This window comes from Streptomyces sp. NPDC026394 (genome assembly GCF_055567735.1).
Genome location: NZ_JBVHPX010000001.1, coordinates 357,122 through 413,407, shown reverse-complemented (window position 1 = coordinate 413,407; position 56,286 = coordinate 357,122). Strand labels below are relative to the sequence as shown.

Genomic DNA, 56,286 nt, shown 5'->3' with positions numbered 1-56,286 from the left:
ACCGTGCGCGCACATTCCCGCCGTGAACTTGCCCCATGGCTTCGAATCCCACAGCTCCCCCGATCGCTGCCCCCGCCGATGCCTCCGCCTCCGTGACCGCCCCCGTACCCGCTCCCGCCAGGCCCGGCGGCCCACTCCTCCGAGGGCTGCCCCGCACCGTCGTCACCCTCGCCACGGGCACCGCCGCAGGCGCCCTGTCCGCCTACATCGCCATCACCGGCGACGGGGACGGCATGACCGTCGACGCCGCTTCCCGCCTGGCCTCCGGCTACCTCCCGTACGCGGTGATCGTCTTCGTGCTCGGCGTCACCGCCCCCGGCGCCGTACACGCCGTGGCCCGGGCGACGCTCTCCCAGGTGATCATGGTCCTGGCCTACTACACGTGGAAGCCGATGATCTCCTTCAGCAGGACCCCCACCATGGCCACGCACTACGCCCAGCAGTGGCTCCTCGTGGCCGTCACTGCCGTCCCACTGGCCGCACTCGCGTCCTACGCACTCCGCAGAGCGCTGAAAACTCTTCTCTGAGAGGAGAAGGCGAGGACGCGCTGCGCGACGTTCTCTTCACCGGCTTCGGCCCGGGGCAGGCACAGGGCGGGGGCGCCGAGGGTTCGCCGGGCGCCCTCGCCCTGTTGCCGGCCAGGGATCCGTCAGGCTCCGGTCACCGAAGCCAGGTACGCCTCCGCCTTCTCCGGCTCGAAGAAGAAGTTGTCGAAGTCCGCCGGGTCGTTGAAGCCGTTCGCGAAGCGGTCGGCGACGGGCTGGAGTTGGCCCGCTGCCCCGATCAGGTTGAGTACGTGCTCGGGCGGCGGCGCCAGCATCGCGCTGGTCCACCTGGTGACGTGCCGGGCGGTCTGCCAGTAGCGGTCGAAGGCGGTCTGCATCCACTCCGCGTCGAAGGGGCGGTCGCCGTGCTCGATGATGGAGGCGAGGTAGGAAGCGGCGCACTTGGACGCCGAGTTGGAGCCCTGGCCGGTGATCGGGTCGTTGGCGACGACGACGTCCGCGACGCCGAGGACCAGGCCGCCGGAGGGGAGCCGGCCGACGGGGTTGCGCACGGTGGGGGCGTACCGCCCGGCCAGGGTGCCGTTGGCGTCGGTCAGCTCGACCTTGGTGGCGCGCGCGTACTCCCAGGGGGTGAAGCGCTCCATGAGTTCCAGGGTCGTCGCCAGGTGCTCGTCGGGGTCCCGCACGCCCGCGAAGACGTCCAGCGGGCCGCCGGGTATGCCCTCCCAGAAGAGGATGTCGGCGCGGCCGGAGTTGGTCAGCGTCGGCATGATGAACAGCTCGCCGACGCCCGGTACGAGGTTGCAGCGCACCGCGTCGAAGTCGGGGTGCTCGGGGCGGGGGGCCAGGCCGTGCACGTACGCGACGGACAGCGCGCGCTGCGGGGCGTCGTAGGGGGAACGGGAGGCGTCCCGGCCGAACATCGACACCAGTTCGCCCTTGCCGGCGGAGACCAGCGTCAGGTCGTAGCGGCTCGCGAAGAAGTCGAGGTCGGAGACGGCGGCGCCGTGGATGACCAACTGCCCGCCGCGCTGTGCGAAGGTCTCCATCCAGCCGGCCATCTTCAGGCGCTGGTCGACGGACTGGGCGTAGCCGTCCAGCTTGCCGACCCAGTCGACGGCGCGCTGGGTGCCGCCGGGCTCCGCGTGGCTTCCGGGGGCGGCCACCGAGACGCCGAGGCCCTCGATGCGCGGGGCCTGGCTCTCCCAGAAGTTCAGCGCCAGGTCGCGCTCGTGCTGGAGCGCGGTGTGGAACATGCACTGCGTGGACATGACCCGGCCGGAGCGGATCTCGTCCGCGGTGCGGTTGGACATGAGGGTGACCTCATAGCCCTGGGCCTGGAGCCCGAGGGCGAGCTGGAGACCGGACTGGCCGGCTCCGACGATGAGTATCTTCCGCATGGTGGTGCTCTCTTCCCAGATACGGGGGGCGGCGGTACGGGGGCGGCTCGGGGGCTATTCGGGAGTGGCTTCGAGGGCGTGGGCGACGAGGGCGAGCAGCGACTCGACGACCGTGATCCGCCGACGCGCGTCCATGACCACGACGGGCACGTGCGGCGGCACGGTCAGCGCCTCGCGCACGTCCTCGACGGCGTACGCGGCCGTCCCCTCGAAGTGGTTGACGGCGACGATGTACGGCAGGCCGCAGCTCTCGAAGTAGTCGAGCGCGGGGAAGCAGTCGTCCAGCCGGCGGGTGTCGGCCATCACGACGGCGCCGATCGCGCCGCGCACCAGGTCGTCCCACATGAACCAGAACCGCTGCTGCCCCGGCGTACCGAACAGGTACAGCACCAGGTCGGAGTCGAGGGTGATCCGCCCGAAGTCCATCGCGACCGTGGTGGTGGTCTTGTGCGGGGTGGCGGACAGATCGTCCGTCCCCTCGCTGGCCTGCGTCATCACCGCTTCGGTCTGCAGGGGGGTGATCTCCGAGACCGAGCCCACGAACGTCGTCTTGCCCACGCCGAAGCCGCCCGCCACCACGATCTTGGTCGCGATGGGGGCGCGGGAACGATCCGTCTGCCAGCTCTGCAGCCCCGCCTCGTCGTCGACGGCGGGCGCCCCGGCCCCGGCGGATTCACGCGGCGCTCCGGCCACCCCGGCCGTACCGGCCGTCATCGTGTCAGAGCCTGCGAAGTCCACCCAACACCCTTTCGAGCAGCGCGCGGTCCGGCCGGCCGGTGCCGTGCCCGGTGCCGTAGACGCGGATCTTTCCTTGGTCGGCGAGGTCGCTGAGCAGGACGCGGACCACGCCCAGCGGCATCTTGAGCAGCGCGGAGATCTCCGCCACCGAACGCATCCGGCGGCACAGCTCCACGATCGCCCGCATCTCCGGCATCACCCGGTCGCCCCAGCCGCCGGACGTCAGCTCCCGCCGCTCCTCGGGAGCGTCCAGCGCCGCCACGAACGTCTCCACGAGCAGGACGTGGCCGAAGCGGGTGCGCCCGCCGGTCAGCGAGTACGGGCGCACGCGCGAGGGTTTCCGGTCCCCGCCGCGTACCGGGAGCTGGGGTGCGGTGCTCACTGGGCGCTCTCCATCGACTTGCGCAGCTCGCTGCGGAGTTCGGGGGTCAGGACGTGGCCGGCCCGGCCGACGAACAGCGCCATGTGGTAGGCGATGACGCTCATGTCGCAGTCCGGCGTGGCGTGCACCCCGAGCAGCGAGCCGTCGCTGACCGACATGACGAAGAGGCTGCCCTCCTCCATCGCGACCATGGTCTGCTTGACCGTTCCGCCGTCCATCAGCCTGGCGGCACCCGTGGTGAGGCTGCCCAGCCCGGAGACGATGGTCGCCAGGTCCGCGCTGGACCCGCGGGGACCCGCCGGGGCACCGGGCCGTCCGGCCGGGGCGGCCGCCGCGGCCGCTCCCGGGTCGGAGGAGAGCAGCAGCAGCCCGTCGGAGGAGACCACGGCCACCGAGCGGATGCCCGGCACCTCGTCGACCAGGTTGGTCAGCAACCAGTGCAGATTCCGTGCCTCACTGCTCAGTCCGTAAGCAGTCGGCGCTTGCGCCTTCAATCGCGTGCCTCCTCGACAACGTGGCTCTGTCCCGGGGCCCCCGCTCCGTCGGTGTCCGTCTGTGGGATGGTCTGCTCCGCTGTACGTTCCGCGATCTCGGCCTCGACGTCGCGCCGGCCGTCCCGCGCCCCCTGCTGGAAGCCGCCGAGCCGGGCCCGCAGCGACTCGGCGGTGGCCGCCGCGTTGCCCGTACGGGGGGTGGCGGGCGGCTTCCGCGCCACGATGCGCGGTGTGCGCTTGGGCAGGCCCTGGTCGGTCAACCGGGGCCGGCGCGGTGCGTCGGCGCTCTCGTCCTCGGCGGGTGCGGCGCCGGGCCGGGCGTGCTCGCCGGTTCCGGTGGCGTACGGGACAGCCGTGCCGGGGCCGCCGGTCGTGTCCGAGGCCGGGGCCGCGACGCCGGAAGGTGCCGCTCCGGGCGCCTGGGGCGCCGCTTCCGCGGGCCGGTCGTGCTCCGCGGTCTCCTTGGCGTACGGGCCGGGCGACCGCGGACCGTACGGGCTGGTCGCGGGCGCCTGGGCGTCGCCCGCCACAGGGTCGTCACCCGGTGCGGTGCCTGCGGGCGCCTCGGGACCGGCGGGCACACCGGTGCCGATGGACGCCTCGGGACCGGTGCTCGAACCGGTGCCCGCGGGCGCCTCGGGCGTGGCCGCCCCCACCGCGCGTTCCGCCGCCTCGACCAAGGGGTCGTCCGCGTTCGCGCCCGTGCCGGCGTGCGGCCGCCCGGCGTCCCTACCGCCCTGTTCCAGGCGCGGCAGCCGCGTCTGGAGCGTGTTGGAGTTGGCCTCGGCGACCGAGCCCGGCAGGTTCTGGACGGCCTCGCCGGGCGGCGGAGGCGCGACGGAGCCCGGCGCGGGGCGGGTGGGCAGGATGGCGGCGGGCAGCACGACGACGGCCGTGATCCCGCCCTGCTTCTGGTCGCGCAGTTGTACGCGTACACCGTGGCGGGCGGCGAGCCGTACGACGACGTACAGGCCGAGGCCCAGCGTCTCGTCCGCCGTGTCCAGGCTGTCGCCGCTCCCGGACCCGTCCGCGAGGCGGCCGTTCAGCTCCGCCAGCCGGTCCGCGGTCATCCCTATGCCCTCGTCCTGCACGGAGAGCATGACCTCGCCGCTCTCCAGCAGCCAGCCGGACAGCTCGACATGGGCGTCCGGCGGGGAGAACGCGGTGGCGTTCTCCAGGAGTTCCGCGACGAGGTGGCTGATGTCGTCGGCGGCGAACCCGGCGACCTGGGAGTGCGGCGGCAGCGACTGGACGCGCACCCGCTCGTACTGCTCGATCTCGCTGATCGACGCGCGCAGCACGTCCAGCAGCGGCACCGGCCCCGGCTGCCCGGCGCTGTGCTCCGTACCGGCCAGGACCAGCAGGTTCTCGCTGTTGCGCCGCATCCGGGCGGCGAAGTGGTCCAGCTTGAAGAGGGTCTCCAGGCGGTCCGGGTCCTGTTCCTTCTGCTCCAGCGACTCGATGACGGTCAGCTGGCGCTCGACGAGGTTCAGGGTGCGCAGCGCGAGGTTGACGAACCGGCCGTGCACACCGGTGCGCAGGGCCGCCATCCGCTCGGTGAGGTCCGCGACCTCCTGGCGCAGCGACTCCCGCTCCTCCTGGAGCACCTCGCGCTCGGCGGCCAGCCGCTTGCGCCCGCCGACCAGCCGGGCGCGTTCGCCCTCCAGTTCGGCGGCCCGGCGGGCGGCCTCGCCCACCTGGGCGTGCAGGGCGTTGACGGACCGTACGGCGTCGGCGAACTCGTCGTTGCGGCCCTTGAAGGTGACCGGCGGCTCGCCCGCCGGGTCGGCCGCCACCCGCCCGGCGCCCAACCGCAGCGCCGCGAGCGGCCGGGTCACCGAGCGCCATGCGGAGACGCTGGCGCCGACCGCCAGCAGCAGGCAGACGCCGACCAGGGCGATACGGATCTCCATCGCCGTCACGTCGTCGTCGCGCAGCGCGCTCAGCCGGTCGATGTCGGCGGTGGCCATCGACGCCTCGACGCCGCGCATCAGGCCGATCCGGGCGGTGAGCGCGGTCTTCACGCGGGCGCTGCTCAGCCGCTGGTCGTCGGCGTCCAGGCGGGGCTGGTCGGTGAGCTTGGCGAGGTAGCTGTCGGCGGTGTTCACGTCGCCGCCGTTGACGGTGCGGTCGTAGGCGTCCCGGGCCTTGGTGCTCGCGGACTGCTTGAACGCGGCCAGCGCGGCCCGTTCCCGTACGTACGCCTGCTGTGCGGCGGCGGTCAGCCGGGCCTGCGGACCGCCGGCGGCGAGGGCCGGGACGAGCAGGGCGCGGGTCGCGGCGGCCTGGTCGGTGGCGCGGCCGAGCTGCGGCAGGGCCCGTACGTCCGGGGCGACGTCGCTCGCGCGGGCGGGCAGGTCGCGGGCGATGGCGTCGGAGAGCGCGCCGAGCGCCTGGACGGCGGCCGTGTAGGCGCCGAAGGTCTCGGTGACCTGGCCCGGCCCGGACAGCGCCTTCTGGCGGGTCTGCGGCAGCGCGGCGAGGAGCTTGTCGGCCGCCCGGTACGTCTCGGTGGCGCCGGCGGCGCCGTGGGACGCGGCCCGCAGTTCGGCGATCTGCCGGTCCACCCGGGCCCGCTGGGCCTCCGGGAGCCCGGCGCCGCCGGACTTGGCGGAGCGGCCGCCCGCGACGTACTCGGTCATCGCGTCGCGCTCGTCGGCCAGGGAGTGGGCGAGGGTGACCGCGTGCGCGTTCAGGCCGGCCAGGTCGACCAGCTGCTGGGAGTCGTGGACGTCGTCCAGGGCGGAGACGACGGCGGGCGCGCCGGCCCCGAGGACGGCGAGCGCGGCGACGGCCACGGCGCCCACGAGCCGGTTGCGCACGCGCGCGCGCCGGCCGGCCGGGGCGGGAGCGGGGGCAGGGACGGTGGAGGCAGGGACCGCCGGGGCCTTCTTCGGGGCGTTCCCGGGGTGGTTGTCAGGGGTGCGCGCCGGGCCGGCCGTGTCGGTCATGGCGTCGGTCACAGGGGGCGTCGTGGCCGTCCCGGGAGGCGCACCGGCCCCCGGCGGCACGCCCGGTCCCGCGCCCGGCGCCGTACCCGAGAACGAACCGGCCGGTGTTCCCGGCCCGACCGCGCCGTCCCGAAGCCGCTTCTTCCGCACCGCTGCTCGCATTCCTGTCTCGCCTGCCCACACCGTGTGGTCCCGCGGACCCGGTTCGCTCTCGCTCGCGGCGCGTACCTGTGCGAAAACCGCAGCGATTCACACGTCCGCGAGGGAAGCAGCCCGGCTCTGCGCGTCGCGACGAGTGAGCTGGCGCCTCCCATGATCCGGGCCACGACCATTCCACCGGCATCGCGCAGCGGCCCGGCAACGTACACCCGGCCACTCGAATGAGTGAACATCAATCGGAAGTTGACCATCAACTTCCGATCACGGCCGCTCCGGGATGCAACCTCGCGCAACCCCCGAGCGGGTTTGGAGAACCGTGCGGCTCCTGGAAAGATGCCCGCCCGCACCCCGGGAGACCGCGATTTTCAGCCCCACCTCACGCCTCTGACCTGCTGATACACCCCGGAGCCCGGCGAAGTCCGCACACCGCGGGAAACCGGACGCGCTGCGGCAGACTTGCCGCCATGCGCATCGAACTGGCCACCGAGCCGGGAGACCCCCAACACCCGAACGAGGACTACGCGTCCGTCGCCCTGCCCGCCTCCGGCCAGGGCGGAGTCATGGTCCTCCTGGACGGCGTGACCCCGCCCCCGGACGGGACCGGCTGCACGCACGGGGTGCCGTGGTACACCGCGCGGCTCGGCGGAGCCATGCTCGAACTGTCCGGTTCGTTCCGGGATATGACGCTCCCTGAGGTGCTTTCGGCCGCCATCTCCCGGACGGCCGAAGTTCACCGGTCAGGCTGTGACCTTTCTCACCCCCGCACACCGCAGGCAACCGTGGTGGCCGTCCGGTGGTCGCCGGCCACCGTCGAGTACCTGGTGCTGTCCGATTCCGTCCTGCTCGCCGAGCATCCGGACGGTACGGTACGGCCGATTCTGGACACCCGCCTCGACGAACTGCCGCCCGCCGTGCAGGCCCTGCGCGACACCGTACGGGCCCTGCCACGCGGCTCCGCCGAACGCGTCGCCGCAGGCCGCGAGTACGGAGCGGCCGTGGAAGCGCTGCGCAACGCCGAGGGCGGGTTCTTCACCGCCGCGGCCGACCCGGCGGTGGCGGCGCGCGCGGTCACCGGCTCCCTGCCACGCACCGGAGTACGGGCGCTGACCGCGCTCAGTGACGGCGCGTCACGATGGGTCGAGGTATTCGGCGAAGGCACGTGGGCGGACTGCTTCGCGGTGGTGCGCAAGGAGGGGCCGCAAGCGCTGGTCGACCGGGTGCGGGCACTGGAGGACACCGATCCGCACGGCGCGCGTTTCCCTCGCGGCAAGTCCCGGGACGACGCGACGGTGGTACTGGTCGAGCCGTGATCCGGCCGGGCGGGGCGGCAGTTGCCGCAGGCCCTGCCGTACGGCTGGAAAGGGCCTGTCACGGTGGGCGCCGTCCGGCCTAGCTTTGACTACGTGACCAGTTTCGACATCTGGTCACGCAGTCAGGAGGAGCCGTGCAGGCCGACGAACGCGCGGAACGGGGCGAGCGCATCCTGGACGCCGCGTGCGAGCTGCTGCTCGCCTGGGGCTACCGCCGCGTGACCGCCGACGAGATCGCCCGCCGGGCGGACGTCGGCAAAGGCACGGTCTACCTGCACTGGAAGAACAAGGACGCGCTGCTGCTGGCCGTGGTGCTCCGCGCCAAGGCGACGTACCACCGCAGGCAGTTGGACCGGATGCGGACCGACAACCGCTGCATCCTGCCCAGCCGGGCGCTGCGCGGGTCCCTCCTGGACTTCATGGACGACCCGGTGCTGCGCGCCCTCCACCTCGACGACTCCGACATCCTCGGGCGCCTGAACGACGTCGCCAAGAAAGAACTCGTGGAACTGATGGAGGCGAGCCACGAGACGCTGCGCTCGCAACTGTCCACCCTGCGCGCCCACGGCCTGGTGCGCGAAGACCTCAGCGTCGACCAGCAGATATACGTCTGCATGGCGACGGTCAACGGTTACGTCCAGGCCGAGGTGCTGCTTCCCGACCGCGCTCCGGGCGCTCCGGAGGAGCGGGCCGACCTGCTGTGCCACACGGTCCGCACCGCGCTGGAGCCGGCCGGCGACCCCGACCCGGAGGCCCTCACCGCGGCGGCCCCCGCCGTCATCACGCGCTACGCGCGTCTGGAGGAGCTGAGCCGACAGGAAGTACGGCGCCGGCTCCGTCCGTGACCCCCGGTCACACCTGATCAGGAGGAGAACGCACGATGACCACATCGCCCGCCGAGTCCCGAGCGGCCACCCCGCCCGACTCCACCGCCTCCCCCTCGACCGCTTCCGCCCCGGCCGCCACCCCTTCGGCCGCCACCCCTTCGGTCACCACCGACGGCACCACACTGCCCTCCTACGTCGGCCTCCACCCGGGCGAGCCGAACCTGATGGAACCGGAACTGCTGGACGACCCGTACACCGGCTACGGCGCACTGCGTGAGCAGGCCCCGCTCGTCCGCGCCCGGTTCCTCGACGACTCGCCCATCTGGCTGGTGACCCGCTTCGACGTGGTGCGCGAGGTGATGCGTGACCCGCGGTTCGTCAACAACCCGACCCTGGTGCCCGGTATCGGCGTGGGCCAGGACCCGCGCGCCCGGCTGATGGAGCTGTTCGGCATCCCCGAGCGCCTGACCCCGTACCTCGCCGACACCATCCTCACCAGCGACCCGCCGGACCACACCCGGCTGCGCCGCCTGGTCTCGCGCGCCTTCACCGCACGCCGTATCCAGGACTTGCGGCCGCGCGTCGAGCGGATCACCGACGAGCTGCTGGAGCAGTTGCCGGGCCACGCCGAGGACGGCGTCGTCGACCTCGTCGAGCACTTCGCGTACCCGCTGCCCATCACGGTCATCTGCGAGCTGGTCGGCATCGACGAGGAGGACCGGACGCTGTGGCGGCGGTTCGGTACCGACCTCGCCTCGCTGAACCCCAAGCGCATCGGCGCCACCATGCCGGAGATGATCGCGCACATCCACGAGGTGATCGACGAGCGGCGCGGTGCCCTGCGGGACGACCTGCTCAGCGGGCTCATCCGGGCGCACGACGACGACGGCGGCCGGCTGAGCGACGTCGAGATGGTCACCATGGTCCTGACCCTGGTGCTGGCCGGTCACGAGACCACCGCCCACCTCATCAGCAACGGCACCCTCGCCCTGCTCACCCACCCCGACCAGCGGCGGCTGCTCGACGAGGACCCGGCGCTGCTGCCGCGCGCGGTCCACGAGCTGATGCGCTGGTGCGGGCCGATCCAGGCCACCCAGTTGCGGTACGCCACCGAGGACACCGAGGTCGCCGGTGTGCAGGTCCGCCAAGGCGACGCCCTGATGTTCAGCCTCGTCGCGGCCAACCACGACCCGCGGCACTACACCGGGCCGGAGCGGCTCGACCTGACGCGGCAGCCGGCCGGCCGCGCCGAGGACCACGTCGGCTTCGGGCACGGGATGCACTACTGCCTGGGTGCCTCCCTCGCCCGGCAGGAGGCCGAGGTGGCCTTCGGCAAGCTGCTCACCCGCTACCCGGACCTGGCCCTCGCCCTCACGCCGGAACGGCTGGAGGAGCAGGAACGCCTGCGGCAGCCCGGCGCCTGGCGCCTGCGGCGGCTGCCGCTGAGGCTGCACGCGGAGAGCTGAGCCGTACGGAGAGCCGGTACGGAGCGTCCTGCACGGAGAGGCGCGCACGGGAAGGCCCGTGCGGGGAGGCCCGTGCGGGGAGGCCCGGGCGGAGGGTCCCGTACACGCTGCCGGCCGCCCGCGGAGGAGGCGGCCGCCACGGACGGCCGGCTGAGCGCCGGCGCACGGCCCTGCGGGGCCGCGCGCCGGCGCTCAGCCGTTCCCGCCCTTGCCGCCGCGCTCGCCCCTGGCGGCCGCCCCGCACCCCTCTTCCGCGTCCTGCTCCGCGTTCAACCGGTGGAGCAGGCGCGCCAGTTCCGCGACCTCGCGGCGGTCCCAGGAGGCGAGCCGCCGCGCGTACTGGGCGCGGCGGCTGTTGCGTACCCGGCCGAACCGGTCGTGCCCCTCGTCGGTGAGGCGGACCAGCACGGCCCGGCCGTCGGCCGGGTCCGGCTCGCGGTCGATCAGACCGAGGTCCTCCAAGGCGCGCAGTTGCCGGCTCATGGTCGCCTTGCCCACGCCGAAGTAACCGGCCAGTTCGGTGGCGCGCTGCTGCCCCGCGTCGGCGAGGCGGACGAGCAGGCCGTACGCGGCCGCCTCCAGCTCCGGGTGCACCTCCCGGGCCAGCTCGCCGGAGGTGGCCCGGGCACGGCGCAGGAAGACCGCCAGCTCCCGCTCCAGGGAGAGGAACACCTGGTCCACACCACCGGGTTCGTCCGTCCCTGCCACGCTGTCGGGTCTGGTGTTGTGCACGTCGGCGCCCTCTCCCGCTTTCCGTACCGTGAAAGTTTCCTGCGGCGGCGGCCGAAGCCGCAGCTTGTCCAGTATTTCGCAGGATTAGACCAACGGAAGCCCGGCTCCCCTCTTTGCCCTGTGCATCTACGCGCGTACCGTCAGCGGCACGTTCTTGGCATGCTCACACCACACAGCCCGGTACGGCCGCGCCACTCCCCTCGTTTCCCCCGTTCGGCTCCGCGCGCCCCGCGGCGCGCCGTGGCCCGCCCGGCCGGCCCCCTCAGGTCAGTTCACCGAGATGCTCGGAGGCACGTATGCCCGTGCACAGATCCGGCCGCCCCGCCGTCCGCCGCCCGCGCTCCTTCGCGGCCCTGGCGGGGACGTTCCTCACCGTCGCCGCCCTCTTCCTCGGGCTGCCGGGCACCGCCGGCGCCGCCCCGTACGGCGCCGCCCCCGAACCCGCCCACCCCGGCCTGGACTGGGCCGGCTCCCAGGTCGCCCGCCACGAGGGCGACGCGCCGGGCGAGGCGCCACCGCCCACCCTCGCCTCCGTCGAAGGTGTCGACGTCAGCAGCCACAACGGCAACGTCCCCTGGCAGACCCTGTGGGACTCCGGGGTCCGCTTCGCCTACGTGAAGGCCACCGAGTCCACCGGCTACACCAACCCGTACTTCGCCCAGCAGTACAACGGCTCCTACGACGTCGGCATGATCCGCGGCGCGTACCACTTCGCCACCCCGGACACCTCCGGCGGCGCCGCCCAGGCCGACCACTTCGTGGACCACGGCGGCGGCTGGTCCAAGGACGGCCGCACCCTGCCCGGCGCCCTCGACATGGAGTACAACCCGTACGGCTCCACCTGCTACGGCAAGAGCGCGGCCGGCCTGGTCGGCTGGATCAAGGACTTCTTCGCCACCTACAAGGCACGCACCGGCAGGGACGCCCTCATCTACACCTCCACCACCTGGTGGAAACAGTGCACCGGCAACTACGCCGGCTTCGGCTCCGTCAACCCTCTGTGGATCCCCCGCTACGGCTCCTCGGCCGGCGAACTCCCGGCGGGCTGGGCCTTCCACACCGTCTGGCAGTACACGTCGTCGGGCCCCACGGTCGGCGACCGGAACCGGTTCAACGGGTCGTACGAGCGGCTGAGGGCGCTGGCTGACGGATGAGGCGGTGGGTCCCGGGGCGGGATACGCGCCGGGGCCCCTTCATCGCCGGCAGCCCCGGGGAAACCCGTCGGTTTCCAACGTCAGCCCGAGTGCCGTGCTCGTCAGGCCGACGGGAGCGCCGAATTCCCCGCTCAGCCGCGACCGGTACGCGCCGTTCTCGGGGAGGGCGTGGAGGTGCCACTTCGCGGTGTACGGGGGTCCACGGTCAGGTGGACGGGGACATGGCCCTCGGCACAGGCGGCTCTCTTCGGCCCGTAATCGTAGGGCCCGGTTTCACGAGAGGTGACCTCAAGGACGAATTCGACGTCCCGATAGCGCCAATGCCCTTCGCCGTCCGGCTCCGCCCCGTCCGACAGCTTGAAGCGCGGTCGCTGCCGTCACCCGGCTCATGCGTCGATGCGCCGTCACTCCCGGCCGGATTCCGCCTGTCCAGCGAGAGGCCGACGACCGTGTCGGTCAGGTCGACCGGGTCGCCGGACTTGATGGCCGGACCGAGGCGGTAGGTGCCGTCCTTGGGGGCCGTGTAAAGGTGGCACTGCCCGAGGTACGGATCGGCAATGAGGTGGACGGGCACTCCCGCCATGGCGTATGCGTCCTTCTTGGGGCCATGGACGTTGCGCGACGTGTCCCTGGAGATGACTTCGGCGACGAATTCGATGTCCTGGTACCGCCAGCGCCCCTTGTCGTCCTTCTCCGCACCGTCCCGCAGCGCGACCACGTCGCAAGCGAAACCGTTGAGGTGGCCGGGGAAGTCCAAGCGGGCATCGGACTTCACTCGCTTCCGCGGGTGGTGGGACCTCAATTGATCGTGAATCGCGGCGACGATGTCCCAGTGGTTGTCCCCTTGCGGCGACATGAAAACGGCCCCCTCGACGATCTCTGCCTTGTAGCCCTCGGGGACGGGCATCCGCTCCAGCCAGTCGAACATCATGTCCGGGCTGAGCCCGTCGCTGTCGGCCATCTCGATCTCGACCCTGTTGTCGGTCAGCTCGACGGTCACCGTGCGCTCCTCCCCACCGCCGCGATGTGCGGGCAGTCGCGCAGTACGACGTTACGCACGGTGACCGGGACACGCGCGGCCCGGCGCCCCGTGTCAGGGGCTCCGGGCCGCTGTGGCCGATCGCGTCCGTCACGCCGCGACCGGGACCTCCGGGGCGGCCGGGGCCGAGGCCGGGGTCAGGGCCAGGTCGAGGACCTGGCGGACGTCGGAGACCGGGTGGACGTCCAGCTTCTCCAGGATCTCGGCGGGGACGTCGTCCAGGTCCGGCTCGTTGCGCTTGGGGATGACCACGGTCGTGATGCCCGCCCGGTGCGCCGCGAGCAGCTTCTGCTTGACGCCGCCGATCGGCAGTACCCGCCCGGTCAGTGAGACCTCGCCGGTCATCGCCACGTCCGGGCGCACCTGCCGCCCGGAGAGCAGCGAGGCCAGCGCCGTCGTCATCGTCACGCCCGCGCTCGGGCCGTCCTTCGGTACCGCGCCCGCCGGTACGTGCAGGTGGACGCCGCGCTCCTTCAAGTCACCGACCGGCAGCTCCAGTTCCGCGCCGTGCGAACGCAGGAAGGACAGCGCGATGTGCGCGGACTCCTTCATCACGTCGCCCAACTGGCCGGTGAGCTGGAGCCCGGACGCGCCGGTCTCCGGATCGGCGAGCGAGGCTTCCACGTACAGCACGTCGCCGCCCGCGCCGGTGACCGCGAGGCCGGTGACCACGCCGGGTACGGACGTGCGCCGTTCGGCGGGGTCCTGCGCCGACTCGGGGGTGTGGTGCGGGCGCCCGATCAGCGGGCGCAGTTCGTCCACGCCGACCGTGAAGGGCAGCTCGCGCTCGCCCAGTTCGCTCTGGGCCGCGACCTTGCGCAGCAGCCGCCCGACGGCCCGCTCCAGGTTCCGTACGCCCGCCTCGCGGGTGTACTCACCGGCGAGCTTGTGCAGCGCCTCGTCCGTGAACGTGACCTCGTCGGGCTCCAGCCCGGCCCGCTCCAGTTGGCGCGGCAGCAGATGATCGCGGGCGATGACGACCTTCTCGTCCTGGGTGTAACCGTCGAGCCGGACCAGCTCCATGCGATCGAGCAGCGGCTCCGGTATGGCCTCCAGGACGTTGGCGGTGGCCAGGAAGACCACGTCGCTCAGGTCGAGCTCGACCTCCAGGTAATGGTCCCGGAAGGTGTGGTTCTGCGCCGGGTCGAGGACTTCGAGGAGGGCGGCGGCCGGGTCGCCCCGGAAGTCCGAGCCGACCTTGTCGATCTCGTCGAGCAGGACGACCGGGTTCATCGAGCCGGCCTCCTTGATCGCCCGCACGATGCGGCCGGGCAGCGCGCCGACGTACGTACGCCGGTGGCCGCGGATCTCCGCCTCGTCCCGTACGCCGCCGAGCGCGACCCGGACGAACTTGCGCCCCATGGAACGGGCCACGGACTCGCCCAGCGACGTCTTGCCGACGCCGGGCGGCCCGACCAGCGCCAGCACGGCGCCGCCCGCCCGTCGCCCACCGCCACCCTTGCCGGAATCGCTGCGCGATGCCCCTGCTGCCGGCCCGCCGACCAGGCCCGGACCACGGTCCGCGCGCCGCTTGCGCACGGCCAGGTACTCGGTGATGCGCTCCTTGACGTCCTCCAGACCGGCGTGGTCGGCGTCCAGGACCTCCTTGGCGCCGGGGATGTCGTACGCGTCCTCCGTGCGCTCGTTCCACGGCAGCTCCAGCACCGTGTCCAGCCAGGTCCTGATCCAGCTTCCCTCGGGGCTCTGGTCGCTGGACCGCTCCAGCTTGTCGACCTCCTTGAGGGCCGCCTTGCGGACGTCCTCGGGCAGCCGGGCCGCCTCGACGCGGGCGCGGTAGTCCTCGCCCTCGTCCTCCGGGTCGCCGTTCAGCTCGGCCAGCTCCTTGCGGACGGCCTCCATCTGGCGGCGCAGCAGGAACTCGCGCTGCTGCTTGTCGACGCCCTCCTGGACGTCCTTGGCGATGGCCTCCGCCACGTCCTGCTCGGCGAGGTGCTCGCGCAGCGCTTCGGTGGCCTGCTTCAGGCGGGCCACCGGGTCGGTGGTCTCCAGCAGCCGCACCTTCTGCTCGGTGCTCAGGAACGGCGAGTAACCGGAGTTGTCCGCGAGCTGCGACACGTCCTCGATCTGCTGGACGCGGTCCACGACCTGCCAGGCGCCGCGCTTCTTGAGCCAGTCGGTGGCCAGCGCCTTGTACTCCTTGACCAGCTCGGTGACCGCCCCGGGCAGGGGCTCGGGCGCCGTCTCGTCGACGGTGGTGCCCTCCACCCACAGGGCGGCGCCGGGGCCGGTGGTCCCGGCGCCGATCTTCACGCGGCCGAGCCCGCGGATGAGCGCGCCGGGGTCGCCGTCGGACAGCCGTCCGACCTGCTCGACGCGGCCGAGCACACCGATCGCCGCGTACGCGCCGTCGATCCGCGGCACAAGAAGCACGCGCGGCTTGTTACCCGGTGAGGCGGCGGACTGCGCGGCCTCGACCGCGGCCCGTACGTCCGCCTCGGAAAGGTCCAGCGGCACCACCATGCCGGGCAGCACGACCTCGTCGTCGAGGGGCAGCACGGGCAGAGTGAGCGAGGTGGACGTCGAAGCCATGATCTCCCCTTCGGCAGGCAAGTTGAGCAATACCCACTCAATGCTTGGGGGTGCGCGGATGTTCCCTGGTCCCTGTTCGCTGTGAGCGATCACTCTCGCGGCGTTGTGGCTGGGGTTCCTGTTGTCCTCAATCGCCGGACGGGCTTGGGGTGGCGCTGCCGGGCCCTTTGGTGGGGGCTGGTGGGGTGCGCGTCGTGCGCGATGGGGCCGGAGGGTGGGGGCTCGGGGCCACTCCGGGGTCACTCTCCCCCAGCCTCCGGCCGGGGGAGAGATGGCAACCAATGCGAGCCGTGCGTCAGCACAAAACCTCGCGCGAAGCGCGCCCGCGCGCGCTCAGCCCTGAGCCATGTGCATGAACTCCCAGACGTGCCCGTCAGGGTCCTGGAAGCTGACGCCGTACATGGGCCCCGCTTCCATCACCGGCTTCCACGCACTCGCGCCGGCGGCCAACGCCTTGGCCAGGGTGGCGTCGGCCTCTTCCCGGCTGTCGCAGGACAGACACGTGAGGACTTCCTTCGTCTTCGCGGCGTCGCTGATGTCGCCGTTGATGAAGTCCCGGAAGCGGTCCTCCTGGAGGAGCATGACGCAGATGTTCTCCTCGACGACCATGCACAGGGTGTGCTCGTCGGAGAAGTCGGGGTTGAAGGCGAAGCCGAGGCGGGTGAAGAACTCGCGGGACACGGCGATGTCCTTGACCGGCAGGTTCACGAAGATCATGCGCATGATGGGTGCCTCTTCCTGACGGAGCGGGGCCCCGGCCTCCGCGGCCGGGTGCAACCCTCGCTCCACCTCCCCGTGAAGCCGTGGAGAAGCGTGCTCAGGAAGCTAGCAACGCCCACTGACAATCGCCGCCGGGCGAGGCCCGCGGGAGCGTCGCAGGAGGGGCCGGGTGAGGGTTCCGAGGACGAGGGCGAGGAAGTGGCCCGAGTCGCTGACGGGGTCGCCGGAGAGCAGCAGATTGCTGACGGCGAACCAGGTCACGCCTGCCAGGAGCGGCCACCGGACCCAGCCGGGCAGCAGGCCCGCCAGCGCGCCGGTACAGGCCATCACGCCGAAGCTGATGCCGTAGTCGAGGCGTTGCAGCGAGTCGACGGGGAGGTGGCCGAGGGCGACCGCGGCACCGACCGGGAGTTCGGTGGCGAGCGTCGCGACCACGTGGCCGCCGAAGAAGACCGCGGCCGTCCGCAGGGCGCCGGCCCGGCGCTCCAGGGCCGTCAGGACGACCAGGAAGGCGACGGCGTACGCGGAGGTCGGACCGCCGGCGATCCACAGGGCGCTGGCGACGAGCACCAGCAGGGGCGCCTGCGCCAGGTGCTCGACGTCCGTACTGGAGGCCTGGAGCAGGCTGTGGACCAGTTCCGGGTCGGCGTGCTCGGCGAAGAGCGAGGTCGCGACGAGGAGGAGGGTGTAGCCGAAGGTGAAGGGGGTGGCGAGGGGGCCGGGGAGCAGGCGCCAGGGCTTGGGCCACCGGCTCGGGCTCCGGCCGGGCCACGTCGGCCGCGACACCGGAACGGGCCCCGTCGCCGGCGCGGAACCGGCGGGTGGCACACCCCCGGAAGCCGGTACGGAATCGGCGGACGGCACCCCACCGGAGACCGGCGCGGGACGGGCGACCGCCGCAGCCCCGGCGCCGACGCCACCGCCCGCCCCGGCCCTCGCCCCCTGCCTGGGCACCCCCTCCAGCGGCACCCCTTCCAGCGGCGCCGCCTCATCGGCCCCGCCTCCCGCGAAAGGGGCCGTTCGGGCAGTGGGGGCTCCCTCGTCGGGTGGCGTCTTTGCGGAGGCTGCTGCCGTGTTCACCCGGCTCACTGGTGGCTGGCCCCTTCCGTCCGTGGCTGTCGGCGCCGTCGGGGCGTCCGCCACTGAGGATCTACGTACGGGACAGCCTGCACGTTCAACCCATGAGCGAGCTGTGCCCGTGACCTGCGTCACGGGCGGCGCGGCCCGGTCCGGTCCGGTCCGTAAACCGGTTGGACCCGTCCCGCCCCGGTTGGCCAGGATGGCCGCCATGTCTCATCCCGCGCACGCCATGCCCGACCACCCCGTGCACGTGTCCGGCCCGCCCGCGCCCGGCGGTGGACCGCGGGTCCTCGACCGCCGAGAGGGCCCGTACGGGGAGGTGGTGCTGCGGCAGCGGGGCGAGCACTTCGAGATCATCGCCAACGGGTGTTTTCTGATGGACACCTCGGACGGGCGGTCCGAGCGGCTGCTGGTGGACGCGGCACTGGCGGAGCTGGGGGGCACGGAGGCACCGCACCGTGTGCTGATCGGCGGGCTCGGGGTCGGGTTCTCCCTGGTCAGGGCGGCGGAGGAGGCCCGATGGGGCCAGATCACGGTGGTGGAGCGGGAGGCCGCGGTCATCGACTGGCACCGTGCCGGGCCGCTGTCGGCGGTGTCCGGGGCGGCGCTCGCCGATCCCCGTACCGAGATCGTCGCCGCCGACCTGGTCGCGTACGTGCGCGAGGGCGCCGGGCCGCGCACGTTCGACGCGCTGTGCCTGGACATCGACAACGGGCCGGAGTGGACCGTCACGGAGGACAACGGCGGCCTCTACTCCCCCGCCGGTCTGGCGGCCTGCCGGGCGCGCCTGACGCCCGGCGGCGTGCTCGCGGTGTGGTCGGCGCAGCCGTCGTCCGCGTTCGAAGAAGCGCTGCGAAATGCCGGGTTCACCGGCGTACGTACCGAAGAGATCCCCGTTGTCCGAGGCGTCCCCGACGTGGTGCACCTCGCGCGCAAGGGCGCGTAGCCGATGGTCATACCCTGCCCTTACGCTGCTGCCCAGCAGTACGCGACCATGCAGCACGGGGACACGCAGGGGCGGGCGATGGATCAGACGCAGACCACCCAGGGCGGCACCGCCGCGGCCACGCCCGGCGCCCAGCGCCGGATCCTCGTCGTGGAGGACGACCCGACGATCGTCGACGCCATCGCGGCCCGGCTGCGCGCCGAGGGCTTCCAGGTGCAGACGGCCACCGACGGCCCGGCCGCGGTGGACACCGCCGAGGCGTGGCAGCCGGACCTGTTGGTCCTGGACGTGATGCTGCCGGGCTTCGACGGGCTGGAGGTGTGCCGCCGGGTGCAGGCGCGGCGCCCGGTGCCCGTCATGATGCTCACCGCGCGGGACGACGAGACGGACATGCTGGTCGGTCTCGGGGTCGGCGCGGACGACTACATGACCAAACCGTTCTCCATGCGGGAGCTGGCGGCCCGGGTGCATGTGCTGCTGCGCCGCGTGGAGCGGGCGGCGCTGGCCGCGCACACCCCGCGCAGCGGCATCCTGCGCCTGGGCGAGCTGGAGATCGACCACGCGCAGCGCCGGGTGCGGGTGCGCGGCACCGACGTGCACCTGACACCGACCGAGTTCGACCTGCTGGTGTGTCTGGCCAACACGCCGCGCGCGGTGCTCTCCCGTGAGCAGTTGCTGGCCGAGGTGTGGGACTGGGCGGACGCCTCCGGCACCCGTACGGTCGACAGCCACATCAAGGCGCTGCGCCGCAAGATCGGTGCGGAGCGCATCCGTACGGTGCACGGTGTCGGGTACGCGCTGGAGACCCCGCCGGTATGACGGCCCCCACCCGCCGCCGGCCGGCCGCCGAGAAGGAGCGGGCCGGACGCCAGGCCCGCGACCGGGCCAGGGAGAGTCTGCGGGACGGTCCGGCCGCCCTGCGGGAGCGGGTCTGGGTCCCGTTCTGGCGGCGGGTCTGGGAGGGGCTGCGCCCGCTGGACCCGTACCGCTCGGTCAAGGCGGCGCTCGGCGCGCTGGTCATCGTCTCGGTGATCATCACCACGCTGCTGGTGTTCGTCGCCATCCACTCCGACACCGAGCTGCGGGTCATCACGGTCTTCTCGATCATCGCCTCGCTGCTGGTCACCCAGTTCGTCGCGCAGGGTCTGACGGCGCCGCTGGACGACATGACGGACGTGACCCGGGCGATGGCGGACGGCGACTACACCCGGCGGGTGCGCGGCGGGCGGCGCGACGAGTTCGGCGACCTGGCCGACGCGTTCAACCGGATGGCCGCCGATCTGGAGGCGGTGGACACCCACCGCAAGGAGCTGGTCGCCAACGTCTCGCACGAGCTGCGCACCCCGATAGCGGCCCTGCGCGCCGTCCTGGAGAACGTGGTGGACGGGGTCTGCGAGCCCGATCCGGAAACGATGCGGACGGCCCTGAAGCAGACGGAGCGGCTGGGGCGGCTGGTGGAGCACCTGCTGGACCTGTCGCGGCTGGACAACGGCGTGGTGCCGCTGCACGCCCGCCGCTTCGAGGTGTGGCCGTACCTGTCGGGGGTGCTCAAGGAGGCCAACATGAGCCGCGGCGCCTCCACGCTCCGGGGGCTCGCCGGCTCCGGCACCCACACCCGTACGGACGTCCATCTGCACCTGGACGTCTCGCCGCCGGAACTGGCCGCGTACGCGGACGCCGAGCGGCTCCACCAGGTCGTGGCGAACCTGATCGACAACGCCATCAAGCACAGCCCGCGGCACGGCCGGGTCACGGTGCTGGCACGGGGCGGCGAGACGCCCGGGGGCCTGGAGCTGGAGGTGCAGGACGAGGGCCCGGGCATCCCGGAATCCGAGCGGCACCACGTCTTCGAACGGTTCAACCGGGGCGACCCGGCGGCGTCGGGTCCGGGCAGCGACGGCGGTACGGGGCTGGGCCTGGCGATCGCGCGCTGGGCGGTGGATCTGCACGGGGGACGGATCCGGGTGGCCGAATCGCCGCGCGGCTGCCGTATCCGCGTCACCCTTCCGGGAAGCGACTCCGTTCGAGGTTGACGCCGGGTGTCGTAGGGTCGGTGGTGGAAGCACACACTCCGTGGGTGCGGCGGCGATGCCGCGTACCCGAACGCAGGCAAACCTGGTGTGTTTCCCGTCGAGTCATGCCTCGAAACCCCTTGCCGAATGTGACGTGCACGACGACTGACGGCCCCGGACTGCACCAAAGGTCCCGAGAGGCGTAGCCTTTATTCCCGCTGTCCACCACCTTAGGAAGCGGAAGAGGGCGGTTGCCGCCGTGTCGCCACAGTCCCCCAACAGTTCGAGCACTTCGACTGACCAAGAGGGGCAGGGTAAGAACCCTGCTGCCGCGTTCGGTCCGAACGAGTGGCTCGTCGACGAGATCTACCAGCAGTACCTCCAGGACCCGAACTCGGTAGACCGAGCCTGGTGGGACTTCTTCGCCGACTACAAGCCGGGAGCGGGCGCCGCCGCGTCGGCCCCGGCGAGTGACGGCAGCCCCGCCACTCCCGCCGCCGGAACGGCCCAGGCCGCCCCCGCGACGCCGAGCACGCCGGCGGCCCCCGCCGCGCCACAGCCCGCCGCCGCGCAGCCCGCCGCTCCGGCCCGGCCTGCCGCGAGCGCCCCGGCGCCCGCCAAGGCCGCCCCGGCGAAGGCCGAACCCGCGAAGCCCGCTCAGCCCACCGCCAAGCCCGCTGCCAAGAAGGACGATGTGAAGCCCGACGAGGCGCCCGCAGGCCCGGAACTGGTCACCCTCCGTGGCCCCTCCGCCGCCGTGGCGAAGAACATGAACGCCTCTCTGGAGCTGCCCACGGCCACGTCCGTGCGCGCCGTCCCGGTGAAGCTGCTGTTCGACAACCGCATCGTCATCAACAACCACCTCAAGCGCGCCCGTGGCGGGAAGGTCTCCTTCACCCACCTCATCGGGTACGCGATGGTGCAGGCCCTCAAGGCCATGCCGTCGATGAACTACTCCTTCCAGGAGAAGGACGGCAAGCCGACCCTGGTCAAGCCCGAGCACGTCAACCTGGGCCTGGCCATCGACCTGGTGAAGCCCAACGGTGACCGCCAGCTCGTCGTCGCCGCCATCAAGAAGGCGGAGACGCTCAGCTTCTTCGAGTTCTGGCAGGCGTACGAGGACATCGTCCGCCGTGCCCGCAACAACAAGCTGACGATGGACGACTTCACCGGAGTCACCGCGTCGCTGACCAACCCGGGCGGCATCGGCACCGTCCACTCCGTGCCCCGCCTGATGCCCGGCCAGGGCCTCATCATCGGCGTCGGCGCGATGGACTACCCGGCCGAGTTCCAGGGCACCTCGCAGGACACCCTGAACAAGCTGGGCATCGCCAAGGTCATGACGCTGACCAGCACGTACGACCACCGCGTGATCCAGGGCGCCGCCTCCGGCGAGTTCCTGCGCATCATGAACCAGCTTCTGCTCGGCGAGAACGACTTCTTCGACGACATCTTCAAGTCGCTGCGCATCCCCTACGAGCCGGTGCGCTGGCTGCGCGACATCGACGTCAGCCACGACGACGACGTCACCAAGGCGGCCCGGGTCTTCGACCTGATCCACGCCTACCGGGTGCGCGGCCACGTCATGGCCGACACCGACCCGCTGGAGTACGAGCAGCGCAAGCACCCCGACCTCGACATCATCGAGCACGGGCTGACGCTGTGGGACCTGGAGCGCGAGTTCGCCGTCGGCGGCTTCGCCGGCAAGACCATGATGAAGCTGCGCGACATCCTGGGCGTGCTGCGCGACTCGTACTGCCGCACCACCGGCATCGAGTTCATGCACATCCAGGACCCCAAGCAGCGCAAGTGGATCCAGGACCGGGTCGAGCGCGGGCACTCCAAGCCGGAGCGCGAGGAGCAGCTGCGCATCCTGCGCCGGCTGAACTCCGCCGAGGCGTTCGAGACGTTCCTCCAGACGAAGTACGTCGGCCAGAAGCGGTTCTCCCTGGAGGGCGGCGAGTCCGTCATCCCGCTGCTGGACGCGGTCATCGACTCGGCCGCCGAGTCGCGCCTGGACGAGGTCGTCATCGGCATGGCCCACCGCGGCCGTCTGAACGTGCTCGCCAACATCGTCGGCAAGTCGTACGCGCAGATCTTCCGCGAGTTCGAGGGCAACCTCGACCCGAAGTCGATGCACGGCTCCGGCGACGTGAAGTACCACCTGGGCGCCGAGGGCACCTTCACCGGCCTGGACGGCGAGCAGATCAAGGTCTCGCTGGCCGCCAACCCCTCGCACCTCGAAGCGGTCGACCCGATCGTCGAGGGCATCGCCCGCGCCAAGCAGGACATCATCGGCAAGGGCGGCACGGACTTCACCGTTCTGCCGGTCCAGCTCCACGGCGACGCGGCCTTCGCGGGCCAGGGTGTGGTCGCCGAGACGCTGAACATGTCGCAGCTGCGCGGCTACCGCACCGGCGGCACGGTGCACATCGTCATCAACAACCAGGTCGGCTTCACCGCCGCGCCGGAGTCGGCCCGCTCCTCCATGTACGCCACGGACGTGGCCCGCATGATCGAGGCGCCGATCTTCCACGTGAACGGTGACGACCCGGAGGCCGTGGTGCGGGTCGCGCGGCTCGCCTTCGAGTTCCGCCAGGCGTTCAACAAGGACGTCGTCATCGACATGATCTGCTACCGGCGCCGCGGTCACAACGAGACCGACAACCCGGGCTTCACGCAGCCGCTGATGTACGACCTGATCGACAAGAAGCGCTCGGTGCGCAAGCTCTACACCGAGTCGCTGATCGGCCGCGGCGACATCACGCTGGAGGAGGCCGAGCAGGCCCTCCAGGACTTCCAGGGCCAATTGGAGAAGGTCTTCACGGAGGTCCGCGAGGCCACCACCGCCCCGGCCGCCCCCGAGGTGCCGGAGCCGCAGGCCGAGTTCCCGGTCGCCGTGGACACCGCGATCTCCCAGGAGGTCGTCAAGCGGATCGCCGAGTCCCAGGTCAACATCCCCGAGCGGGTCACCGTCCACCCGCGCCTGCTGCCGCAGTTGCAGCGCCGCGCGGCCCAGGTGGAGGACGACACCATCGACTGGGGTACGGGCGAGACCCTCGCCTTCGGCTCCCTGCTGATGGAGGGCACCCCGGTCCGCCTCTCGGGCCAGGACTCCCGCCGCGGCACCTTCGGCCAGCGCCACGCGGTGCTGGTGGACCGGGAGACCGGCGAGGACTACACCCCGCTGCTCTACCTGTCCGAGGACCAGGCGCGCTTCAACGTCTACGACTCGCTGCTGAGCGAGTACGCGGCGATGGGCTTCGAGTACGGCTACTCGCTCGCCCGTCCCGAGGCGCTGGTCATGTGGGAGGCGCAGTTCGGTGACTTCGTCAACGGCGCGCAGACCATCGTCGACGAGTTCATCTCCTCGGCGGAGCAGAAGTGGGGCCAGACCTCCGGCGTCACGCTGCTGCTGCCGCACGGCTACGAGGGCCAGGGCCCGGACCACTCCTCGGCCCGTATCGAGCGCTTCCTCCAGCTGTGCGCGCAGAACAACATGACCGTCGCCATGCCGACGCTCCCGTCGAACTACTTCCACCTGCTGCGCTGGCAGGTGCACAACCCGCACCACAAGCCGCTGGTCGTCTTCACCCCGAAGTCGATGCTGCGTCTGAAGGCCGCGGCGTCGAAGACGGCGGAGTTCACCACGGGCGGCTTCCGTCCGGTGATCTCGGACGACGCGGCGAAGGCCGCGGACGTCACCAAGGTCGTCTTCTGCTCCGGCAAGGTCTACTACGACCTGGAGGCGGAGCGGGTCAAGCGCGGCGCGTTCGACACGGCGCTGGTCCGTATCGAGCGGCTGTACCCGCTGCCCGGCAAGGAGCTCCAGGCGGAGATCGCCAAGTACCCGAACGCGGGCAAGTACCTGTGGGTGCAGGAGGAGCCGGCGAACCAGGGTGCGTGGCCGTTCCTGGGTCTGAACCTGATCGACCACCTCGACCTGTCCGTCGGCGCCGACGTGCCGCACGGTGAGCGGCTGCGCCGCATCTCGCGGCCGCACTCCTCGTCGCCGGCCGTGGGTTCCGCCAAGCGCCACCAGGCCGAGCAGGCCGCGCTGATCGCCGAGGCGTTCGACGCGTAACCCGTACGCACGGGTGTGACGGCCCGGGGCCCCGCCGCGAACGACCGACGTTCGCTGCGGGGCCCCGGGCCGTTCCGTGCGGCGGGATCAGACCGGCTGGGGTTCGAAGTCCCAGTACGGGCGGCGCCTGCGGCGGGCGGAGAGGGTGTGCGGGTGTTCGGCCCCCAGCGTCTCCCTGAGCTGCTGTACGGCCTGCTGCTCCAGCTTGGAGGCTTCCTGGCCGCGCCGCAGCGCCCGCAGGTCGTCGGCGAGCGCCGTCTTGGCGGAGAGCGTCAGCGGGTGGGTGTCGCCGAGCACCCGCTTGGCGCGCTCCAGGGTCTCCCGGCTGAGCTGTGCGGCGCTCTCCTCGTCGTCGACGCGGTTGCGGGCGCCGGCGGCGTTCAGGGCGCAGCCCAGCGTCCAGGGGTGGTCGGCGCCCACCGCCCGGGTCATGCCCCGGAGCGCCTCCTCAGCGATGGCCAGCGCGTTGTCCCGCTCGCCGAACTCCCAGCACACCAGTCCGGTGTTGCCGAGCGTGCCGACCGCGAACGGATGGGCCTCGCCGACCAGGGTGCGGTACCGCTCGGCGGCCTCCTCGCCCAGTTCCCTGGCCTTGCCGAGGTCGCCGTGCTCGCGCAGGAACGTGGCGTAGTTGGCCTGCATCATGAGCGTCTCCGGGTGCCGGGGGCCGTGCACCCGGCGGGAGCGCTCGACGACGTCGCCCATCAGGGCGTCGGCCTGGGTGACGGCGCCGGAGCGGCGCAGGCACAGCGCGAGGTTGTGCTCGGCGCGCAGGGTCAGCGGGGTGTGCTTGCCCATGATCTGCCGGTAGAGCCGTACGTTCAGCTCCTGGCGGGACAGTGCGTCGGTGTAGCGGCCGAGCAGGCGCAGCATCCGGGCGTAGGAGTAGGCGGCGCCGAGGGTGAGGTGGTGGCGGGCGCGCAGTTCGCGTTCCCAGACGAGCAGCACTTCGCCGAAGAGTTCGAGGGCGTCCTGGTAGCGGCCCAGGGCACTGAGCGCCGAGGCGAGGTTGCTGCGTGAGGAGAGGGTGAGCGGCGCCTCGGGCCCGAGGAGTTCCGTACGGCCCCGGACGACCGCCTCGAACATCTCCAGCGCCTGCCCGTAGGACCCCAGCGCCATCAGGGTGCCGGCGAGGCCGTCCTGGGCGCGCAGCAGCGCGCCGTCGCCCGGCTCCCGTTCGGCGGCCAGTTCCTCGACGATGGCGCTGCCGACCGCTTCGGCCTCGCGGTAGCGGCCCAGCCTGCGCAGCATGTTGGCGTGCTGGTGGGTGACGACGAGCATGGTGCGCTGGGTGGGGGCGATGCGGTTGCGCCAGCGGGAGAGGAACTGTTCGCACAGCCGCAGGCCGATGCGGTACTCGCCGCGGACCCGCAGGTACTCGACACAGTTCAGCAGCAGTTCCTGGACGGCGGTCTCCGGGCTGTCCAGGACACCGGCCGGCTCCAGGTGCGGGATGAGGGCGGCGTACTGCTCCCAGGTCCGGGTGTCGGAGGGGCTCTGCGGGTCGGCGGTGGCCAGCACCCGGCAGGCCGTGGCGGACATCGCGTCCCGCTCGTCCTCCGCCATGTCGCTGCGCAGGAAGCGGTGGTAGAGCCGGTGCATCTGCGCGATCTCCACGGCGGGGTCCGTGGTGGTCTGCGCGACCTGGTAGTCCAGGCGTACGGCGGTGGACTCGGTGAGCCGGCGCAGGGCGGTGTTCCAGGCGATGGGCTCGGCGGCGAGGTCGGCGAGGTATTCGGGCAGGTCGCCGCGGCGGGCGCGGGCGAGCATCGGCACCGGGATCGCGTCCGGTGCGAAGAACGCGAACAGTTTGAGCAGTTCGACGGCGGCGGGGCTGCGTTCGCGCAGCGTGTTCAGCGTTATGGCCCAACTGGTCTGGAAGGCCATCGGGTAGTCGGTGGAGATGCGGATGCCGACCAGGCTCGGCTCGCCGCGGCGGATCAGCTCGATGTACTCCTTGGGCGCCATCGGGTTGGCGTCCAGCCAGGCGGCGGTCTGGGCGAGCAGCAGCGGCAGGTCCTGCACGGCGTCGGCGAGCAGGTCGGCTTCCATGGTGGTCAGCCGGGGCGCGCGCCGCCGTGCGTAGGCGACGGACTCGATCCGGGCGAAGGGCAGCACCTCGATCTCCTGGGCGCTGCCGGAGCCGGACCAGTCGCGGGTGAGGGTGGTGATCAGGACGTGGCCGCGGCCGTCCGGCACCAGGTCCTCGATCTGCTCCATGTCGTCGGCGCTGTCGAAGATCAGCAGCCAGCGGCGGTACGGGCGGCCGACCCGCAGCGCCTCGTGGACGGCGCGGATGCGGTCGCCCAGTTCCTGGCCGACCGGCAGCCCGAGACGGGTGGCCAGCTCGGCGAGCTGTTCGCGGGCCGCGCCCCGGTTGGTGGCGCTGATCCACCACACGACGTCGTAGTCGTTGCCGAAGCGGTGGGCGTACTCGGCGGCGATCTGGCTCTTGCCGACGCCGGAGATGCCGTACAGGGCGATCCGGGTCTCCAGCGGCTGGCCGCTGCCGGGCACCGGGCCCGCCAGCTTGCCGTGCAGCTCCTCCAGCGCGGTGTCGCGGCCGGTGAAGCGGTTGTTGCGGCGGGGGATGTTCCAGATCTCGGGCGGGTCGTTGGGGAAGCGCGGCGCGTTGGCGGCGGGCTCGGCGGGGCGGCGGGCGCCGGCCGGGACGCCGAGGCGGTTCAGGACGCGGCGGTTGGCCTCGACGGCGTCCAGGTCGCGCAGGTCGGCGGGGCGCAGCACGGAGGCGGTGGCGGGCAGCCGCTGGGTGGCGACGCTGACGGCGGCGAACCGGTCGGCGTGGTCCGGTACGACCTCCTGGAGGGCGGTCGTCCACTCGTCGTGCGTCTTGGGGCCGAGTTTGAAGTACCAGTCGTCCAGCACCATCAGCAGGCGGCCCTCGGCCGCGAGCAGACCGGCCAGCTCCTCGGTGAGGGGGCTGTCGGCCGGGGGGTCCCAGCGCAGCATGGTGGTGCCGTGGCCGAGCTGTTCCAGCTGGTGCGAAATCCACGCCGCCCACGGCCGGTTGAAGCCCGCATAGCTGATGGTGATGTGCTCTGCGGAGCCGGTGTTACCGGACTGATCGACCATGCGACCGTCTCCTCGGTATGCGGTGGTTCGCGCGGGCGCGAGCTGGCTGTTCGGCACGATAGCCCAAGTATCGCCCCGCACGGCGACGCCACGTCAGGTCTTGTTCGCCGTACGCCAGTTGACGGACACGGCGGTCGGCGCGGGGACCGGTGGGGCCGGTCGGCCCGCACGGACCTCGGCGTCCAGCCGGGCGGCGATGTGCCGGATCACCCGTTCCAGGTCGGCGCAGTACACGGACGGGTTACGGAAGCCGCTGCCGCCGGCCCGGTAGCGGTGGGCGTAGTTGCCGCCGCCGCAGACCGCCATCAGCGCGCAGCCGCGGCACCGGTCGCACAGGCCGTCCGCACCCAGCCGCCGGGCGGTCATCCCGGGGTGGCGGAGCGCCTCGTCGAAGCTGTTGCGGAAGACGTCCAGGCCGGTGGCGGCGGCGCCCTCGTACGCCGATTTGAGGGAGTCGACCTGCTCGATGGCGCCGTCGGTGTCGACGATGAGCGCGACGACGGGTGACAGGCCGACCGCCTCGCTGGTGCTGGGGCGGCCCAGCAGCAGTCCGATGATCTCGGTGAAGAGGCGGACGCGGGGCGCCGGCTCCCGCTCGGCCCACCACAGGTCGAAGACGGTGCACAGCCAGTCGCCGTACGGGGTGGGGCCCGCCGGGCCGGGCGGCAGCGGCGGGCGGCTGGTCCAGTTGGCGTGCGGGAGGAGGAAGTCGAGCATCGGCGGGCCGAGTGCGCGCAGCGTGCCGTAGACCCGGGCGGGGTCGGAGGTGAGGTCGACGGTGCACAGGATGCCGGCGAAGACGCCGGGGCGGCCGGCCAGCAACCGGGCGGCGCGGGACGCCGCGGGCCAGGAGGGGCGGCCCGCGTGGTCGACGCGGCGGCGGTTGAGGCCGGGGGTACCGCCGTCCAGGCTGAGGCCGACACGGAAGCCCGCGCCGGCCAGGGTGTCGAGGGCCGCCGGGGTGAGGAGGGTGCCGTTGGTCTGTACGCCCAGGTGCGCGCGGCAGCCGGCGGGAAGCTCGGCGCGCAGCGCGGCCGCCTGGTCGAGGAGCGGCCCCGGGCCGGTGAGCAGGGGCTCGCCGCCGTGCAGGTCGATGCGTATCTCGTCCAGGCCGTGGGCGCGCACGTGTTCCGCTATGCGCCGGGCGGTCTGGCGTACGGTGCCGGGCGGGGCGTGCGGCGGGCGCTCGCGCCAGCTGCGGTCCGGGCTCGTGTAGATGTAGCAGTAGGTGCAGGCGAGGTTGCAGCGGCTGTGCGTCTTGAGGACGAACTGCCGGAAGGGGATCGCGGCCCGCTCAAGGCTCTGGCACACCACGACGCCGCCCCCCTGCCCGCGTCCGACATCCGGGCACCCCGGAGCCGGCCCGCTGTCGCCATACATGGCTCGGCCGCCGGGAGACATGCACAGGGCATCGACAACTGGCCGGATACGCGGCCTGGTTGTCCGGATACCGCTGCTCAGGCCCGGTCGGCGCACGCCTCTCAGCGGTCGTCTTCGGGGTCCCCCGGGCCGTCGTCGTAGTACGCCACCGCCCGCTCGGCGGGGACCCAGGTGCGCAGCAGGAGGGCCGTCACCTCCCCCAGCACCCGGTGGTCCGTCCCTGCGGCCACCGCGGCCACATCGACACCGCCGAAGTCCGGCAGTGGCTCGGCCGACGGGCCGGACGGCTCGGCCGGTGCGGCCGGGGCCGTACCGGTGACGGGGACTGTCGCCACGCTGTTCTCCTCTGGTCCGGGTGGACGGGTGTTTCCCGCGCGTCCGGGAACGGAAACACCCGGACCGGCCGGGTCAGCCGGTCATTCGGACGGGTCCAGGGCGTGCATCCGCTCCCTCGTGCGCCGGGCCTCGGGGCCGTTCTCCTCGGACGCGTGCTGCCACTGTTCCCAGCTCTCCCGGTACGCCACCAGGGCTGCCTGCGGTCCGGCCGTGTCCTCCAGCACCCCGGCCCGCCGGTGGTGGGCGCGCGCCGCCAGCAGGGGGCTGCCCGCGCGGTCGGCGTCGGCCGCGGCCCGGCGGTAGCAGGCGGCGGCGCGGTCGTGCCGCTCCCGGGAGCCGAAGCGCCGGTCGAGCGCGAGCTGGACGTCACCGACCTCCAGCCAGGCCTCGGCGGCGACGGCCGGGTCGGGCGAGCTGCGCGCGGCCAGCTCCAGGACCCAGTCGGCCTCGTGCAGGTCGGCCAGCGAGGGCTGCCGGTCGTGGCGCAGCCGCAGGGCACGGCCGAACAGCAGCCGGTGGGAGCCCAGTTCGGGGTCGTTCGGGGCGACCCGGCCGAGCGCTTCGCGCAGGACGTGCACCGCCTCGTTCGCCAGCCGTTTGCCCTGTTCGCCGGAGGACTCCAGCCGGGCGCGCAGCAGCAGGGCCGCGCCGCGCTCGGCCAGCAGGGAGCTGTGTTCGGGCGAGTCGGGGGTGGTCAGGCGCAGTGCGGCGGCCAGCGCCTCGATCGCCTTGTCCAGGGCGCCGGCGTCGCCGGTGCGGGTGTGCACGGCGCGGTGCGCGGCGGCCGTACGGCTCAGGCTCTCCGCCTCCAGGGCCGGGTCGCGCAGTTCGCGGGCGAGGGCGCGGGCCCGTGCGAGGACGGGCAGGACGGCGTCCGGCCCGGTGCCGGCGCCGAGCAGCGAGCGGGCCTGGGCCAGCTCCAGCAGCGTCTCGCAGACCTTGCGGTCGGCGGTGCCGCCCTTGCGCCGCAGCAGGACCGTGGCGGTGTCCAGGTCGGCGGTGGCGCGCAGGGCGAGCGCACCGGTGTACGCCTCGGTGCCGGTGTCCGTGCCGGCGGCGCGGCGCGCCTGGTCCAGCAGGACACCGCCGCGGGCGGCGTAGATCTCGCCGGGCACCTGTTCGCCGCTGGGCCACTGTTCGAGGAGGGTGGTCAGGGCGTGCTCGGCCTCGTCGAGCGGGTCGCCGGGGCGCCCGGCGGCTCCGGTGGCCGGGGGCAGCGCGGCCAGCCGCCGCAGCACTTCGGTACGCAGCACCATGCTCTCCAATACGCGGGGGTCCAGCAGGCCCATCAGCCCGCAGGCGGCGTCCAGGTGGCGCGCGGCGTCCTCCAGCGCGCTCCGTTCACCGTCCGGGTACCCCGCGGCGCCGCGTTCCTGCGCGCCGGCGTAGCGCACCCGGGCGAGCACGATCAGGGCTCTGACGCGTGCGTCGCCGTCCCCGTCCGGCGTCCGTGCCGGGTCGTCGCCGCCGACGGCTTCCGCCGCCGCCCGGACCGACCGTTCCGCCTCTTCCAGGGCGTCCGGCTGCCGCCACTCCGCCCAGCCGTGCAGCAGCGCGCGGGCGAGGTCGGTGCCCGCGGCGGGCAGTTGCCGGGTCGCGGCGCGCAGCAGGCGCACCGCTTCGATCAAGTCGCGTACCGTGCCGCCCTGTTCGTAGCGGTCCAGCAGCGCGGCGCCCTCGGCGGCGGGCCCGTCGGGCGCGTACGGCGGCGGGACGGGCGTCCTGAGGGCCGGTTCGAACCGGCGCAGGACCCGTTCGGAGATCCGCGCGAACGGCTCGGGCACGGCACGCTGCCCGGTGGTCGGCTCCCGGCCGCTGCCGGAGAGCATGGCGACCGCCACGGCCGGGAAGTTCCGGGCACTGCGGCCGAACGTGCGCTCGATGTACAGGGAGCAGTGCTTGAGGACGAGGGCCGCCTCACCGGCGCTCAGGCGGCTCAGCAGCTCGTCCCGTACGCCGGGTGCGAACTCGTACCAGGGGCCGCCGGCCGCGCCGTCACGGGCGGACCCGCCCGGCGGGTCGGGCAGCTGCTCGACCAGGCCGCTGAGCAGCACCTCCGCCAGTTCGGCGGGGCCGGTCTGGGGCAGCATGGCGCGCTGGACGAGCTGGATGACGGGCAGGGCGAGCGGTACGGCCGACAGGTGCACGGCCAGGTGCCGGGCGTCCGGGGAGGCGATCTGCTCGAAGTCGCTCACCAGGCGGCCGGGTTCGGGTCGTTCGGCGCGGTGGGCGAGGTCCGTACCGAGGCCGTGGTCGCAGCGGACGACGGCGGCGGCGCCGCGCAGCGAGAGGCCCGACTCGGCCGCGGCCAGCCGGGCCCAGGAGCCGAGGGCGGCGGGCGCGGCCGACAGGACCGGCACGGCGCGCTCGCGTACGTCGCCCTGCGGGTGCCCGCTCGGGGTCGGGGCGCGGCGGCGGCGCCGGGCGGGCCGGAAGCCGAGGGCGCTGTACGGGCCCTGGCGCCGCACGAGGGTGCCCGCGACGGCCGGGAGCAGGGTGCGGGCCCACATCCGCTGCGGCAGCGGCTGCACCACGGCGAGCGGCGCGTCGGCCGCCCAGCGGTACAGCAGCCGCTGGATGCGTCCGTCGCGCCACAGCGGGCCCGCGCAGTCGCTGACGACGAGGGTGAGGTGGTGGCCCGTGGGGTCGTGCAGTTGGTCGGCGGGGCGCAGCGGGGCGTCCCGGCCGGGGCCGGCGGCGACGCCGACCTCGTCGCCGTGCGGGTGGAGGTAGTGCACCGTGACGTCGCGGAAGGCGCCGACCCGTTCGCAGACCTGCCGCAGGTCGTGCAGCATCTGCTCCCACACGGCCATGGAGGAGGAGCCGTCCATCAGCAGCCGCAGGCTCGCCGCGCGGCGGCGGACGCCGCGCAGCACCGGGATGATCAGTTCGGCGTGTGCGGAGAGGTCGGCGGTGGCATCCTCGTCCAGCTCCTGGCGGGCCGGGGCGACCGGTGGGTGGTAGCGCTGGACCGGCCGCAGGGCGCGCTGCAGCGGCAGCAGTCCGGGGAAGGCGGAGGCGACGGGAATGCCGACCTCGCCCAGCCGCCCCTGGCCGGGGCCGAGGGCACGGTCGTCCTGCGCGGGCAGCAGGTCCACCTCCGGGCGGCGGGGGCGGTCGCGCGCGGCGGGCTCCGTACGGGGCGGCGTGTCGCGGGCCGGCTCGCGGCTGCGGGGGTCCACGGAGAATGTGGCTGGTTTTGGCCTCTGCGTGGCGGCCGGAACGGTCCCGTCGGCGGGTTCCTCGTCGCCCCCGGAGGGCGCGGGGGTGATCCACCGGGCCAGCCAGAGCGCGTCCGCCATGGAGCGGGCGTCGGCGGGCAGCCCGGCCGCGCGCAGCCGCGCGACGATCTCACCGAGAGGGCCGAAGCCCGGTCCGCCGGCCGGCACCGCGGGTCACCTGGTCCGATCCAGGGGCCGCAGCAGTTCGGCCGTCAGGCGCCGCCGCGTCTCCTCCTCGTCCTCGTCCGCCCAGCCGGCCTTCTGCGTCAGGTGGATGGCGTTGAGCAGCTGGTCGACGGCGCGCACGTCGCCGGGCTCGCGGTCCAGGAAGCGGTCGATCAGCGACGCGTAGTCGGCGGCCGCGCTCTCGCCGAAGTGCGCCCGGACCATGTCGGCGAGCCGTTCCCGGTCCGGCGTGGGGATGTTCAGATGGATGCAGCGGCGCAGCAGGGGGGCCGGGAAGTCCCGTTCCCCGTTGCTGGTCAGGACGATGAACGGGAAGGCGCGACAGCGCACCCGGCCGTCGCGGACGGTGACCTGGCCGCCGTCGTCGCTGAGCACCGGCACCTCGGGGGCGGATCCGGCCAGCCGTTCCAGCTCCGGAATCCTGAACTCCCCTTCCTCCAGGACGTTGAGCAGGTCGTTCGGCAGGTCGATGTCGCTCTTGTCCAGCTCGTCGACGAGCAGGACGCGGGGCTTCTCGGCGGGCAGCAGGGCCGTGCCGAGCGGGCCGAGGCGGATGTAGCGGCCGATGCCGCCGCCCGGCTCGTCCGGTGTGCGCGGGCGTCCCTCGGCCGGGCCGGGGCCGGGCTGCGGCTGGGCGGCGCGGGCGATCTGGAGGTCCTGGAGGCGGCCGATGGCGTCGTACTCGTACAGCCCGTCGCGCAGCGAACTGCGGCTGACGATGGACCAGTTCAGCACCCGGCCCAGGCCCAGCTCGTAGGCGACCGAATGCGCGAGGGTGGACTTGCCGCTGCCCGGGGCGCCGGTGACCAGCAGCGGACGGCGCAGGTAGAGCGCGGCGTTGACCAGCTCGCGCTCGGTCTCGCCCGGCCGGTGGTAGCTGGCCTCGCGGCGCTGCACGCCGAGCCTGCGCTCGGAGGCGTGGTCGAGGGCGGCGGGCGGCGCCACCGGCGGGCCGCCGTCGAAATCCCGCCAGGGAGGGGGCGGTGGTAACTGCTCGATGCCGTCGTGCGGAGCCCCCGCGCCACGGTAGATGAGCCAGTCGCTCACGTCGGAACTCCTCGTCGCCGGCCGGCCATCGGGCAGGGGCGAAGGGGCCGCGGAAGAGCATTCCCGGCAAGCGTCGGCATCCGCTTCCCACCCTCCCCCGGACCCGTCCCCCTAGCAATCTCTCACGACGCTAGGACAGTAGCCAGCCGGACGGAAGGATGCGGGGCGTTTTCCGGTCTCGGGGGACGTCATGGGGGCGACAATTGCGTGGTGCTGGAGAAGAGTTGGGGTATCGGGTTGTCCGGGTCGTCGTAGAGGAGCACGAGGTCACGGGCCCAGGAGACGCCGCCCTCGGCAGCCTTGGCCCGCAGCTCCCGCACCAGTTCGGGAATCTCGGCGACCGACTTCGGCGCGCCGAGCAGTTGGGACACCTCACGGTGGAACTCGTCGCACACCCGGTCGCAGTCCCGCTCGCCGTGGCCCTCCGCGAGCCACAGCGCGACCGGGTGGCCGGTGTCCAGGGTCCAGCCGACGGCCTCCAGCCCCGTACCGTCCGCCACCGACCGGCACAGCGCCGGTACCGCGCCCTCGTCCGCCTCCTCCAGCAGCCGTGACAGCCCCGACACCGAGGCGCGGGGACCGGCCGGCACCCGCAGCGCGGTCAGCCGCCCGGCCGCGGCCAGGCCCTGCCAGCGCCGCAGCCAGGCCGGGTCCACCTCCTGGCGGCGCCCCTGGTCGCGCAGCACCACCGCGCGTGCCGGGCCCAGCGGGCGCAGGCGCGCGGCCCGGCGCGTCGAGGCCGGTACGCGCCAGCGGTCCGCCGGCGTGTGCCAGCGCTCCTCCGGCACCGCGACCTCCAGACGCACCCGTGCGCCGCCCGCCGCGTCGTCGGCGCGCAGCAGCCGGGGGCCGAGTCGTTGCAGTACCTGGTCACATGCCTGCTCGAAGGGCACACCGTCCCGCGACTCCTGGATCTCGACGCGCTGCCACCGGCCCTGCCCGTATCCCTCGCTGACCGACCAGTTGAAGAGCTGCCGGCCGCCCGCGTCGTCGTAGAACAGCGGCTCGAACTCCACCAGCAGCGCGTCGGGGCGGCGCCGTACCGGTCCGATGCGCTCCCGGTCCCTGGGCAGCAGGACGACCGCCTTGGCCGTCACGAACAGTTCCAGCCGCTCGGCCGCCGTGCGGAGCGCGACGCCCTCGTCACCGGGGACCTCCCGCGCCTCGTCGGCCGTGCGCTGCGCGACGATGCGCAGATAGTGCACGAAGGCGCACAGCTCCGTGTACGGGTCGCTGCCCTGGTAGAGCGCCCCGTGCCCGTCCCGCCAGGTGCGCAGCGTCCACGGCCCGGCCCGGCCGGTACGGCCCCGGGGGTCCGCGCGACCCAGCGCCTCGGCGACCGCGGCGGCCACCACCAGCGGGTCCCGGGGCGCGGGCAGCGACGCCAGCAGGTCGAGCGCCTGCAAGCGCTCCTGCACGCCCCACAGCCGGCCGCGCCCCGACATGATCGCGTGCTGGGCGTCGAACCAGGTGGGCTCGCCCGGCCCGCCGAGGTCCTGCCCGGCCCAGTGCCAGCGGTCGTGCAGGCCCGTCAGCGCGTGGTACGGGTCGTCGCCGAGCCCGGTGGCGCCCGGCACGAGGTGGTGCGGCGCCAGCCCGCGCAGCTCGGTGACCGGCACCGCGAGGCCGAGCCGGTCCTCGCGGTGGCTGCCCTTGACGATGCCGACGACCTCGCCGCGGTCGCAGTCCAGCAGCGGTCCGCCGGACGCGCCCGGCGTCACGCGGACGTCGGTGCCGAACTGGAGGCCGCGGGCGTCGCGGGCGCCGAAGCGGACGGCGATGAAAGGGTGGACCGGGGCGGCGCCCGGGTCGGGCGTGGCGCCCGGGACGTGGGCGGCGCCCGGGACGGGGCCGGAACCGGGGCCGCGACCGGCGTCGTACGGGGCCCCCGCCGCGCCGGGCGGGTCCTGGTCGTGGCCGCGGAAGATGAACGCGTCCTCCAGGAGCGCGGCCGGCTGATCGCTGAGCCAGGCGCACGGGTGCGGGACCTCCGGGTCGAGGAGCCGCAGGAGGGCCAGGTCCACGCGGGGGCCCGGAGCGGGCGGCGGGCCGCTCCCGGCGGCCGCCTCCCGGCCGGCGCCCAAGGCTTCCGGGGTTCCCGGGGCTTCGCGGGTTCCCGGGGCTCCCGGTCTCTCCTCCCCGGCTGCCCGTACGGGCGCCGGCCGGCTCAGGTCGTACTCCAGGCGCGCGGCGACCACCCGGCCGTCGAACGCCACGCCGATCTCCCCGTCCGGACCGGTGGCGCGGCGCCGCCCGTCGCCGCTGGTGAGCACGTGGGCGCAGGTCAGCACCCAGCCGGGGGCGACGAAGACCCCGCTGCCCCACAACGGCGCCGGGGTCACACCGGGCGCCGGACGGATGGCGACGGTCGCCCGGCCGGCGTGCCCGAGGAGGCGCGCGTACTTCTCGCGGTCCGCGCGGTCCCCCCGTCCGGGCCCGTGGCCGCCTTCCGGGGCCGCCATCACTCACCCGGGTCGTGCGGCCCTCGGCCGTCGGCGCGGCCGTCCTCCCCCGGGACGGGTCCGGCCTCGGGCGTCTCCCGCTTCCGCCACGTGAGCGTCACCGACAGGTTCGCCTTGGCCTCGCCGTCCGCGAGCAGCGCCACCGCCCGGCCGGGCTTGGCCGCCACCTCGACGCCGAAGGTCACACTGGTCTCGTCCGGCGCCACCCGTTCGGTCGCCTCGCGCAGGCTCGCCGCGACCCCGCCGACCAGGTCCCGCAGCCCCTCGACGCGCGCGCCGAGCGCGTCCCACGCCCCCACGTCGTCGTATTCCTCGTCCGCTCCCCCGGCGACGTCCAGCCGGGAGACCCGGGCCCAGACCGCCGTACCGTCGGGCAGCTCGATGAGATGTGCGCGATCGCGCATCACGGCCTCCTGCTCCCCCTGAGCGGCAGAGTCCCACTGCCCCAGGGCCGTTGACAGGTGATCAGGTTATCCCCAGGGTGCGAGTGACGCGAGGGGTCGCGACGCCTGCCTATCCTGGCCGGGAACGTCCCGAAAACCTGGTGGAGAGCACGTGTATTTCACGGATCGCGGTATCGAGGAGCTGGAGAGCCGGCGCGGCGAGGAGGAGGTCACCCTCGGCTGGGTCGCCGAACAGCTCCGTACTTTCGTCGACCTCAACCCCGACTTCGAGGTTCCCGTCGAGCGGCTGGCCACCTGGCTGGCGCGGCTGGACGACGAGGACGACGACTGACCCCGCACCCTACGGGCTGCGAACTGCCCGCTGCCCGCCCGTGCCCGGCCGTCCGGCGATCTGCCCGCCGTACCGGCCGGGCACTTCTACGTGGCCCGGCGCCCGGAGCCCTGCCCTTGGACACACCCCCGAGCGCGATATATCGTGTCGGAAGACACGCGATATGTTGCGTCGCCGTCATGTCAGGGAGGCCAGGACATGTCAGATCGGGCCGAGTGGTCGGTCGCCGAGCCGCGCACGCTGGAGATCGAGGGCGCCGTCACCGCACTGGAGGTGCGGGTGGTCGGCGGGACCGTCAATGTCGTCGGCACCACGGACGGCGGCGCGGCGCGGGTGGAGATCAGCGAGGTCTCCGGGCCGCCGCTGACCGTCCGGCGGGAGGCGGGGACGCTCACCGTCACGTACGAGGACCTGCCCTGGAAGGGCCTGCTGAAGATGATCGGCCGCGGGACCTGGCAGCGCACCGCGGTCGTCTCGGTCACCGTGCCCGCCGCGACCCGCGTCGAGGTCGGCACGGTGGGCGCGAGCGCGGTGGTCTCGGGGATCTCCGGGCGTACCGAGCTGCGCGGGGTCACCGGCGACAGCACCCTGGTCGGCCTGACCGGGCCCGTGCGGGCCGAGACCGTGTCGGGCGGGGTCGAGGGGCAGGCCGTCACGGGGGACCTCAGCTTCAACTCCGTCTCCGGCGACCTGACGCTCCTGGAAGGGTCCGGCGGCTCCGTACGGGCCGAGTCGGTCAGCGGTGACATGGCCCTGGACCTCGATCCGTCGGCCGAGGGCGCGGACGTGCGGCTGACCACGGTCTCCGGTGAGGTCGCCATCCGGCTGCCCGCGCCGGGCGACATCCGGGTCGACGCGAACACCACCAGCGGCACGGTCGCCAACGCCTTCGAGGACCTGCGGGTCAGCGGCCGGTGGGGAGCCAAGCGGATCACCGGCCGGCTCGGCTCGGGCAACGGCACGCTGAAGGTCACCACGGTCTCCGGGGGCCTGGCCCTGCTGCGCCGCCCGCCGACCGGGACCCCTGACGACTCCCCCGGCGCCAGCGCCGGCCAGGCCGACAAGAAGGTGCTCTGAAAGCCATGCCCCCCGTCTTCGCCCACGGCCGCCTCCGCCTCTACCTCCTCAAGCTGCTGGACGAGGCCCCGCGGCACGGTTACGAGATCATCCGGCTCCTGGAGGAGCGCTTCCAGGGGCTCTACGCGCCGTCCGCCGGGACGGTCTACCCGCGGCTGGCCAAGCTGGCGGCCGAGGGCCTGGTCACCCACACCACCGAGGGCGGCCGCAAGGTCTACGCGATCACCGCGGCGGGCCGTGCCGAACTGGCGGACCGGGGCGGCGAACTGGCCGACCTGGAGCTGGAGATCCGCGAGTCGGTCGCGGCGCTGGCCTCCGACATCCGGGAGGACGTGAGCGGCTCGGCGCGGAACCTGCGCCGCGAGATGCGCGAGGCGGCGCAGCAGGCCCGCGAGGGCCGGCGGGGCGCCGCCGAGGGCGACGGTGCCGAGCACGGTTTCCCCGACGCCGCCGAGTACTTCGAGGGCCGCTTCGGCGACAAGGAGGGCTGGCGGCAGGCGAAGGAGGAGTTCCGGCGCGCCAAGGAGGAGTGGAAGGAACAGGCGCGGCGGGCCAAGGAGGAGAGCCGGCGCGCGAAACAGGACGCGCAGCGGGCCCGCAAACAGGCCAGGGACGCGCAGTCGTTCGTGCGGGACGAGGTGCAGCAGGCCATCAGGCGCGTACAGGAACAGGCCCAGGAGCACGTACGTACCGGGGACTGGGCGGGGGCGCTGCGCGAGGCGCTGTCGGAAGTCTCGCGCGAGGTGGGCCGCTTCGGCGCCGGGCCGGAGCCGGCCGGGGGCGGCCCGGCGGACGCGGACCGCCCCGGCGGCGCGGGCGGGCGGGGCCCGTCGGACGCGCCGGGTGCCCGCCTCACCAAGGAAGACGCCGCGGCGGGAGCCGGTGGGACGGACGGCTCGCGGGCGGCGCGCACGGCGAGCGGCGGCCGGGCGCCCGCCGAGCCCGCGTGGGCGTCCGAGCCCGGAACCGGCGACCCGGCCCGGGACTTCGACCGGCTGCTGGACCGCTTCCGGGACGACCTGCGGGACGCGGCGCGCGACCACGGCGTCAGCGCCGAGCAGCTCACGGACGTACGCCGCCGTCTGGCGTCGACTGCTGCGCACGTCGGAGCACTGCTGCGTGACCCGGAGGCATATGCGACCGGGCAGGAACCACCGCACTGACCGCTCCGGCAGATCGCCCGTCCGTCACGCACAGTTGTCTGCGAGGGTCTGGATTCACCGCGCGTAATCGGGGAACTCAGACCCTCGCACGGCTTTTTGCCCGACGACGGGTTCTGCCGGAGGAAATCGCAGACCTGTGGCCGTGTCCGCCCTTACAGTCAACTCTCCTTGTCTGAACGGATCTTGAAGGCCAAGAGGTAAGCGATGTCGGAATACCCTGCCGTGGCCCGCCGGATGTGGCGCCAACTGGAGCCCGTCCACGCCATTCTCTACTTCGCGCCCGAGGCGTTCGAGGAGGCGGCGGCACTCGGTTACGACACCGATTCCCGCTGGCCCAGCTACTTCGCCTGGCGCACGGCGCCGCTCGGCGCGGCGGGTCCCGAGCTGGTGGCCGCGACGTTCTACAGCTTCAGTCCGCGGATGATCGCCCGGTACGTGCCGGCGATCTGGTCGACGGCGGCGCCCGGCAAGGTCCTGGACGCCCGGCTACAGGCGGTGGACCGCATAATGACCGGCCTGACGAGAGCCGCCCGGATGTCCGCCGCGCAGCTCGCCGAGGCGGCCCGGCTGGCCCGGCAGGCCGCCGAGAACGCCTCGACGGCCGCCCGCCCGCTGGCCGCCGCCAACCGCGACCTGCCCTGGCCGGACGCCCCGCACCTGGCGCTCTGGCACGCCGTCACGGTGCTGCGCGAGCACCGCGGCGACGGGCATCTGGCGGCCCTGCTGACCTACGACCTCGAACCGTGCGAGGCGCTGGTGTCGTTCGCCGCGATCGGTGCCGTGCCGAAGGCCAACTTCAAGGGGCGCGGCTGGACGTCGCAGGAGTGGAGCGCCGCGCACGACCGGCTCGCCGCGCGCGGCTGGATCGACCCGGCCGGGCGGCCGACGGACCGGGCGCGTGAGGGGCGGGACGACGTCGAGCGCATGACGGACCGGCTGGCCGCCGCGCCCTGGCGGGCGCTGGGCCGGTCCCGCGCGGAACGGCTCGCCCAGCTTCTCAACCCGCTGCTGGGCGCGGTCTCCGAGGCCGGGCTGCTGCCGCGGCACGGCACGTCGGGGATCGGTGCGGTGAAGGTCGCGTACCCGTAGCGGGCGGCGGCCTTTCCACGCCCGCCCCCCACGCCCGCCCCACACCCGCCCGTCACACCACCGCGGCGGGCCCGCTCACCCCGCCGCGGCCCGCTCCCCCAGCGCCCGTACGACATCGGCGTGCTCGACGCCGCGTTCGGCCAGTACGGACGCGGCGAGGCCCGGGCCGGACACCATGGCGAGCAGCAGGTGCTCGTCGCCGATGTGCTTGTCGCCGCGGCCGAGCGCGACGCGCAGCGACCGTTCCAGTACGGCCTTGGCCTCCGGGCGGAACGGCCCGCGCAACGAGCGTCCGCGGCACTCCCTCGGCGCGGAGGCGGAGTCCAGCGCGCCGACGCCGTGCGCCCGTTCCACCCGGGTGACGATCTCCGTCACGTCGATGCCGAGCCCGGCCAGTGCCTCCGCGTCGGCGGCCGTCAGGCCGCCCCGCCGTCGGGCCTCGTCCAGCGAGCGTTCCACGGATGCCCGGCGCTCGCGCACCCCCAGGGCGGCGAGCGCCTCGGCGCCGGGGGAGCCCCGGCCGTCCAGCAGGGCGAGCAGCAGTTCGCCCTCGCCGACCGTGCCGGGGCCCGGCCGGACCGCGTGGGCGGGCGCGCCGCGCACCACGTCGCGGGCGCTCGCCGTGAACCGTTCGAACATCAACGCCTCCCGTACTTCTTGTGGACCGCCTGCCTGCTGACCCCCAGCTCGGCGGCGATGTCCTGCCACGACCAGCCCTTCACCCGGGCACTGCGCACCTGTACGGCTTCCAACTGCTCCAGCAGCCGGCGGAGCGCGGCCACCGCACGCAGGCCGATCCGGGGGTCCTGGTCGCCCGCCCGCTCGGCGAGTTTCGTTGCTTCGCTCATGTCGTCAATGTAGGTTGACACACACCGCGCGTCAACGGTGGTTGACGATCGACCGCGGTCCGCCACCGTGGACGGACGACGACGCGCACCGGGAACGCACCCGCCATCGACACCCCACCGCCGTCATCCATGGCGATGAGTCGATTCCCGTTATCTGCCGGCCCGAGACGACCCGATACGGGCACCACCGCGGCTACGCCACCCGGCGGACCCCCGGGTGGCACCCCGGCCGACTCAGGCGAAGATCCGGTCGAGGTGATAGTCGATGGTGCGCTGGACCTCGGCCATCGTGCGGCGTCCGTGCAGTACGTCGAGGCCCAGCCCGGAGACGCCCGACACCAGCAGGTCGGCCTCGCGCGCGGGATCGACGCCGGGCCGCACGCCGCCGGCCTCCCGGATCAGGGTGGCGACCAGGGACTCCACCACCTGCTCGCCGTGCAGGAAGACCTCGGCCATCGCCGGGTCGGTCAGACTGCGGACGAAGTAGGCGGTGAACACGCGGAGCGCCAGCGCGCGTTGTGCGTCCAGCGGCAGGAACTCGACCAGAACGGCGCGCAGTACGGCCCGCAGGTCACCGGCGTCGTACAGGTCCGCCATGCGCGCGCGGGCGCGGCGGTCGTTCTCTTCGTGCAGCAGGCGCAGCGACTCGACCAGCAACCGGTGCTTACTGCCGAAGTAGTACTGCACCACCCGCAGCGAGACCCCGGCCTCCGCCGCGACCTCGCGCATACTTGCCGACTCCAGGCCGCGCGCCGCCGCGATCCGCCAGACGGCTTCAGCGACCTCGCGCCGCCGCCGCTCCCGCGCGCCGCCGACGGGCGACCGAGGCGCCTCTACGGGAGAGGACACGGAGGGCTCGGAGGGCTCCTCCACGGCCGTACGGGCCGCCTTCTTGCGCCGCCGGTACGCCTTCGCCTGGCAGCTCCGCGAACAGTACGCGGGCGGGCGGCCGCGGACCGCCTCGGGCAGCCCGGCACCGCAGATCCGGCACTCGGCCATCTTTTCGTCACGCACAGGAAGAGCGTACCGCGCCACGGAAAGCGTGACGAATATCAGGTCCGACAAGGATAGTCAAGGCGCCCGGGGCGAAAATTTGATACGATCGTATCCACGAACGGAGAAATACCGGCACGGAACGGGGAGACGACCATGAATGAAGCCTGGTACCGACTGCTGTCCATCCTGGTGTTCACCGCGGGCTTCTGGGAGGGCCCGGCGGCCATCCTCTACCGGATCGTCGGCGACGACCACGGCCACCCCATGCGGCCCGTCAACTACCTCGACGCACCCTGGAACTTCGTGGCCTCGGGCGCGGCGATCGTCGTCACCGTCGCCCTGCTCGCCGTACTGGACAAGGGGCGCGAGAAGGCGCTCGCCCGCGAGCGCGACGCCGGGGCCACCCGCGCCCACGCGGGCACGCACACGGGCTGAGCGCCCCCCGCCCGCGCCCGCGGGTCCGCCGCCCGGCCGTCACACCGGCTCGTAGACCTGCCCGGTCTGCCCGCCCTCGACCGACCGCACGTATGCCGCGGCCACCTGCGCCAGGCCGACCGGCTGGACGCCGGGGAAGAAGTCCCCGTACTCCGCGAGGGATTCGGTGACCACGGTCGGGCTCACGGCGTTCACCCGCTGCGGGGCGATGTCGAGCGCGGCGGCCCGCACGAACGCCTCCACCGCGCCGTTGGCCATCGCCGCCGCACTGCCGGTGGGGACGGGGTCGCGGGAGAGCACCCCGGCGATCAGGGTGAAGGAGCCCCGTCGGGCGATACGGGCGGTGCCCTGGCGCACCAGCTCGATCTGGCTGAGCACCTTGCCGCGGAAGCCCGCCACGTAGTCCTCCGTGGCCATCCCGGCGACGGGCTCGAACGGGGTGTCGCCGGCCGCGCTCACCACCGCGTCCAGGGTGCCGGCCCGGTCGTACGCCTCGGTGACCTGCGCCGGGTCGGAGATGTCCAGCCGCAGGTCGCCGCCGCTGCGGCCGACCGTGATGATCTCGTGGCCGCGTCCGGCCAGCGTCTCGTGTACGGCGGCGCCCAGTCGTCCGGTCGCGCCGATCAGCAGAATCCTCATGCCGCCGACGCTAGGCCGGGCCGTCCGGCGGAGGGAAATACCTTCTGTACGGGATTTATGCTCGGGGGTCATGAATGGTGAACGGGGCGCGGGCGGGCAGCCCGGCCGGGGCGCGGACGGAGACGTGCGGTGAACGTGGAGTTGCGGCATCTGCGGGCGCTGGCCGCCATCGGGGACGAGGGCACGATCACCGGCGCGGCGGCGGTGCTGCGCGTCAGCCAGCCCGCCCTCTCGCGCACCCTGGAGCAGTTGGAGAGCCGCCTGGGCACCTCACTGGTCGAGCGGACCACCCGCCGGCTGCGGCTCACCCCGGCGGGACGGCGGCTGCACGAGCACGCCCACCGCATCCTCGCCCAGCTCGACGACGCGCTCGCCGAGGCGGTCGCCGGGCCGCGCCCGCTGCGGGTCGGCTTCGCCTGGGCCGCGCTCGGCCGGCACACCGTGCCGCTGCTGCGCGAGTGGCGGCACGAACACCCCGGCGAGCCCGTAGAGGTGCACCGGCTCGACGACGCGGAGGCGGCGCTGCGCCGTGGCACCGTCGATCTCGCCTTCCTGCGGACGGTCCCGGCGGACGACGGGATGCTGGACACCGTGGCGCTGTACCGCGAGCGCCGGATCGCCGCGCTGTGCGAGAGCGACCCGCTGGCCGGGCGGACGGCGGTCTCGCTGGCCGACCTGACGCACCACGCCATCGCCCTGTGCGCCACCGCGTGCACCACCAGCGCCGCGCTGTGGCCCGCCGGACAGCGGCCGAGCAGCACCTTCGAGGTCGCCAACGTCGACGAGTGGCTGACCATGATCGCGACCGGGGCGGCGGCCGGGGTGACGGCCGAGGCCACCGTGCACAGCCATCCGCACCCGGGTGTCCGTTACGTACCGATCACCGACGCCGGCCCGGTCACGGTCCTGCTGGCCCGCCCCCGGGCGGCCACCCACCCCGCCACCGACGCCTTCACCACCCACGCGCGGCACACCCTGCGCCGCACCGGCGCGACCGGCATCCCGGTCACGGACGCCGCGCGGACTCCCCCGGCCGCCGGGCGCCGCGACGCATCCGGCCAGGACGGTTCCGCCGCCGGTCCGGTGAGTCGGACCGCGTAGCGGCGGCCGCGCGGACCGGGCCGGCGGTGGGGACCAACCGGTGGCCGGCGGCCTGTTCAGACCGTGCGGGCACCGGGCGCCGCCGTCCGTACGGTGAGGGTGACGACGGCCGTGACACCGTCGGCGTGCAGCGATACGCCCGCGTCCGCGGGCATGAGGGCGGCGTCGTGCCGCTCCAGCGTGAGGGTGCGGCCGAGATCGGGGCCGGACAGCCGCGTACGGCCGGACAGCGCGACCACCAGCCGCGTCCGCCGCTCCCCGGGCGCGTCCCCGGCGTCCCCCGGCCGCGGCTCGGCGACGTGGTTCCCGCGGGTCATCTCCACGGTCGCCGCCGAACGCCCGCGCCGCAGCATGACGTTGAAGTTGACGACCGGCCCGTCCAGGAGGCGGCAGCCGGTCGGGGCGTCACCGGGGAAGGCGAACGGGCGGTACGGGCCGGGCAGTACGTGGCGGGTGCCGTCGACGGTCAGTTCCAGTCCGGCGCCGTCGGCCACCGTCAGGACGCGGTCCACGCCGGGCAGCGCGGAGTACGGGCCGTCACGGCCCACTTCGGCCAGGCTCACCCGCCAGTCGAAGGTGTCCCAGCCCGCGCCCGGCGGCGCGGCGGCGATCTCCCGCGTCACCCCGCCGCCGTTGCTCCAGGCCGTCGCCGTACGCCCGGCCGCGCGCAGCACCCGCAACCTCTCCGTCTCTCCCGGTGTCTCCCGTGCTCCCGCGCCCCGGACCGTCGGGGTCTCAGACCGTCAGGACGACCTTGCCGAACATCTCGCCCTCGGCCAGCTTCGCGAAGCCCTCGCGCGCCCGGTCCAGCGGCAGGGTGGTGTCGATGACGGGCCGGACGCCCTTGGCCGCGCAGAAGTTCAGCAGCGAGGCCAGTTCGTCCTTGCTGCCCATGGTCGAGCCGACGACCTTCAGCTCCAGGAAGAAGATGCGGTTGAGCTCCGTGCGCTCGGGGTGGAAGCCGCTGGTGGCGCCCGAGATGACGAGCGTGCCGCCGGGCTTGAGCGACTTCACCGAGTGCGACCAGGTGGCGGCGCCGACCGTCTCGATCACCGCGTCCACCCGCTCGGGCAGCCGCTCACCGCTGGGCAGCGCGGCCTCGGCGCCCAGTTCCACGGCGCGCTTGCGCTTGTCCTCGCTGCGGCTGGTGGCGAAGACCCGCAGCCCGGCCGCCGCGCCCAGCACGATCGCCGCGGTGGCCACACCGCCGCCCGCGCCCTGGACGAGCACGCTGTCGCCGGGCCGTACCCCGGCGTTGGTGAACAGCATCCGGTACGCGGTCAGCCAGGCGGTCGGCAGGCACGCGGCCTCGGCGAAGGACAGCTCCTTCGGCTTGGGCAGCACGTTCCAGGCGGGGACGGTGACCTGTTCGGCGAAGGTGCCCTGGTAGCGCTCGGTGAGGATGGAGCGCGGCTCGTCCGGGCCGACGCCGTGGCCGCTCTGGCCGATCACCGAGTGCAGCACGACCTCGTTGCCGTCCTCGTCGGTGCCGGCCGCGTCACAGCCGAGAATCATGGGCAGCGCCTCCTCACCCAGGCCCACGCCGCGCAGCGACCACAGGTCGTGGTGGTTGAGGGAGGCGGCCTTGACGTTGACGGTCGTCCAGCCGGGGCGTGCGCCGGGGGCCGGGCGCTCCCCCAGTTCGAGGCCGTTCAGCGGCTGGTCGCGGTCGATGCGGGCGGCGTAGGCAGCAAACATGATCCCAACGTAGGGCGCACGGGGGCCGGGCGGTACCGGACCGCGGTGTGACACGCGCCGCGCCGCCGACCGCCGTCGGGTCCCCTGGCCGCCGTCAGGCCCGCTCGCCGACGTCAGGCCCCTTGCGCGGACTCCCGCCACCGCGCCGCCCGGTCCCGGCGGCGGCCGCGCACCGCGGCGGCCGGCGCGCAGCAGGTCAGTACGGCGGTGAGCGCGACGCAGGACCGGAACAGCGGGTTGACGTAGCCCGGCACCAGGTCGTACGCGGCGTCGCACTTGTTGCTGAACAGCGGAAGGACGTGCTTCTGCTGGAGGGCGGCATCGGAACGGACGTCAGGGTCGTACGGATGCCCGAGCAGTTCGCAGGTCTCCCTCATGTCCCAGGCGGACGCCTCCCGCAGCCCCCAGGCGAAGGCCAGTACCGTGAACTCCCCGCGAAGGCCGCTGCCTCGGCCCAGGGCCGCGTCGCGCGGCGGAAGGTGCCCGCGCAGAAGAGGTGGATGTACAGCGCGGTCACCGCCACCGGGGCGATGACCGTGAGGAGCGCGAAGGCCCACGTGAACAGGCACGTCATGGCTACCGGAGCCGCCTTCCCCAAGGTTCGGCGCAGCGAAAAGGCCCCACCCGGAGGCGGGGCCTTCCCACGGACGCGATGTCAGCGGCGCGCGACGCCCTCCGCGCGGGCGGCGGCCGCGACCGCCGAGGTGACCGCCGGGGCGACCCGCTCGTCGAACGGCGACGGGATGACGCACTCGGCGCTCAGGTCGTCGGCGACCACCGAGGCCAGCGCCTCGGCGGCGGCCAGCTTCATGCCCTCGGTGATCCGGCTGGCGCGCACCTGGAGGGCGCCGGCGAAGATGCCGGGGAAGGCCAGCACGTTGTTGATCTGGTTCGGGTAGTCGCTGCGGCCGGTGGCGACGACGGCCGCGTACTTGTGCGCGACGTCCGGGTGGATCTCCGGGTTCGGGTTGGCCATCGCGAAGATCAGCGCGTCCTTCGCCATCTTGGAGACCGCCTCCTCCGGCACCGTGCCGCCGGAGACGCCGATGAAGACGTCCGCACCGTCCAGGGCCGACTCCAGGGAGCCGGTCAGCCCGGCCTTGTTGGTGAAGGAGGCCAGCTCGCGCTTGACGTCGGTGAGGTGCTCGTCGCGGTCGGCGGTGACGACGCCCTTGCGGTCGCACACCGCGACGTCGCCGATACCGGCCTCCACGAGGATCTTGGCGATGGCGAACCCGGCCGCGCCGGCGCCGGAGATGACGGCGCGCAGTTGTCCGAGCGAACGGTTCGTCAGCTGGGCGGCGTTGCGCAGCGCGGCCAGCGTGACCACGGCGGTGCCGTGCTGGTCGTCGTGGAAGACCGGGATGTCCAGGCGTTCCTGGAGCTTGCGCTCGATCTCGAAGCAGCGCGGCGCGGAGATGTCCTCCAGGTTGACGCCGCCGAAGGACGGCGCCATCCGCACGACGGTGTCGACGATCTCGTCGGCGTCGGTCGTCGCCAGGGCGATCGGCACCGCGTCCACGCCGCCGAACTGCTTGAAGAGGATGGCCTTGCCCTCCATCACGGGCAGCGATGCCTCGGCCCCGATGTCACCGAGGCCCAGCACCGCGGTGCCGTCCGTGACGACGGCCACGACCTGGGACTTCCAGGTGTAGTCGTGCACCAGCTCGGGTTCTTCGGCGATGGCGCTGCACACCTTGGCGACGCCGGGTGTGTAGGCGAGGGAGAGGTCCTCGCTGTCGCGCACCGGAACAGTCGCCTGGATCGCCATCTTGCCGCCGCGGTGCAGGAGGAAGGCGGGGTCCTGGCACTGCTCCCCGCCGTCCGGTCCGGAGCCGGGCGTGCCCTGGGCGTCCGTGTCCGCGTGCTCGGGCGTCTTGCCGCCGTCGTGGGCCTGGGCGGTCTTGGCTGTCACTGGTTCAACCCCTTTGTTCGTCAATCAGTTGAGGGTGTCCACTCCCTGGTCAAGGGGTGGGCGGGCACCGCGTCCGTGCCCTGCGCGACGAATGGCCGTCCCGCGGGGGGAGGTACGGACGCCGGGCGCGCCGCACGCGCGCCCTGAGCCCCGGATGAGGGGTGTAACGAACCTTTCTACCGGACGGGCGTGCGCCCCGACGAGTCGGATTCGTTACCCATGAGTCACCTCTGGGGTCACAACCTCGGCATCAGGGGTGAACAGCGCGAACCGTCGGAAGTTCCCCGTGCGGTGTCCGTACTGCGAGACGCGGGCCCGTCCGGCCGGGCGGTCTGCCGGTCACTTGGCGCGTTCTCCCCAAGGGACACCTGGGATGTACGGCTTCGTCCCCGTCCGTTATCCGATTTTGACCTGGACGGCAGTCCGGATAGCGGTGTCCGGATGGCAGGATTCCGTCACCGAACGAGGTCGCGACGCCCGAAGGTGTGTGCCCGGCCCCTGCTCAGTCGGCTTCTCCCTCATCCGCAGGAGGATCAGCATGACCGCACGCCCCACCCGTCGCCCGGCCCCCGGCAGGTCTCGTTCAGCCGTGGCCGCCGCGACCGCGGTCGCGGCCTCGCTGCTGCTGCTCAGCGCCTGCGGTGACCAGACCGACGCGGCGATCGCCAAGCGCGAGGCGGCCAAGAACCGCAACCCGGACGCCCCGCTGTTCAATCTCCTGCCCAAGGAGATCCAGGACAAGGCGATGATCCAGGTCGGTTCGGACATCACCTACAAGCCGGTGGAGTTCCGTACCGACGGCAAGGTCACCGGCATCGACCCGGACCTCGCCGAAGCGCTGGGCGAGGAGTTGGGCGTCAAGCTCAACTTCAACAACGCCACCTTCGACACCCTCATGGGCGGCATGAAGTCCAAGCGCTACGACATCGCCATGTCGGCGATGACCGACACCAAGGACCGCCAGCAGGGCGTGGACAGCACCACCGGCAAGAAGGTCAGCGACGGTGTCGACTTCGTCGACTACCTCGACGTCGGCGTCTCGATCTACACGCAGAAGGGCAAGACCCAGGGGATCGACGGCTGGGAAGCGCTGTGCGGCAAGAAGATCGCGGTGCAGCGCGGCACCGTCTCGCACGACCTGGCCAAGGACCAGACGAAGAAGTGCGAGGAGTCCGGCACGGACGCGATCTCCATCGAGGCGTTCGACAACGACACCGAGGCGCAGACGCGGCTGCGTACCGGCGGTGTGGACGCGGTCTCCAGCGACTACCCGGTCGCGGCGTACGCGGTCAAGACCTCCGGTGGCGGCAACGACTTCCAGTTGGTCGGCGGCGCGCCGGTCAAGGCCGCCCCGTACGGCATCGCGGTGCCCAAGGACAGCCCGAAGCTGCGCGACGCCCTCAAGGCGGCCATGGAGGCCATCGTCAAGAAGGGCAGCTACGCGCAGGTGCTCAAGAAGTGGAACGTCACGGACGCCGCGGTCAAGGAAGTGAAGCTCAACGGCGGCAGCTGAGCGCCTGCCCGAGCCCCGCCCGCCCGCGTGCCCGCCCGGCCGCGCACGGCCCGTCCCTCCCGCCGAAAGCTGAAAGGCAACACCCGTGTCAGTTGACGTCGACAAGCCGGCCCAGCCGCCGGCGGACGCCCCGCCGCCCGCTCCCGAGCCGATCAAGGCCATTCCCGTCCGGCACTACGGGCGCTGGGTGGCGGCGCTGGTCGTTCTCGCGCTGCTCGTCCTGCTCGTGCGGGCCTTCGCCGCCGGCAAGGTCAACTGGGGCGCGATACCCGACTACATGTTCAACGCGGACATCCTGCGGGGTCTGCGCAACACCCTGCTGATCACGGTGCTGTCGATGGTCATCGGCATCGTCCTCGGCGTCGTCCTGGCCGTGATGCGGCAGTCGAAGAACCCGGTGACCTCGACGGTCGCGTGGTTCTACGTCTGGTTCTTCCGCGGTACGCCGGTCTACGTCCAGTTGTTCCTCTGGTTCAACCTGGGCCTGGTCTTCCAGTACATCGACATCATGCCGATCTACAAGGACGAGTGGTCGGACTTCATGACCCCGTTCCTGTGCGCGCTGCTGGGCCTCGGTCTCAACGAGGCCGCGTACATGGCGGAGATCTGCCGCGGCGGCCTGCTCGCCGTCGACGAGGGCCAGACCGAGGCGGCGCACGCGCTGGGCATGAGCCACGGCAAGACGCTGCGCCGGATCGTCGTGCCGCAGGCGATGCGGGTGATCGTGCCGCCGACCGGCAACGAGGTCATCAACATGCTCAAGACCTCGTCGCTGGTCATCGCGGTGCAGTACTACGACCTGCTGCAATCGGCGCAGAACGTGGGCCGTGACGCCGGCCCCGTGGTGGAGATGCTCATCCTCGCCGCGGTCTGGTACCTGATCGCCACTTCGGTGCTCAGCGTCGGCCAGTACTACCTGGAGCGCTACTACGCCCGCGGCGCCAGCCGCCAACTGCCGCCCACGCCGGTCCAGCGGCTGCGGGCCCGGCTGTCCGGCGGCGCGAACCGTTCGTCGGCCGGAGGTGCCGCATGACCAGCAAGCCCACCCCCATGGTCAAGGCCGAGGGCGTCCACAAGTCCTTCGGCACGGCCCACATCCTCAAGGGCATCGACCTGGAGGTCGCGCCCCGTGAGGTGTTCTGCCTGATCGGCCCGTCCGGCTCCGGCAAGTCGACGTTCCTGCGCTGCATCAACCACCTGGAGAAGATCAACGCCGGCCGGCTGTCGGTCGACGGCGAGCTGGTCGGCTACCGGGAGGCCAACGGCAAGCTGTACGAGCTGCGCGACCGCGAGGTGGCCGCGCGCCGCCGTGACATCGGCATGGTCTTCCAGCGCTTCAACCTCTTCCCGCACATGACGGCGCTGGAGAACATCATGGAGGCGCCGGTCCAGGTGAAGGGCGAGTCCAAGGCGACCGCCCGGGAGCGCGCGGGCAAGCTGCTGGACCGGGTCGGCCTGGCCGACAAGGCCGGCAACTACCCGTCGCAGCTCTCCGGCGGCCAGCAGCAGCGCGTCGCGATCGCCCGCGCGCTGGCCATGGAGCCGAAGCTGATGCTCTTCGACGAGCCGACCTCGGCGCTCGACCCGGAGCTGGTGGGCGATGTGCTGGACGTGATGAAGGACCTGGCGTCGGACGGCATGACGATGATCGTCGTCACGCACGAGATGGGCTTCGCGCGCGAGGTCGGCGACTCGCTGGTCTTCATGGACGACGGTGTGGTGGTCGAGTCCGGGCACCCGCGCGACGTGCTGGGCAAGCCGCAGCACGAGCGCACCAAGTCGTTCCTGTCGAAGGTGCTCTGACCCGGCGGGCACGGCCGTGCGACACACGACGGGCGGTACGTACGGGCGCGGCAGGCGCCCAGTACGTACCGCCCGGCCGTCGGACGAACCGTACGCGCGCTACTTCAGCCCGAGGACCAGCGCGTCCGAGGGTGAGCGCCACACCGCACGTGCCTCACCGAAACCGGACTCGCGCAGCACCTCGCAGTGCCACGTCACCGAAGGGGTGTCACCCTCGGCGTGCTCGCCGTAGATCGCGAAGTGCTCGGCGGTCGGCCCGGCGAGCACCGGGTCGGCGGCGGCCTTGTCCCACCAGCCACGCCAGTCCAGGGCGCCCGCCGCCTTGGCCTCGTCCTGGCGCGCGTGCCGGAAGGCGCGCTCGGCGGCGTCGATGCGCGGGGTGTCCCCTTCGGGCATGTGGTCGGCGTTCATGAAGACACCGCCCTCCCTGACGAGCCCGCCGAGCTGCCCGTACAGCCCGCGCAGCGGCCCGGTGTGCATCCAGTGCAGGGCGGTGGCGGTGAGCACGGCGTCGTACGAGTCGTGGGGCAGGGCGTCGGTCCACCGGGGGTCCTTGAGGTCCGCGCGGACGAACGTCACCCGGTCGTCGCCGGCGAAGTGTCCGCCGGCGATGGCCAGCAGGGCCGGGTCGAGGTCCACGCCCACGCTGACGGCCTTGGGGAAGCGCTTGAGCAGCCGGTCGGAGATACTGCCCGTGCCACAGGCCAGGTCCAGCACCCGGGGCTCGGTGCCCACCAGCGCCTCGACCATGTCGAGCATCACGCGGAACCGCTCCTCGCGGTCCGGCATGTACCACTCCTGCTGGCGGTCCCAACTGTCCTGCCAGCCCTGCCAGTCAGTACCGACGACAGTCTCGGTCATACCGTTACCTCCAGGCCGTAATACCCTCGTAGCAACAACACCTATTACGAACACTAGACCGCGCCCGTAAGGACTACAAGTGGAACTGGCCTATTACTCGGACTATGCCGTTCGCCTGGTCAACACCGAGCAGCCCGAGCGCGGCGGCGACACCCTGACCTCGGTGGAGGCCGTCCGCGAGCTGTTCGGGCCCGCCCAGCAGATGGCCCGCCGGGCCAACGAGAGCGACGTGACCCGCCTGCGCGGCGTACGGGCCCGGCTGCGCGCCGTCTTCGAGGCGGCGGACGAGGGCGACGAGGTCCGGGCGGTGGACCTGCTCAACGCGCTGATGATGGAGTTCCCGGTGAGCCCGCAGGTCTCCGGGCACGAGTTCCGCGACGAGGACGGGCGCCCCAAGTGGCACCTGCACATCGCCGACCACGCGGCCAACGCCACCGCCGGCTACACCGCCACCGCCTCCATGGGCCTGGCCTTCCAGCTCACCGAGCTGGGCGTCGACCGGCTCGGCATCTGCCAGGCACGCCCGTGCCGCAACGCCTACCTCGACACCTCGACCAACCGCTCCCGGCGCTACTGCTCGGACCGCTGCGCGACCCGCGCCAACGTCGCGGCCTACCGGGCCCGCAAGCGCCTGGACAGCGAGCGGTCGGCCCGTACCGGACGCACCGCGGAGACCGCCCAGGACAGCGCGCCCGACAGCGAGCGCTGAACACCGCGCGGCGGCCGCACCCGCACCCAGGCGCGCGCGATCACCAGCTCGTCGGGCACCACCCCGAACTCGCGGCTGTCGTTCTCCACGAACGGATTGTCCCCCTGGACCCACCAGCCGCCGTCGCGCCGCTCGACGGCCCGTTTGACGATCAGCAGGTCCTGCCGGAACGGGTGCCGCAGCACGACCACGTCACCCGCCCGCACCACCGCCCCGTACTGCACCACCAACTGGTCGCCGGGCCGCAGCGTCGGCACCATCGACGGGTTGTAGACCTCGGCGAGGCCGAAGGCCCGCAGCAGTCCGCCGCGCTCCCGCCCGTGCTCCTCACCCTGCTCCGGCCCGCGCTCTTCCACCCGCTCCGGCATCCCCGTCACACCTCCCGGTCCCAGCCCGGTGACCACCACGGCCCGGTCGTCCGTCACCGGTCCCATCCTCCATCAGACCCGGCCCGGAACCGGCCTTTTGCCCTAAGACCCCGAGCCACCCGAGAAAAGCCTTCCCCCGGCGAGTAATCTCGCACCTGAGAAGACGATCACGAGGAAGGACTGAACATGCTTTCCCGCCTGTTCGCCCCCAAGGTGAAGGTCAGCGCCCACTGCGACCTGCCGTGCGGCGTGTACGACCCGGCCCAGGCCCGTATCGAGGCCGAATCGGTCAAGGCCGTCCAGGAGAAGTACCAGGCCAACGAGGACGCGGACTTCCGTACCCGCGCCGTCCTCATCAAGGAGCAGCGCGCGGAGCTGGCCAAGCACCACGTCTCGGTGCTGTGGAGCGACTACTTCAAGCCGCCGCACTTCGAGAAGTACCCGGAGCTGCACCAGCTGGTCAACGACACCCTCAAGGCGCTGAGCGCCGCGAAGGGCTCCAACGACCCGGCGACCGGTCAGAAGGCCCTGGACTACATCGCCCAGATCGACAAGATCTTCTGGGAGACCAAGCAGGGCTGACCCGCCCCGCGCCACGGCGGCCGCGCGTCCCGACCGGGACGCGCGGCCGCTCCGGTACGCACCGCCGCCGCCCCCGGCCCGCGCGGGCGCCGTCCGCCGGCGCCCGGCAGGCCGGGGGCGGTTGTTTCCGCACGTCGGCAGCTCCGCGCCCCCGCCGCCGCGCCCGGCTTTCGATAGGCTCGGAACGTGACGACAGACCGCGGCGCAGCGGGCCGCTTCGAGGTCGTGGCCCTCGCGTCGTCCGCGGGCGGCATCAAGGCCCTGACCACGGTCCTCGGCGGCCTCGGGCCGGACCTGCCGGTTCCGGTCCTGGTGGTCCAGCACCTCGACCCCCGGCACCGCACCGTCATCGCCGAGGTGATCGGCCGGCGTACCGCGCTGCGGGTCAAGCTGGCCGAGGACGGCGAGCGGGCCCGGCCCGGCACGGTCTGCATCGCGCCCCCCGACCGGCACCTCCTGGTGGGCCCCGGAGGTACGCTGACGCTCTCCGGGAGCGAACTGGTCCACTTCCTGCGTCCCTCCGCCGACCTGCTCTTCGAGTCGGTCGCCGGGGCCTACGGGGCGCAGGCGATCGCCTGTGTGCTGACCGGGACCGGCAGCGACGGCGCCATGGGGGTGGACGCCGTCAGGTCACGCGGCGGCACGGTGATCGCGGAAGATCCCCTTACCGCCGAGTTCAAGGGAATGCCAGAGGCAGCGGTGAGCACGGGATCGGTGGACTTCGTGCTGCCTCTGGAGGAGATCGCCGCGGTGATCCGCGGTCTTGTCGAGGCCAAGAGGCAGTGATGGGTCACGTTCGGGATGTCGAGACCGACGAGGAGCTGGAGCGGCTGCTCGGCTTCCTGAGGGACGCCCGCGGATTCGACTTCACCGGCTACAAGCGTTCGTCGCTGGGCCGGCGCATCCGCAAGCGGATGGCGGATGTCGAGACCGAGACCTACGCGGACTACCGCGACCGCCTGGAGACGAACGCCGAGGAGTTCAACGCGCTCTTCAACACCATTCTGATCAATGTGACGTCCTTCTTCCGCGACCCGGACGCCTGGACGTTCCTGCAGCGCGAGGTGGTGCCCGAGCTGCTCGCGGACACCGCCGCCGACGAGGAGATCCGGGTCTGGAGCGCGGGCTGCTCCAGCGGCGAGGAGGCGTACTCCCTCGCCATCATGTTCGCCGAGGCGATGGGCGTGGAGGAGGCCCTGAACCGGGTCAAGATCTACGCCACCGACGTGGACGAGGAGGCCCTGCGCGACGCCCGCTCCGGTCTGTACACGGCGAAGGCGCTGGAGCCGCTCTCCCCCGAGCTGCGCGACACCTACTTCGAGCAGAACGGGACCCGCTTCACCTTCCGCACCGACCTGCGCCGCCGGGTCATCTTCGGGCGGCACGACATCACCCGCGACGCCCCGATCTCCCGGCTGGACCTGCTGGTCTGCCGCAACGCCCTGATGTACTTCAACGTCGAGGCGCAACGGCAGATCATCGACCGGTTCCACTTCGCGCTGCGCGAGCGCGGCTTCCTCTTCCTCGGCAAGGCCGAGATGCTGCTCAACGACGCCGAGCGGTTCGAAGTGCTCAGCATGCGCCAGCGCGCCTTCCGGCGGCGCCCCGGGGACGCCGGACCGCCGTACCACTCCGCACCCGCGAAGATCCGGGTCGGGGCGGGCACCGAGAAGCTGACCAACGCGGCCCGCAGCCGGCAGCTACGCGACCTGATCCTGGACGCCAACCCCGCCCCGGCCATCGCGGTCGACGGCGAGGGCACCGCGGTGCTGATCAACGGCCAGGCGCGGGCCCAGTTCGGCCTGACCTCCAACGACATCGGCCGGCCCTTCCAGGACCTGGAGATCTCCTACCGCCCCGTCGAACTGCGCTCCCTCATCGAGCAGGCCACCCACGAGCGCCGCACGCTGCGGGTCAACGGCGCCGAGCGACGGGTCGGCGAGGAGACCCAGTACTTCGACATCCTCATCCAGCCGCTGACGGGCTCCAACGGGCTGCTGGCGGCCACCAACATCACCTTCACCGACGTCACCGTCGCCACCCAGCTCAAGTCGGAGAACAAACGGGTCCGCGAGGACCTGGAGACGGCGTACGAGGAACTCCAGTCCACCAACGAGGAGCTGGAGACCACCAACGAAGAGCTCCAGTCGAGCATCGAGGAACTGGAGACCACCAACGAGGAACTCCAGTCGACCAACGAAGAGCTGGAGACCACCAACGAAGAGCTCCAGTCGGGCAACGAGGAACTGGAGACGATGAACGAGGAGATGCGTACCCGCACCGAGGAGCTGGACGAGGCCCGTGCCTTCCTCGAAGGGGTCGTCACCTCCATCGCAGCGGGCGTGGTCGTCCTCGACAAAAAGCTGAGGGTCAAGAGCTGGAACCGCGGCGCGGTGGACATGTGGGGGCTGCGCCCGGACGAGGTGATCGACGAACCGTTCTTCGCGCTGGACTTCGGCCTGCCCACCGAGACGCTGCT

48 protein-coding genes and 1 pseudogene (1 of these 49 running past the window's edge) are annotated in these 56,286 nt (G+C 72.8%); 22 read left to right on the top strand and 27 right to left on the bottom strand.

Going from position 1 to position 56,286, the window contains the following annotated elements:
* Positions 1–35 precede the first annotated feature (35 nt).
* Positions 36–527 carry a hypothetical protein gene (locus ACZ4QV_RS01885; protein ID WP_467762481.1) on the top strand — a complete coding sequence of 164 codons (492 nt, stop codon included), beginning with the start codon at positions 36–38 and terminating at the stop codon, positions 525–527.
* A gap of 122 nt (positions 528–649) precedes the next feature.
* On the opposite strand, the gene ACZ4QV_RS01880 is transcribed toward ACZ4QV_RS01885, so the two are convergent.
* The 5 genes from ACZ4QV_RS01880 to ACZ4QV_RS01860 are packed head-to-tail and all read right to left on the bottom strand — an operon-like array spanning position 650 to position 6,471.
* Positions 650–1,906: a styrene monooxygenase/indole monooxygenase family protein gene (locus ACZ4QV_RS01880; RefSeq protein WP_467762480.1), complete on the bottom strand. Its 1,257-nt coding sequence runs from the start codon at positions 1,904–1,906 to the stop codon at positions 650–652.
* Between the two features lie 54 nt (positions 1,907–1,960).
* On the bottom strand, positions 1,961–2,620 hold the full coding sequence (locus tag ACZ4QV_RS01875) for a GTP-binding protein (RefSeq protein ID WP_361146591.1): 660 nt from the start codon (positions 2,618–2,620) through the stop codon (positions 1,961–1,963).
* 4 nt (positions 2,621–2,624) lie between these two features.
* On the bottom strand, positions 2,625–3,026 hold the full coding sequence (locus ACZ4QV_RS01870) for a DUF742 domain-containing protein (RefSeq protein WP_361146594.1): 402 nt from the start codon (positions 3,024–3,026) through the stop codon (positions 2,625–2,627).
* Positions 3,023–3,520, bottom strand: a complete 498-nt coding sequence (locus tag ACZ4QV_RS01865; RefSeq protein ID WP_361586046.1) for a roadblock/LC7 domain-containing protein — start codon at positions 3,518–3,520, stop codon at positions 3,023–3,025. Before ACZ4QV_RS01865 ends, ACZ4QV_RS01870 begins: the two co-directional genes overlap by 4 nt.
* Complete coding sequence (locus ACZ4QV_RS01860) at positions 3,517–6,471, bottom strand: sensor histidine kinase (protein WP_467762551.1); 2,955 nt, start codon at positions 6,469–6,471, stop codon at positions 3,517–3,519. Before ACZ4QV_RS01860 ends, ACZ4QV_RS01865 begins: the two co-directional genes overlap by 4 nt.
* Before the next feature lie 623 nt (positions 6,472–7,094).
* Between ACZ4QV_RS01860 and ACZ4QV_RS01855 the strand changes: the two genes are divergently transcribed.
* From ACZ4QV_RS01855 to ACZ4QV_RS01845, 3 genes are all read left to right on the top strand, one after another.
* Positions 7,095–7,940, top strand: coding sequence for a hypothetical protein (locus ACZ4QV_RS01855; protein ID WP_361146602.1), 846 nt, complete (start codon positions 7,095–7,097; stop codon positions 7,938–7,940).
* Positions 7,941–8,074: 134 nt separating this feature from the next.
* On the top strand, positions 8,075–8,785 hold the full coding sequence (locus tag ACZ4QV_RS01850; RefSeq protein ID WP_361146604.1) for a TetR/AcrR family transcriptional regulator: 711 nt from the start codon (positions 8,075–8,077) through the stop codon (positions 8,783–8,785).
* A gap of 35 nt (positions 8,786–8,820) precedes the next feature.
* Positions 8,821–10,233 (top strand): cytochrome P450 family protein, encoded by a 1,413-nt coding sequence (locus ACZ4QV_RS01845; RefSeq protein ID WP_361586038.1) that lies wholly within the window; start codon positions 8,821–8,823, stop codon positions 10,231–10,233.
* A gap of 192 nt (positions 10,234–10,425) precedes the next feature.
* Here the strand turns inward: ACZ4QV_RS01845 and ACZ4QV_RS01840 are convergent, their stop codons facing one another.
* Positions 10,426–10,965 carry a MarR family winged helix-turn-helix transcriptional regulator gene (locus ACZ4QV_RS01840; RefSeq protein WP_361146610.1) on the bottom strand — a complete coding sequence of 180 codons (540 nt, stop codon included), beginning with the start codon at positions 10,963–10,965 and terminating at the stop codon, positions 10,426–10,428.
* A gap of 296 nt (positions 10,966–11,261) precedes the next feature.
* Here ACZ4QV_RS01840 and ACZ4QV_RS01835 point away from each other — a divergent pair, with 296 nt between their 5' ends.
* Positions 11,262–12,119, top strand: a complete 858-nt coding sequence (locus tag ACZ4QV_RS01835) for a lysozyme (protein ID WP_361591708.1) — start codon at positions 11,262–11,264, stop codon at positions 12,117–12,119.
* A gap of 430 nt (positions 12,120–12,549) precedes the next feature.
* On the opposite strand, the pseudogene ACZ4QV_RS01830 reads toward ACZ4QV_RS01835, so the two are convergent.
* From ACZ4QV_RS01830 to ACZ4QV_RS01815, 4 genes and pseudogenes are all read right to left on the bottom strand, one after another.
* A pseudogene (locus ACZ4QV_RS01830) lies at positions 12,550–13,080 on the bottom strand (Uma2 family endonuclease); the annotation flags it as partial.
* Positions 13,081–13,248: 168 nt separating this feature from the next.
* Positions 13,249–15,708, bottom strand: a complete 2,460-nt coding sequence (gene lon / locus ACZ4QV_RS01825; protein WP_361146615.1) for an endopeptidase La — start codon at positions 15,706–15,708, stop codon at positions 13,249–13,251.
* A 333-nt stretch (positions 15,709–16,041) separates the two neighbouring features.
* Complete coding sequence (locus ACZ4QV_RS01820; protein WP_361146618.1) at positions 16,042–16,431, bottom strand: VOC family protein; 390 nt, start codon at positions 16,429–16,431, stop codon at positions 16,042–16,044.
* Between the two features lie 102 nt (positions 16,432–16,533).
* Complete coding sequence (locus ACZ4QV_RS01815) at positions 16,534–17,214, bottom strand: rhomboid-like protein (RefSeq protein ID WP_467762479.1); 681 nt, start codon at positions 17,212–17,214, stop codon at positions 16,534–16,536.
* A 502-nt stretch (positions 17,215–17,716) separates the two neighbouring features.
* Between ACZ4QV_RS01815 and ACZ4QV_RS01810 the strand changes: the two genes are divergently transcribed.
* From ACZ4QV_RS01810 to ACZ4QV_RS01795, 4 genes are all read left to right on the top strand, one after another.
* Positions 17,717–18,454 (top strand): spermidine synthase family protein, encoded by a 738-nt coding sequence (locus tag ACZ4QV_RS01810; RefSeq protein ID WP_467762478.1) that lies wholly within the window; start codon positions 17,717–17,719, stop codon positions 18,452–18,454.
* 78 nt (positions 18,455–18,532) lie between these two features.
* Positions 18,533–19,273, top strand: a complete 741-nt coding sequence (locus ACZ4QV_RS01805; protein WP_031001263.1) for a response regulator transcription factor — start codon at positions 18,533–18,535, stop codon at positions 19,271–19,273.
* On the top strand, positions 19,270–20,487 hold the full coding sequence (locus ACZ4QV_RS01800; protein WP_361146620.1) for a sensor histidine kinase: 1,218 nt from the start codon (positions 19,270–19,272) through the stop codon (positions 20,485–20,487). Before ACZ4QV_RS01805 ends, ACZ4QV_RS01800 begins: the two co-directional genes overlap by 4 nt.
* 238 nt (positions 20,488–20,725) lie before the next feature.
* The gene (locus tag ACZ4QV_RS01795) at positions 20,726–24,550 is read left to right on the top strand and encodes a multifunctional oxoglutarate decarboxylase/oxoglutarate dehydrogenase thiamine pyrophosphate-binding subunit/dihydrolipoyllysine-residue succinyltransferase subunit (RefSeq protein ID WP_467762477.1); all 3,825 of its coding nucleotides are present in this window, start codon (positions 20,726–20,728) and stop codon (positions 24,548–24,550) included.
* A gap of 87 nt (positions 24,551–24,637) precedes the next feature.
* Here ACZ4QV_RS01795 and fxsT read toward each other — a convergent pair whose 3' ends face one another.
* From fxsT to ACZ4QV_RS01760, 7 genes are all read right to left on the bottom strand, one after another.
* The gene (gene fxsT / locus ACZ4QV_RS01790; RefSeq protein WP_361591701.1) at positions 24,638–27,643 is read right to left on the bottom strand and encodes an FxSxx-COOH system tetratricopeptide repeat protein; all 3,006 of its coding nucleotides are present in this window, start codon (positions 27,641–27,643) and stop codon (positions 24,638–24,640) included.
* Positions 27,644–27,736: 93 nt separating this feature from the next.
* A complete protein-coding gene (locus tag ACZ4QV_RS01785; RefSeq protein ID WP_467762476.1) occupies positions 27,737–29,023 on the bottom strand; it encodes an FxsB family cyclophane-forming radical SAM/SPASM peptide maturase in 1,287 nt (428 codons plus the stop codon).
* A 101-nt stretch (positions 29,024–29,124) separates the two neighbouring features.
* Positions 29,125–29,358 (bottom strand): YxD-tail cyclophane-containing RiPP peptide, encoded by a 234-nt coding sequence (locus tag ACZ4QV_RS01780; protein ID WP_361146632.1) that lies wholly within the window; start codon positions 29,356–29,358, stop codon positions 29,125–29,127.
* 81 nt (positions 29,359–29,439) lie between these two features.
* On the bottom strand, positions 29,440–32,748 hold the full coding sequence (locus ACZ4QV_RS01775; RefSeq protein WP_361591698.1) for an SAV_2336 N-terminal domain-related protein: 3,309 nt from the start codon (positions 32,746–32,748) through the stop codon (positions 29,440–29,442).
* Between the two features lie 6 nt (positions 32,749–32,754).
* Positions 32,755–33,813: an AAA family ATPase gene (locus tag ACZ4QV_RS01770; protein WP_361146636.1), complete on the bottom strand. Its 1,059-nt coding sequence runs from the start codon at positions 33,811–33,813 to the stop codon at positions 32,755–32,757.
* A gap of 188 nt (positions 33,814–34,001) precedes the next feature.
* On the bottom strand, positions 34,002–36,275 hold the full coding sequence (locus ACZ4QV_RS01765) for a VMAP-C domain-containing protein (protein WP_361591694.1): 2,274 nt from the start codon (positions 36,273–36,275) through the stop codon (positions 34,002–34,004).
* Complete coding sequence (locus tag ACZ4QV_RS01760) at positions 36,275–36,679, bottom strand: CU044_2847 family protein (protein ID WP_361146642.1); 405 nt, start codon at positions 36,677–36,679, stop codon at positions 36,275–36,277. Before ACZ4QV_RS01760 ends, ACZ4QV_RS01765 begins: the two co-directional genes overlap by 1 nt.
* A 151-nt stretch (positions 36,680–36,830) precedes the next feature.
* Between ACZ4QV_RS01760 and ACZ4QV_RS01755 the strand changes: the two genes are divergently transcribed.
* From ACZ4QV_RS01755 to ACZ4QV_RS01740, 4 genes are all read left to right on the top strand, one after another.
* On the top strand, positions 36,831–37,010 hold the full coding sequence (locus tag ACZ4QV_RS01755) for a DUF6104 family protein (RefSeq protein WP_030017204.1): 180 nt from the start codon (positions 36,831–36,833) through the stop codon (positions 37,008–37,010).
* 198 nt (positions 37,011–37,208) lie between these two features.
* A complete protein-coding gene (locus ACZ4QV_RS01750; protein ID WP_467762475.1) occupies positions 37,209–38,087 on the top strand; it encodes a DUF4097 family beta strand repeat-containing protein in 879 nt (292 codons plus the stop codon).
* 5 nt (positions 38,088–38,092) lie between these two features.
* Positions 38,093–39,250 carry a helix-turn-helix transcriptional regulator gene (locus tag ACZ4QV_RS01745; protein WP_361591691.1) on the top strand — a complete coding sequence of 386 codons (1,158 nt, stop codon included), beginning with the start codon at positions 38,093–38,095 and terminating at the stop codon, positions 39,248–39,250.
* Between the two features lie 204 nt (positions 39,251–39,454).
* Positions 39,455–40,339 (top strand): SCO6745 family protein, encoded by an 885-nt coding sequence (locus ACZ4QV_RS01740; RefSeq protein WP_361146651.1) that lies wholly within the window; start codon positions 39,455–39,457, stop codon positions 40,337–40,339.
* 75 nt (positions 40,340–40,414) lie between these two features.
* Here ACZ4QV_RS01740 and ACZ4QV_RS01735 read toward each other — a convergent pair whose 3' ends face one another.
* The 3 genes from ACZ4QV_RS01735 to ACZ4QV_RS01725 form a co-directional block, all read right to left on the bottom strand.
* The gene (locus ACZ4QV_RS01735) at positions 40,415–40,978 is read right to left on the bottom strand and encodes a Clp protease N-terminal domain-containing protein (RefSeq protein WP_361591689.1); all 564 of its coding nucleotides are present in this window, start codon (positions 40,976–40,978) and stop codon (positions 40,415–40,417) included.
* The gene (locus tag ACZ4QV_RS01730) at positions 40,978–41,187 is read right to left on the bottom strand and encodes an RNA polymerase sigma factor sigma-70 region 4 domain-containing protein (RefSeq protein ID WP_031001233.1); all 210 of its coding nucleotides are present in this window, start codon (positions 41,185–41,187) and stop codon (positions 40,978–40,980) included. The genes ACZ4QV_RS01735 and ACZ4QV_RS01730 overlap by 1 nt, the downstream gene beginning before the upstream one ends.
* 234 nt (positions 41,188–41,421) lie before the next feature.
* The gene (locus tag ACZ4QV_RS01725; protein ID WP_361146657.1) at positions 41,422–42,201 is read right to left on the bottom strand and encodes a TetR/AcrR family transcriptional regulator; all 780 of its coding nucleotides are present in this window, start codon (positions 42,199–42,201) and stop codon (positions 41,422–41,424) included.
* A 135-nt stretch (positions 42,202–42,336) separates the two neighbouring features.
* Here ACZ4QV_RS01725 and ACZ4QV_RS01720 point away from each other — a divergent pair, with 135 nt between their 5' ends.
* On the top strand, positions 42,337–42,618 hold the full coding sequence (locus ACZ4QV_RS01720; RefSeq protein WP_361591686.1) for a hypothetical protein: 282 nt from the start codon (positions 42,337–42,339) through the stop codon (positions 42,616–42,618).
* A 39-nt stretch (positions 42,619–42,657) separates the two neighbouring features.
* Here ACZ4QV_RS01720 and ACZ4QV_RS01715 read toward each other — a convergent pair whose 3' ends face one another.
* Positions 42,658–43,257, bottom strand: a complete 600-nt coding sequence (locus ACZ4QV_RS01715) for a short chain dehydrogenase (protein ID WP_361146663.1) — start codon at positions 43,255–43,257, stop codon at positions 42,658–42,660.
* Positions 43,258–43,386: 129 nt separating this feature from the next.
* On the opposite strand from ACZ4QV_RS01715, the gene ACZ4QV_RS01710 reads away from it, so the two are divergent.
* On the top strand, positions 43,387–44,358 hold the full coding sequence (locus ACZ4QV_RS01710; protein ID WP_361146666.1) for a LysR family transcriptional regulator: 972 nt from the start codon (positions 43,387–43,389) through the stop codon (positions 44,356–44,358).
* Positions 44,359–44,414: 56 nt separating this feature from the next.
* Here ACZ4QV_RS01710 and ACZ4QV_RS01705 read toward each other — a convergent pair whose 3' ends face one another.
* The 4 genes from ACZ4QV_RS01705 to ACZ4QV_RS01690 all read right to left on the bottom strand — a co-directional run bounded on the left by ACZ4QV_RS01705 (position 44,415) and on the right by ACZ4QV_RS01690 (position 47,971).
* Positions 44,415–45,032 carry a HutD/Ves family protein gene (locus ACZ4QV_RS01705; protein ID WP_467762474.1) on the bottom strand — a complete coding sequence of 206 codons (618 nt, stop codon included), beginning with the start codon at positions 45,030–45,032 and terminating at the stop codon, positions 44,415–44,417.
* A 61-nt stretch (positions 45,033–45,093) separates the two neighbouring features.
* Positions 45,094–46,056 (bottom strand): zinc-binding dehydrogenase, encoded by a 963-nt coding sequence (locus tag ACZ4QV_RS01700; RefSeq protein ID WP_030017215.1) that lies wholly within the window; start codon positions 46,054–46,056, stop codon positions 45,094–45,096.
* Between the two features lie 113 nt (positions 46,057–46,169).
* Positions 46,170–46,433, bottom strand: a complete 264-nt coding sequence (locus ACZ4QV_RS01695) for a hypothetical protein (RefSeq protein WP_361146675.1) — start codon at positions 46,431–46,433, stop codon at positions 46,170–46,172.
* Between the two features lie 278 nt (positions 46,434–46,711).
* Positions 46,712–47,971 carry an NAD(P)-dependent malic enzyme gene (locus tag ACZ4QV_RS01690; protein ID WP_467762473.1) on the bottom strand — a complete coding sequence of 420 codons (1,260 nt, stop codon included), beginning with the start codon at positions 47,969–47,971 and terminating at the stop codon, positions 46,712–46,714.
* Positions 47,972–48,509: 538 nt separating this feature from the next.
* On the opposite strand from ACZ4QV_RS01690, the gene ACZ4QV_RS01685 reads away from it, so the two are divergent.
* The 3 genes from ACZ4QV_RS01685 (at position 48,510) to ACZ4QV_RS01675 (ending at position 51,287) form a co-directional block, all read left to right on the top strand.
* The gene (locus tag ACZ4QV_RS01685; protein WP_361639552.1) at positions 48,510–49,484 is read left to right on the top strand and encodes an ABC transporter substrate-binding protein; all 975 of its coding nucleotides are present in this window, start codon (positions 48,510–48,512) and stop codon (positions 49,482–49,484) included.
* An 85-nt stretch (positions 49,485–49,569) separates the two neighbouring features.
* Positions 49,570–50,517 carry an amino acid ABC transporter permease gene (locus ACZ4QV_RS01680; protein WP_361146680.1) on the top strand — a complete coding sequence of 316 codons (948 nt, stop codon included), beginning with the start codon at positions 49,570–49,572 and terminating at the stop codon, positions 50,515–50,517.
* 17 nt (positions 50,518–50,534) lie between these two features.
* A complete protein-coding gene (locus tag ACZ4QV_RS01675) occupies positions 50,535–51,287 on the top strand; it encodes an amino acid ABC transporter ATP-binding protein (protein WP_078623906.1) in 753 nt (250 codons plus the stop codon).
* A 99-nt stretch (positions 51,288–51,386) separates the two neighbouring features.
* Here ACZ4QV_RS01675 and ACZ4QV_RS01670 read toward each other — a convergent pair whose 3' ends face one another.
* A complete protein-coding gene (locus tag ACZ4QV_RS01670; RefSeq protein WP_361146686.1) occupies positions 51,387–52,148 on the bottom strand; it encodes a class I SAM-dependent methyltransferase in 762 nt (253 codons plus the stop codon).
* A gap of 79 nt (positions 52,149–52,227) precedes the next feature.
* Between ACZ4QV_RS01670 and ACZ4QV_RS01665 the strand changes: the two genes are divergently transcribed.
* Positions 52,228–52,857, top strand: a complete 630-nt coding sequence (locus tag ACZ4QV_RS01665; protein WP_361146689.1) for a CGNR zinc finger domain-containing protein — start codon at positions 52,228–52,230, stop codon at positions 52,855–52,857.
* Here ACZ4QV_RS01665 and sodX read toward each other — a convergent pair.
* Positions 52,761–53,225 carry a nickel-type superoxide dismutase maturation protease gene (sodX, locus tag ACZ4QV_RS01660; protein ID WP_032926229.1) on the bottom strand — a complete coding sequence of 155 codons (465 nt, stop codon included), beginning with the start codon at positions 53,223–53,225 and terminating at the stop codon, positions 52,761–52,763. The two genes, ACZ4QV_RS01665 and sodX, sit on opposite strands and share 97 nt — an antisense overlap.
* Before the next feature lie 186 nt (positions 53,226–53,411).
* Between sodX and sodN the strand changes: the two genes are divergently transcribed.
* The 3 genes from sodN to ACZ4QV_RS01645 all read left to right on the top strand — a co-directional run.
* Positions 53,412–53,807 carry a superoxide dismutase, Ni gene (gene sodN / locus ACZ4QV_RS01655; RefSeq protein WP_030017226.1) on the top strand — a complete coding sequence of 132 codons (396 nt, stop codon included), beginning with the start codon at positions 53,412–53,414 and terminating at the stop codon, positions 53,805–53,807.
* A 186-nt stretch (positions 53,808–53,993) separates the two neighbouring features.
* The gene (locus tag ACZ4QV_RS01650) at positions 53,994–54,593 is read left to right on the top strand and encodes a chemotaxis protein CheB (RefSeq protein WP_361146694.1); all 600 of its coding nucleotides are present in this window, start codon (positions 53,994–53,996) and stop codon (positions 54,591–54,593) included.
* Positions 54,593–56,286, top strand: partial view of a CheR family methyltransferase gene (locus tag ACZ4QV_RS01645; RefSeq protein WP_361586291.1) — the 5' portion only. It continues 175 nt past the right edge of the window; the window shows 1,694 of its 1,869 coding nt (coding positions 1–1,694); it begins with the start codon at positions 54,593–54,595; its stop codon lies beyond the right edge, outside the window. Before ACZ4QV_RS01650 ends, ACZ4QV_RS01645 begins: the two co-directional genes overlap by 1 nt.

Excerpts from the sequence above, each read along its gene's own strand:
- ACZ4QV_RS01885 (WP_467762481.1), top strand. The coding sequence starts at position 36 with ATGGCTTCGAATCCCACAGCTCCCCCGATCGCTGCCCCCGCCGATGCC.
- ACZ4QV_RS01880 (WP_467762480.1), bottom strand. The coding sequence starts at position 1,906 with ATGCGGAAGATACTCATCGTCGGAGCCGGCCAGTCCGGTCTCCAGCTC.
- ACZ4QV_RS01875 (WP_361146591.1), bottom strand. The coding sequence starts at position 2,620 with ATGACGGCCGGTACGGCCGGGGTGGCCGGAGCGCCGCGTGAATCCGCC.
- ACZ4QV_RS01860 (WP_467762551.1), bottom strand. The coding sequence starts at position 6,471 with ATGACCGACACGGCCGGCCCGGCGCGCACCCCTGACAACCACCCCGGG.
- ACZ4QV_RS01855 (WP_361146602.1), top strand. The coding sequence starts at position 7,095 with ATGCGCATCGAACTGGCCACCGAGCCGGGAGACCCCCAACACCCGAAC.
- ACZ4QV_RS01845 (WP_361586038.1), top strand. The coding sequence starts at position 8,821 with ATGACCACATCGCCCGCCGAGTCCCGAGCGGCCACCCCGCCCGACTCC.
- ACZ4QV_RS01835 (WP_361591708.1), top strand. The coding sequence starts at position 11,262 with ATGCCCGTGCACAGATCCGGCCGCCCCGCCGTCCGCCGCCCGCGCTCC.
- lon (WP_361146615.1), bottom strand. The coding sequence starts at position 15,708 with ATGGCTTCGACGTCCACCTCGCTCACTCTGCCCGTGCTGCCCCTCGAC.
- ACZ4QV_RS01820 (WP_361146618.1), bottom strand. The coding sequence starts at position 16,431 with ATGCGCATGATCTTCGTGAACCTGCCGGTCAAGGACATCGCCGTGTCC.
- ACZ4QV_RS01810 (WP_467762478.1), top strand. The coding sequence starts at position 17,717 with ATGTCTCATCCCGCGCACGCCATGCCCGACCACCCCGTGCACGTGTCC.
- ACZ4QV_RS01805 (WP_031001263.1), top strand. The coding sequence starts at position 18,533 with ATGGATCAGACGCAGACCACCCAGGGCGGCACCGCCGCGGCCACGCCC.
- ACZ4QV_RS01800 (WP_361146620.1), top strand. The coding sequence starts at position 19,270 with ATGACGGCCCCCACCCGCCGCCGGCCGGCCGCCGAGAAGGAGCGGGCC.
- fxsT (WP_361591701.1), bottom strand. The coding sequence starts at position 27,643 with ATGGTCGATCAGTCCGGTAACACCGGCTCCGCAGAGCACATCACCATC.
- ACZ4QV_RS01785 (WP_467762476.1), bottom strand. The coding sequence starts at position 29,023 with ATGTATGGCGACAGCGGGCCGGCTCCGGGGTGCCCGGATGTCGGACGC.
- ACZ4QV_RS01765 (WP_361591694.1), bottom strand. The coding sequence starts at position 36,275 with ATGGCGGCCCCGGAAGGCGGCCACGGGCCCGGACGGGGGGACCGCGCG.
- ACZ4QV_RS01760 (WP_361146642.1), bottom strand. The coding sequence starts at position 36,679 with ATGCGCGATCGCGCACATCTCATCGAGCTGCCCGACGGTACGGCGGTC.
- ACZ4QV_RS01750 (WP_467762475.1), top strand. The coding sequence starts at position 37,209 with ATGTCAGATCGGGCCGAGTGGTCGGTCGCCGAGCCGCGCACGCTGGAG.
- ACZ4QV_RS01745 (WP_361591691.1), top strand. The coding sequence starts at position 38,093 with ATGCCCCCCGTCTTCGCCCACGGCCGCCTCCGCCTCTACCTCCTCAAG.
- ACZ4QV_RS01740 (WP_361146651.1), top strand. The coding sequence starts at position 39,455 with ATGTCGGAATACCCTGCCGTGGCCCGCCGGATGTGGCGCCAACTGGAG.
- ACZ4QV_RS01735 (WP_361591689.1), bottom strand. The coding sequence starts at position 40,978 with ATGTTCGAACGGTTCACGGCGAGCGCCCGCGACGTGGTGCGCGGCGCG.
- ACZ4QV_RS01730 (WP_031001233.1), bottom strand. The coding sequence starts at position 41,187 with ATGAGCGAAGCAACGAAACTCGCCGAGCGGGCGGGCGACCAGGACCCC.
- ACZ4QV_RS01720 (WP_361591686.1), top strand. The coding sequence starts at position 42,337 with ATGAATGAAGCCTGGTACCGACTGCTGTCCATCCTGGTGTTCACCGCG.
- ACZ4QV_RS01715 (WP_361146663.1), bottom strand. The coding sequence starts at position 43,257 with ATGAGGATTCTGCTGATCGGCGCGACCGGACGACTGGGCGCCGCCGTA.
- ACZ4QV_RS01700 (WP_030017215.1), bottom strand. The coding sequence starts at position 46,056 with ATGTTTGCTGCCTACGCCGCCCGCATCGACCGCGACCAGCCGCTGAAC.
- ACZ4QV_RS01695 (WP_361146675.1), bottom strand. The coding sequence starts at position 46,433 with ATGAGGGAGACCTGCGAACTGCTCGGGCATCCGTACGACCCTGACGTC.
- ACZ4QV_RS01685 (WP_361639552.1), top strand. The coding sequence starts at position 48,510 with ATGACCGCACGCCCCACCCGTCGCCCGGCCCCCGGCAGGTCTCGTTCA.
- ACZ4QV_RS01675 (WP_078623906.1), top strand. The coding sequence starts at position 50,535 with ATGGTCAAGGCCGAGGGCGTCCACAAGTCCTTCGGCACGGCCCACATC.
- ACZ4QV_RS01670 (WP_361146686.1), bottom strand. The coding sequence starts at position 52,148 with ATGACCGAGACTGTCGTCGGTACTGACTGGCAGGGCTGGCAGGACAGT.
- sodX (WP_032926229.1), bottom strand. The coding sequence starts at position 53,225 with ATGCCGGAGCGGGTGGAAGAGCGCGGGCCGGAGCAGGGTGAGGAGCAC.
- sodN (WP_030017226.1), top strand. The coding sequence starts at position 53,412 with ATGCTTTCCCGCCTGTTCGCCCCCAAGGTGAAGGTCAGCGCCCACTGC.